The sequence below is a fragment of the Citreicoccus inhibens genome, from assembly GCF_019039035.1.
Taxonomy (GTDB): domain Bacteria; phylum Myxococcota; class Myxococcia; order Myxococcales; family Myxococcaceae; genus Citreicoccus; species Citreicoccus inhibens.
Genome location: NZ_JAHNZT010000026.1, coordinates 56,369 through 112,361, shown reverse-complemented (window position 1 = coordinate 112,361; position 55,993 = coordinate 56,369). Strand labels below are relative to the sequence as shown.

Annotated in this window: 50 protein-coding genes (2 of these 50 cut by a window edge); 32 read left to right on the top strand and 18 right to left on the bottom strand. The window is 70.8% G+C overall.

Features of this window, described 5'->3' with window-relative positions; translation table 11 throughout:
- The 7 genes from KRR26_RS25635 to larC all read left to right on the top strand — a co-directional run.
- Window positions 1–584, top strand: partial view of a methyl-accepting chemotaxis protein gene (locus tag KRR26_RS25635; RefSeq protein ID WP_199723881.1) — the final stretch only. 790 nt of this gene lie to the left of the window's left edge; 584 of the gene's 1,374 nt are visible here — the last part of the coding sequence; its start codon lies off the left edge, out of view; it ends in the stop codon at window positions 582–584.
- Between the two features lie 57 nt (window positions 585–641).
- On the top strand, window positions 642–1,064 hold the full coding sequence (locus tag KRR26_RS25630) for a chemotaxis protein CheW (RefSeq protein WP_120209122.1): 423 nt from the start codon (window positions 642–644) through the stop codon (window positions 1,062–1,064).
- 69 nt (window positions 1,065–1,133) lie between these two features.
- Complete coding sequence (locus tag KRR26_RS25625; protein ID WP_120209123.1) at window positions 1,134–1,502, top strand: response regulator; 369 nt, start codon at window positions 1,134–1,136, stop codon at window positions 1,500–1,502.
- A 55-nt stretch (window positions 1,503–1,557) separates the two neighbouring features.
- Window positions 1,558–3,816 carry a chemotaxis protein CheA gene (locus KRR26_RS25620; RefSeq protein ID WP_217081100.1) on the top strand — a complete coding sequence of 753 codons (2,259 nt, stop codon included), beginning with the start codon at window positions 1,558–1,560 and terminating at the stop codon, window positions 3,814–3,816.
- Entirely contained in the window at window positions 3,813–4,415 is a 603-nt protein-coding gene (locus tag KRR26_RS25615; RefSeq protein WP_120209125.1) for a chemotaxis protein CheC, read from the top strand. The genes KRR26_RS25620 and KRR26_RS25615 overlap by 4 nt, the downstream gene beginning before the upstream one ends.
- A 75-nt stretch (window positions 4,416–4,490) precedes the next feature.
- Window positions 4,491–5,243: a nickel pincer cofactor biosynthesis protein LarB gene (gene larB / locus KRR26_RS25610; protein WP_120209126.1), complete on the top strand. Its 753-nt coding sequence runs from the start codon at window positions 4,491–4,493 to the stop codon at window positions 5,241–5,243.
- Between the two features lie 24 nt (window positions 5,244–5,267).
- Window positions 5,268–6,443: a nickel pincer cofactor biosynthesis protein LarC gene (gene larC / locus KRR26_RS25605; RefSeq protein WP_120209220.1), complete on the top strand. Its 1,176-nt coding sequence runs from the start codon at window positions 5,268–5,270 to the stop codon at window positions 6,441–6,443.
- Here the strand turns inward: larC and KRR26_RS25600 are convergent.
- The 3 genes from KRR26_RS25600 to KRR26_RS25590 form a co-directional block, all read right to left on the bottom strand.
- On the bottom strand, window positions 6,432–7,187 hold the full coding sequence (locus tag KRR26_RS25600) for a VOC family protein (RefSeq protein ID WP_120209127.1): 756 nt from the start codon (window positions 7,185–7,187) through the stop codon (window positions 6,432–6,434). The two genes, larC and KRR26_RS25600, sit on opposite strands and share 12 nt — an antisense overlap.
- A gap of 84 nt (window positions 7,188–7,271) precedes the next feature.
- Window positions 7,272–7,769 carry a hypothetical protein gene (locus KRR26_RS25595; RefSeq protein ID WP_120209128.1) on the bottom strand — a complete coding sequence of 166 codons (498 nt, stop codon included), beginning with the start codon at window positions 7,767–7,769 and terminating at the stop codon, window positions 7,272–7,274.
- 169 nt (window positions 7,770–7,938) lie between these two features.
- Window positions 7,939–9,678, bottom strand: coding sequence for a DUF6311 domain-containing protein (locus KRR26_RS25590; protein ID WP_217081099.1), 1,740 nt, complete (start codon window positions 9,676–9,678; stop codon window positions 7,939–7,941).
- Between the two features lie 168 nt (window positions 9,679–9,846).
- On the opposite strand from KRR26_RS25590, the gene KRR26_RS25585 reads away from it, so the two are divergent.
- A complete protein-coding gene (locus tag KRR26_RS25585; RefSeq protein WP_217081098.1) occupies window positions 9,847–11,355 on the top strand; it encodes a sensor histidine kinase in 1,509 nt (502 codons plus the stop codon).
- 1 nt (window position 11,356) lies between these two features.
- Here the strand turns inward: KRR26_RS25585 and KRR26_RS25580 are convergent, their stop codons facing one another.
- The 6 genes from KRR26_RS25580 to KRR26_RS25555 form a co-directional block, all read right to left on the bottom strand.
- The gene (locus KRR26_RS25580) at window positions 11,357–12,376 is read right to left on the bottom strand and encodes a sensor histidine kinase (RefSeq protein WP_147423038.1); all 1,020 of its coding nucleotides are present in this window, start codon (window positions 12,374–12,376) and stop codon (window positions 11,357–11,359) included.
- Window positions 12,377–12,383: 7 nt separating this feature from the next.
- Window positions 12,384–14,045 carry an FAD-dependent oxidoreductase gene (locus KRR26_RS25575; protein ID WP_217081097.1) on the bottom strand — a complete coding sequence of 554 codons (1,662 nt, stop codon included), beginning with the start codon at window positions 14,043–14,045 and terminating at the stop codon, window positions 12,384–12,386.
- 114 nt (window positions 14,046–14,159) lie between these two features.
- A complete protein-coding gene (locus KRR26_RS25570) occupies window positions 14,160–16,052 on the bottom strand; it encodes a DUF7151 family protein (protein ID WP_217081096.1) in 1,893 nt (630 codons plus the stop codon).
- Window positions 16,053–16,080: 28 nt separating this feature from the next.
- Window positions 16,081–17,817, bottom strand: coding sequence for a caspase family protein (locus KRR26_RS25565; protein ID WP_217081095.1), 1,737 nt, complete (start codon window positions 17,815–17,817; stop codon window positions 16,081–16,083).
- Entirely contained in the window at window positions 17,814–18,434 is a 621-nt protein-coding gene (locus KRR26_RS25560; protein WP_233577355.1) for a hypothetical protein, read from the bottom strand. The genes KRR26_RS25565 and KRR26_RS25560 overlap by 4 nt, the downstream gene beginning before the upstream one ends.
- Window positions 18,435–18,565: 131 nt before the next feature.
- Window positions 18,566–19,234, bottom strand: coding sequence for an RNA polymerase sigma factor (locus tag KRR26_RS25555; protein WP_233577356.1), 669 nt, complete (start codon window positions 19,232–19,234; stop codon window positions 18,566–18,568).
- 274 nt (window positions 19,235–19,508) lie between these two features.
- On the opposite strand from KRR26_RS25555, the gene KRR26_RS25550 reads away from it, so the two are divergent.
- Window positions 19,509–20,813 carry a hypothetical protein gene (locus KRR26_RS25550; protein ID WP_120209137.1) on the top strand — a complete coding sequence of 435 codons (1,305 nt, stop codon included), beginning with the start codon at window positions 19,509–19,511 and terminating at the stop codon, window positions 20,811–20,813.
- A 139-nt stretch (window positions 20,814–20,952) separates the two neighbouring features.
- Here the strand turns inward: KRR26_RS25550 and KRR26_RS25545 are convergent, their stop codons facing one another.
- Window positions 20,953–23,307, bottom strand: a complete 2,355-nt coding sequence (locus tag KRR26_RS25545; RefSeq protein WP_217081094.1) for a putative Ig domain-containing protein — start codon at window positions 23,305–23,307, stop codon at window positions 20,953–20,955.
- A gap of 228 nt (window positions 23,308–23,535) precedes the next feature.
- On the opposite strand from KRR26_RS25545, the gene KRR26_RS25540 reads away from it, so the two are divergent.
- From KRR26_RS25540 to KRR26_RS25520, 5 genes are all read left to right on the top strand, one after another.
- Window positions 23,536–24,009, top strand: coding sequence for a transcriptional regulator (locus KRR26_RS25540; protein WP_120209139.1), 474 nt, complete (start codon window positions 23,536–23,538; stop codon window positions 24,007–24,009).
- Window positions 24,010–24,103: 94 nt separating this feature from the next.
- The gene (grpE, locus tag KRR26_RS25535) at window positions 24,104–24,898 is read left to right on the top strand and encodes a nucleotide exchange factor GrpE (RefSeq protein WP_120209140.1); all 795 of its coding nucleotides are present in this window, start codon (window positions 24,104–24,106) and stop codon (window positions 24,896–24,898) included.
- Window positions 24,899–24,903: 5 nt separating this feature from the next.
- Window positions 24,904–26,733 carry a molecular chaperone DnaK gene (gene dnaK / locus KRR26_RS25530; RefSeq protein ID WP_120209141.1) on the top strand — a complete coding sequence of 610 codons (1,830 nt, stop codon included), beginning with the start codon at window positions 24,904–24,906 and terminating at the stop codon, window positions 26,731–26,733.
- Window positions 26,734–26,816: 83 nt separating this feature from the next.
- On the top strand, window positions 26,817–27,107 hold the full coding sequence (locus KRR26_RS25525; protein WP_120209142.1) for a hypothetical protein: 291 nt from the start codon (window positions 26,817–26,819) through the stop codon (window positions 27,105–27,107).
- Window positions 27,108–27,180: 73 nt separating this feature from the next.
- Entirely contained in the window at window positions 27,181–28,683 is a 1,503-nt protein-coding gene (locus KRR26_RS25520; RefSeq protein ID WP_120209143.1) for a serine/threonine-protein kinase, read from the top strand.
- A gap of 6 nt (window positions 28,684–28,689) precedes the next feature.
- Here the strand turns inward: KRR26_RS25520 and KRR26_RS25515 are convergent, their stop codons facing one another.
- Entirely contained in the window at window positions 28,690–29,499 is an 810-nt protein-coding gene (locus tag KRR26_RS25515) for a YsnF/AvaK domain-containing protein (RefSeq protein ID WP_120209144.1), read from the bottom strand.
- Between the two features lie 352 nt (window positions 29,500–29,851).
- On the opposite strand from KRR26_RS25515, the gene KRR26_RS25510 reads away from it, so the two are divergent.
- From KRR26_RS25510 to KRR26_RS25465, 10 genes are all read left to right on the top strand, one after another.
- Window positions 29,852–30,310: a hypothetical protein gene (locus KRR26_RS25510; protein WP_120209145.1), complete on the top strand. Its 459-nt coding sequence runs from the start codon at window positions 29,852–29,854 to the stop codon at window positions 30,308–30,310.
- Window positions 30,311–30,429: 119 nt separating this feature from the next.
- Window positions 30,430–31,635, top strand: a complete 1,206-nt coding sequence (locus KRR26_RS25505; RefSeq protein WP_120209146.1) for an ABC transporter substrate-binding protein — start codon at window positions 30,430–30,432, stop codon at window positions 31,633–31,635.
- 17 nt (window positions 31,636–31,652) lie between these two features.
- On the top strand, window positions 31,653–32,612 hold the full coding sequence (locus KRR26_RS25500; RefSeq protein WP_120209147.1) for a branched-chain amino acid ABC transporter permease: 960 nt from the start codon (window positions 31,653–31,655) through the stop codon (window positions 32,610–32,612).
- On the top strand, window positions 32,609–33,679 hold the full coding sequence (locus KRR26_RS25495; RefSeq protein ID WP_120209148.1) for a branched-chain amino acid ABC transporter permease: 1,071 nt from the start codon (window positions 32,609–32,611) through the stop codon (window positions 33,677–33,679). The genes KRR26_RS25500 and KRR26_RS25495 overlap by 4 nt, the downstream gene beginning before the upstream one ends.
- Window positions 33,676–34,635, top strand: coding sequence for an ABC transporter ATP-binding protein (locus tag KRR26_RS25490; protein WP_120209221.1), 960 nt, complete (start codon window positions 33,676–33,678; stop codon window positions 34,633–34,635). The genes KRR26_RS25495 and KRR26_RS25490 overlap by 4 nt, the downstream gene beginning before the upstream one ends.
- Entirely contained in the window at window positions 34,632–35,384 is a 753-nt protein-coding gene (locus tag KRR26_RS25485; protein WP_120209149.1) for an ABC transporter ATP-binding protein, read from the top strand. Before KRR26_RS25490 ends, KRR26_RS25485 begins: the two co-directional genes overlap by 4 nt.
- Window positions 35,385–35,466: 82 nt before the next feature.
- A complete protein-coding gene (locus tag KRR26_RS25480) occupies window positions 35,467–37,662 on the top strand; it encodes a PQQ-binding-like beta-propeller repeat protein (protein ID WP_217081093.1) in 2,196 nt (731 codons plus the stop codon).
- Window positions 37,663–37,795: 133 nt separating this feature from the next.
- Complete coding sequence (locus KRR26_RS25475; RefSeq protein WP_236069173.1) at window positions 37,796–38,551, top strand: hypothetical protein; 756 nt, start codon at window positions 37,796–37,798, stop codon at window positions 38,549–38,551.
- 149 nt (window positions 38,552–38,700) lie between these two features.
- Window positions 38,701–41,004 (top strand): WD40/YVTN/BNR-like repeat-containing protein, encoded by a 2,304-nt coding sequence (locus KRR26_RS25470; protein ID WP_120209153.1) that lies wholly within the window; start codon window positions 38,701–38,703, stop codon window positions 41,002–41,004.
- A 52-nt stretch (window positions 41,005–41,056) separates the two neighbouring features.
- The gene (locus tag KRR26_RS25465) at window positions 41,057–41,824 is read left to right on the top strand and encodes a methyltransferase domain-containing protein (protein ID WP_217081091.1); all 768 of its coding nucleotides are present in this window, start codon (window positions 41,057–41,059) and stop codon (window positions 41,822–41,824) included.
- Window positions 41,825–41,827: 3 nt separating this feature from the next.
- Here KRR26_RS25465 and KRR26_RS25460 read toward each other — a convergent pair whose 3' ends face one another.
- From KRR26_RS25460 to KRR26_RS25445, 4 genes are all read right to left on the bottom strand, one after another.
- Window positions 41,828–43,843, bottom strand: a complete 2,016-nt coding sequence (locus KRR26_RS25460) for a MopE-related protein (RefSeq protein WP_217081090.1) — start codon at window positions 43,841–43,843, stop codon at window positions 41,828–41,830.
- Between the two features lie 62 nt (window positions 43,844–43,905).
- Entirely contained in the window at window positions 43,906–44,523 is a 618-nt protein-coding gene (locus tag KRR26_RS25455; protein ID WP_217081089.1) for a YiiX/YebB-like N1pC/P60 family cysteine hydrolase, read from the bottom strand.
- A 66-nt stretch (window positions 44,524–44,589) separates the two neighbouring features.
- Window positions 44,590–45,138, bottom strand: coding sequence for an RNA 2',3'-cyclic phosphodiesterase (thpR, locus tag KRR26_RS25450; protein ID WP_217081088.1), 549 nt, complete (start codon window positions 45,136–45,138; stop codon window positions 44,590–44,592).
- Window positions 45,139–45,141: 3 nt separating this feature from the next.
- Window positions 45,142–45,666 carry a metal-dependent hydrolase gene (locus KRR26_RS25445; protein WP_120209158.1) on the bottom strand — a complete coding sequence of 175 codons (525 nt, stop codon included), beginning with the start codon at window positions 45,664–45,666 and terminating at the stop codon, window positions 45,142–45,144.
- A gap of 88 nt (window positions 45,667–45,754) precedes the next feature.
- Between KRR26_RS25445 and KRR26_RS25440 the strand changes: the two genes are divergently transcribed.
- Together KRR26_RS25440 and KRR26_RS25435 are read left to right on the top strand one after the other, a co-directional pair.
- Window positions 45,755–46,987, top strand: a complete 1,233-nt coding sequence (locus KRR26_RS25440; protein ID WP_120209159.1) for an adenylate/guanylate cyclase domain-containing protein — start codon at window positions 45,755–45,757, stop codon at window positions 46,985–46,987.
- Window positions 46,988–47,073: 86 nt separating this feature from the next.
- The gene (locus KRR26_RS25435) at window positions 47,074–47,937 is read left to right on the top strand and encodes a caspase family protein (RefSeq protein ID WP_217081087.1); all 864 of its coding nucleotides are present in this window, start codon (window positions 47,074–47,076) and stop codon (window positions 47,935–47,937) included.
- Between the two features lie 45 nt (window positions 47,938–47,982).
- On the opposite strand, the gene proS is transcribed toward KRR26_RS25435, so the two are convergent.
- A complete protein-coding gene (gene proS, locus KRR26_RS25430) occupies window positions 47,983–49,416 on the bottom strand; it encodes a proline--tRNA ligase (protein ID WP_120209160.1) in 1,434 nt (477 codons plus the stop codon).
- Window positions 49,417–49,840: 424 nt separating this feature from the next.
- Between proS and KRR26_RS25425 the strand changes: the two genes are divergently transcribed.
- Complete coding sequence (locus tag KRR26_RS25425; RefSeq protein ID WP_120209161.1) at window positions 49,841–50,452, top strand: MXAN_6652 family MXYO-CTERM-anchored protein; 612 nt, start codon at window positions 49,841–49,843, stop codon at window positions 50,450–50,452.
- A gap of 79 nt (window positions 50,453–50,531) precedes the next feature.
- Here the strand turns inward: KRR26_RS25425 and KRR26_RS25420 are convergent, their stop codons facing one another.
- On the bottom strand, window positions 50,532–51,083 hold the full coding sequence (locus KRR26_RS25420; RefSeq protein ID WP_120209162.1) for a hypothetical protein: 552 nt from the start codon (window positions 51,081–51,083) through the stop codon (window positions 50,532–50,534).
- 295 nt (window positions 51,084–51,378) lie between these two features.
- Between KRR26_RS25420 and KRR26_RS25415 the strand changes: the two genes are divergently transcribed.
- Both KRR26_RS25415 and KRR26_RS25410 read left to right on the top strand, forming a co-directional pair.
- On the top strand, window positions 51,379–52,752 hold the full coding sequence (locus KRR26_RS25415; protein WP_147423040.1) for a hypothetical protein: 1,374 nt from the start codon (window positions 51,379–51,381) through the stop codon (window positions 52,750–52,752).
- 50 nt (window positions 52,753–52,802) lie between these two features.
- Window positions 52,803–53,444, top strand: a complete 642-nt coding sequence (locus KRR26_RS25410) for a YdcF family protein (protein WP_120209223.1) — start codon at window positions 52,803–52,805, stop codon at window positions 53,442–53,444.
- Here the strand turns inward: KRR26_RS25410 and KRR26_RS25405 are convergent.
- Entirely contained in the window at window positions 53,441–53,944 is a 504-nt protein-coding gene (locus KRR26_RS25405) for a MarR family winged helix-turn-helix transcriptional regulator (RefSeq protein ID WP_120209224.1), read from the bottom strand. The genes KRR26_RS25410 and KRR26_RS25405 overlap by 4 nt on opposite strands.
- Window positions 53,945–54,072: 128 nt before the next feature.
- On the opposite strand from KRR26_RS25405, the gene modA reads away from it, so the two are divergent.
- The 3 genes in view from modA to modC are tightly spaced (each overlapping or abutting the next) and all read left to right on the top strand, a layout consistent with a single transcriptional unit that may run on beyond the window.
- Window positions 54,073–54,837, top strand: coding sequence for a molybdate ABC transporter substrate-binding protein (gene modA / locus KRR26_RS25400; RefSeq protein ID WP_120209164.1), 765 nt, complete (start codon window positions 54,073–54,075; stop codon window positions 54,835–54,837).
- Complete coding sequence (gene modB, locus KRR26_RS25395; RefSeq protein ID WP_120209165.1) at window positions 54,834–55,511, top strand: molybdate ABC transporter permease subunit; 678 nt, start codon at window positions 54,834–54,836, stop codon at window positions 55,509–55,511. The genes modA and modB overlap by 4 nt, the downstream gene beginning before the upstream one ends.
- Window positions 55,508–55,993 carry the 5' end (the start) of a molybdenum ABC transporter ATP-binding protein gene (gene modC, locus KRR26_RS25390; protein ID WP_120209166.1) on the top strand. 582 nt of this gene lie beyond the right edge of the window, so only the first 486 of its 1,068 coding nucleotides appear in the window; its start codon is at window positions 55,508–55,510; its stop codon lies beyond the right edge, outside the window. Before modB ends, modC begins: the two co-directional genes overlap by 4 nt.

The following is a 55,993-nucleotide window of genomic DNA, read 5'->3' as shown; positions in this document are numbered from 1 at the left end:
TCGGGGAGAAGACGCAGGAGATCTCCAAGATCGTCGACGCCATCACCCAGGTGGCGCAGCAGACCAACCTGTTGGCCCTCAACGCCACCATCGAGGCGGCGCGCGCGGGTGAGTACGGCCGCGGCTTCGCGGTGGTCGCCGACGAGGTCCGCAAGCTCGCCGAGAGCGCGGGCCGCTCCGCCGAGCAGATCTCCAAGCTCGCGCGCGACATCTCCGGCCAGTCCACCTCCGTCGTGAGCGCCATGAAGGAAGGCATCGCGGAGCTGGCCGAGGGCCGCGAGGACCTGACCAACATCGTGCGCTCCATGGGGGCCATCACCGACACCATGCGCAAGGGCGCGGAGAAGGTGCACCTCATCTCCGACAGCGCTCGCGAGCAGCTCAAGGGCAGCGAGGAGATGGTGAAGGCCATCGAGGAAATCAAGCTGGTGGCGCGCAACAACGCCAGCTCCACCGAGGCCATCCAGGCCGTCATCCAGGAGCAGACCGCCGCCGTCTCCCGCATGACATCCCTGGCGAGCGAGCTCACCAACCTCTCCGTGGAACTGCAGAGCGTGGTGCGCAGCTTCCGCCTGGGCGCCTGACCCAGCGGTCCGGTGTCGCGGCGGACCGCTCAGCCCTCCTGCTAGAAAGTCCCCACCGTGCGCCACGTCATCTTCCGGGTGGAGAAGGAGCGCTACGGGCTGCCGCTGTCGGCCGTCCGCGAGGTGGTGGTGCCTCCCGCGCGCTTCACCCTCGTTCCCCGCGCGCCACCGGCCATCACCGGCGTGATGAACCTGCGCGGCCGGGTGGTGACCGTGGTGGAGTTGCGTCAGTTGTTGAATCTCCCCGAGGGGCCCACGCCACCCGCCCGGGTCGTGCTGCTGGACCGGGGGCGCCGGGACCTGGGACTGTTGGTGACGGACGTGGACGGCATCGAGGCGGTGGAGCGCATCAGCACCGCGCCGGGCCGGGTCACTCCGGCCGTGCGAGGGGTTGCCCGGTTGGGCGGCCTCGGGGTGACCGTCCTGGAGCCGGAGGGTCTGGATGCCGCGGTGGTTGCCTTGTTCACCCCCTCCAAGTGAGTAGCCCCCCGGAAAGCGCGGATGGTAGTGTCCGCGCCGTTAGGCCGGAATCGGAGGCGAGTTCTTCACATGGCTAAGCGGGTCCTGGTCGTCGACGACGCCATCTTCATGCGCAACATGATCAAGGACATCTTTGCGTCTGGAGGGTTCGAGGTCGTCGGTGAGGCGGCCAACGGGCTCGAGGCCGTGGAGAAGTTCAAGGAGTTCAAGCCCGACCTCACGACGATGGACATCGTGATGCCCTTCAAGAGCGGCATCGAGGCCACGCGGGAAATCATCAAGCAGGACAGCAGCGCCGTCGTCATCATGTGTTCCGCGCTCGGTCAGGAGAGCCTGGTGATGGAGGCCATCGAGGCGGGCGCGTCGGACTTCATCGTCAAGCCGTTCCGCGCCGAGGACGTGCTGGCGGTCGTCAAGAAGGTGCTGGGCGAGGTGTGAACGCGGGCGCGCCGGCCACGCGCGCCCGCGCCGCCGTTCCCAAAGAGGTCGGGTCATGACGATGGACATGTCCCGCTACCTCGGACTCTTCATCTCCGAGGCCAGCGAGCATCTGGAGGCCCTGAGCCGAGACCTCGTGCAACTGGAGCGCGAAGGCTCGTCGAGCGCAGTGGACTCGATGTTCCGGCACGCCCACTCGGTCAAGGGCATGGCCTCGTCCATGGGCTTCGAGCCCATCGCCATCCTGGCCCACCGCGTGGAGGACCTGGTGGACGCCGTGCGGCAGGACCGCAGCCGGCTGGACCGGGACCTGGTGGACCTGCTGCTCAGCTCGGCGGACGCGCTGCTCGCCCAGGTGCGAGCCGTCGCCGACAACAAGGAGCCCGCCGAGGCCACCGCGCTCCTTCAGCAGCTCAGCGCCCGCGTCACCACCATCACGGGCCACGCCCCCGCCACGACCCGCGTGGCGCGCGTCACGGTGCTCAAGCCCGCCGCGACCACGGACGCCGCGGCCGAGCCTCCCGCGAACCCCGAGCCCGCTGCCGCCGCGAAGGCGCCCGAAGCCTCCGCGCCCGCTCCGGACGAGACGACTCGACCCCCGGGCGCGAAGAGCGCGCCGGCGGACCCTCGCCCTGGGTCGTCCGCCGGTGGACTCACGTCAGGGGCAGGGGCCGAGGCAGGCGCCGCCGCCCGTGAGCCACGGCCCGCGGAGTCTCTCGCGCACGATGTCGCCGCGAGGCCCGCCCCCGGCCTCGAGCTGAGTGGCGGGCTCCAGGCTGCGGCGGGTGGCGCCCTGGCGTCGAAGCCCGAGGGCGAGGCCCGCGCGCCATTGCAGCGCTGGGCGGTGCAACTGCGCATCGCTCCCACCTGCCAGGTGCCCGGGGTGCGCGCCTTCCTGGTGCACAAGCGGCTCACCACGCTGGGCACGCTCCTGGACCTGCGCCCCGCGCTGGAGGAGCTGAAGGCGGGCCGCATCCCGGATGGCTACATCCAGGTGGAGCTGGAGACGTCCGTGGGCGACACGGGCATCCACAGCGCCCTCCGGAACGTGGCCGAGGTGGAGGTCGTCTCCGTCAAGGCGGCGGTGGCCGCGCCCGCGCCCGCTCCGCCCGCCGCGGCGGCGCCGGACAGCGCGCGCGCGAGCGCCGAGGCGGGTGGCTCGCGCACGGTGCGCGTGCGCACGGAGCTGCTGGACTACTTCCTCGACACGGTGGGCGAGCTGATGCTCGCCACGGCCCGCCTGCGCGAGGTGGGCAAGGTGTTGCCGGAGAACGCGCGCCCCGAGTTGGAGGAGGGCGTCTACCGGCTGCACACGCTGGTGAAGGACCTGCACGACAAGGTGATGAGCGCGCGCATGACGCCGCTGTCGCTCATCACGGACCGCCTGCCCCGCGCGGCGCGCGACCTCGCTCGCCGCAAGGAGCGAGAGGTGGACCTGGTCATCACTGGCGCCGAGATTGAGCTGGACCGGGCCATCCTCGACGAGCTGGCGGATCCGCTGCTGCACCTGCTGCGCAACTGCATCGACCACGGGCTGGAGGCGCCCGAGGAGCGGCTGGCCGCGAAGAAGGGCTCGCGGGGGCGCGTGCTGGTGGCGGTGCGCCGCGCCCGCGACCGCGTCATCGTCGAGATTGAAGACGACGGCCGCGGCATGGACCCGGCGAAGCTGAAGGCGGCGGCGGTGACGCGCGGCCTGCTGGCCCCCGAGGCCGCTGCCCGCCTGACGGACCGCGAGGCCTTCTTGCTGTCGTGCCTGCCCGGGGTGTCCACGGCCAAGGACGTGACGGACATCTCCGGCCGGGGCGTGGGCATGGACGCCGTCAAGCGCGTGGTGGAGAGCGTGGGCGGCACGCTGGAGATAGACAGCGAGCGGGGCCGGGGGACGCGCTTCACGCTGCGCCTGCCCCTCACCGTGGCGGTGGTGCACCTGCTGCTGGTGGAGGTGGGTGACGAGGTGTTCGGCCTGCCCATCGCGAAGGTGGTGGGCGCCACGGAGGCGGACGGCGAGACGCTCAGCCGCAGCCGGGAGACGGCGTTGCTGCCTCACGGCAACGGGCTGCTGCCGGTGCACGCGCTGGACGCGCTCCTGGGCGTGCCGGCCCCGGTGCGCAGGGGGCTGCGGCCCTTCGTGGTGATGGACGGGGACTCGGGCAAGGTGGCGTTGGCGGTGGACCGGCTGCTGGGCCAGGAGGAAGTGGTGCTCAAGCCGCTGTCGCGACCGTTGGACTTGCTGCCAGGCCTCTCTGGGGTGACCATCCTGGGCAGTGGCCGTCCGGTCTTCATCCTGGACGTTCCGAGGTTACTGTCCGCGTGAACCTGCTTCTGCCCAGTGACACGCAGCTCGACGCGCTGCGGGAGGTGGCCAACATCGGCTGCGGCCATGCGGCCAATGCCCTCTCGCGCCTCGTGCGCGGGCAGGTGGACCTCTCCGTGCCGCGCGTCCTGGTGTCGAGCGCCGCGGAGGTGGCCCTGCGGTTGGGCGGGCACTCCCCCGTGGCGGCCGTCCACCTGGGCATGACGGGCGAGTTGCAGGGCGCGCAGATGCTGGTGCTGACGCCTCGCGACGGCGCGGTGCTGGAGACGGTGCTCCTGGGCGGCCAGCCCGCCAGCCCGCTCGAGCGGGACAGCGCGCTCGAGGAGGCCGCGAACATCGCCGCCAGCGCATGCCTGTCCGCCATTGGCCGGCTCACCCGCTGGCGGTTGCTCCCCACGGTGCCCACCCTGCGGCGAGGCCCGGGACAGGACGTGCTGCGCGACGCGATGGGCGACGCGGTGCACGGCGGGGCACGGCGGGTGGTGGTGACCGAGACGCACTTCACCGTCGCGTGCGCCACGCCGCCCGTGTCCGGTCAGATGCTCCTGATTCTGGAGCGCGAGAGCGCCGGGGTGCTCCTGGCTCGCCTGGGCCTGTAGCGCCCGACCGGCTTTTGCGGCGACCCGTGCGCGGGATGCATTCACCCCAGGCGTCGCCTGAGGTATGGGGCGCCCATGGACGAGAAGGCGCTGAAGCAACTCCTCGGGCAGGTGAAGTCGGGGAAGGTGTCGCTGGATGATGCGGTGGGCCGGCTGAAGGACCTGCCGTTCGCCGAGCTGGGCTATGCGACGCTCGACACGCACCGAAACCTGCGCTTCGGCTTCCCGGAAGTGGTGCTGGGCGAGCCGAAGACGGCGGAGCAGCTGCTGGGCATCGTGGGCGCCCTGGTGGAGCGCAAGCAGACGGTGCTGGTGACGCGGCTTCAGCCGGAGAAGGCCGAGGCCCTGCTCGCTCGCTTCCCCAAGGCCGAGTACCACCCCGTGGCGCGCATCTTCCACTGGCGCCAGCGCAAGGCCCGCGCGGGCCGCGTGGCCGTGGTGACGGCGGGCACCAGCGACATCCCCGTGGCCGAGGAGGCCGCGCTGACGGCCGAGGCCCTGGGCGCCGAGGTGCGGCGCGTCTACGACGTGGGCGTGGCCGGCATCCACCGTCTGCTGCGGCGCCGCGAGGAGATTCAGGAGTGCCACGCGGCCGTGGTGGTGGCCGGCATGGAGGGTGCGCTGGCGAGCGCGTTGGGGGGCCTGGTGGGCATCCCCGTGGTGGCGGTCCCCACGTCGGTGGGCTACGGCGCCAACTTCGGCGGCGTGTCCGCGCTGCTGGCGATGGTGAACTCCTGCGCCTCGAACGTGGCGACGGTGAACATCGACAACGGCTTCGGCGGTGGGTTCTACGCGGCGCTCATCTCGCGCACCCGGGGCAAGCGCTAGCGGCGCTTGGAGAAGGAGCACGACGTGCGGCGGATTCTGTACCTGGAGCCCGTGGGCGGCATCGCGGGCGACATGTTCCTGGCGGCGGGCATCGACCTGGGCGTCTCGCCCGAGGCGCTCACGCAGGCGTTGAGCGGCTTGCAGGTGCCGGGCTGGAAGCTGGCGGTGAAGCGCGCGGTGCGCCACGCCATCAGCGGCACGCACCTGGACGTCGTCCTGGACGAGCGCGAGGTGCACCCGCACCGCGCCTACTCGGACATCCGCCAGCTCATCGAGTCAGCGACCACGCTGTCCCCGCGCGTGAAGGAGCGAGCGCTGGCGGTCTTCCGCGCCATCGGCGAGGCCGAGGCGAAGGTGCACGGCGTGTCCCTGGAGGACATCCACTTCCACGAAGTGGGCGCGGTGGACTCCATCGTGGACGTCTGCGGCGCGGCCGTGGTGCTGGAGCTGTTGGGTGACCCGGAGGTGCACGCCTCTCCGCCGCCGCTGGGCAGCGGCACCATCCGCGTGGCGCACGGCAACATGCCCATCCCGGTGCCCGCCACGCTGGAGTTGCTGCGCGACGTGCCCGTGCGCTTCGAGGGCGTGGGCGAGCTCACCACGCCCACGGGCGCCGCGCTGCTGAAGGTGCTCACGCGCATTGGCCACCCGCCGGACTTCATCGTGGAGAAGGTGGGCTACGGCGTGGGCACCAAGGACTTCCGGGACCGGCCCAACGTGCTGCGCGCCTCGCTGGGCCGCATGGAGGCGCCGAGGGCCGAGGGCCTGTGGGTGGTGGAGGCGAACCTGGATGACGCCACGCCGCAGCTCCTGGGGCACCTGCTGGAGCGGCTCCTGGGCGCGGGCGCGCTCGACGCGTGGGTGACGCCTGCGGTGATGAAGAAGAGCCGGCCGGGCCACCTCTTGGGCGTGCTGGTGGAGGGCGGCCTGCGCGACGCGGTGGTGGAGCTGCTCCTGCGCGAGTCCACCTCGCTGGGGGTGCGCTACCACCGCGTGGAGCGGCAGGCGCTCGCGCGCGACTGGGTGGAGGTGGAGACGCCGTGGGGCCGCGTGCGCGTGAAGCGGGGCCTGCGCGAGGGCGCGGTGCTCAACGCCCATCCCGAGTTCGAGGACTGCCGGCGCGTGGCCGAAGCCGCGGGCATCCCCGTCAAGCAGGTGATGGCCGCGGCCCTGGTGGCGCTCGGAGACCTAGCGCGGTGAGAGCTGGATGATGGCGAACGTCGCGCCCGCGTCGTCGCTCACCACCGCGACGCGGCCGAACGGGCTGTTGATGCCAGACATGAGCACGCGTCCGCCCATGCGCGTGACGGTCTTCGTCGCCTCGTCCACGTCCGCCACCGCGAAGTAGGTCTGCCAGTTCGACGGCGTGGGGGCGTTTGACTGGAAGATGCCCGCGGCGGTGGCCTCGCCCGCGCGCAACGTCCAGAACTCCATCCCGTCCAGCTTCCGCGCCTCGTGGCCAAAGACGGCGACGTAGAAGTCGCGCGCCCGCGCCGCCTCGCGCGTGTGCAGCTCGTGCCAGGTCATCGCGCCCGGCTCGTTCACCAACCCCGAGCCCACGTGCTTCAGGGCCTGCCACAGGCAGAAGTACGCGCCCGTGGGGTCCACACAGACGGCAAAGAGCCCCTCGCCCCCGGTGTCCTTGGGAGGGATCTCCACCCGGCCGCCGTTCGCGCGCACTCGCTCCGCGGAGGCCTGGATGTCCGCCACGTTGAAGTAGAGGGACCAGCACGCGGCGGCGCCCATGTTGGGAGGCGTGGGCATCATGCCCGCCACGCTTCGCCCGTTGCGCTGGCACGTCGAGTACCCGCCCTTCTCCTTGTCGCTCGACGTGAACGTCCACCCGAAGAGCGCGCTGTAGAAGGCGCGGGACTTCTCCATGTTCGGCGTCATCAGGTCCACCCAGGACACCGTTCCCGCTGGATACGTCTCGACCGCTGGCATGGCTTTCCCCTCACTCGAAGGCCCGAGGGAGCTCGGGCGCGGCGGAAGCTAACCAAGCGGGTTGGATACTGCACGCATTTTCAGTCAGACCCACTTGAGCGAGAAGCGCCGGGTGGCGCCGCGCGTCGTGACCTTCGTCTCCGTGACGAGCTTGCCCAGTCCCATCAAGAAGCCGCGGAACGTGCCCAGCAGCAGCGCGGAGGGGAGGCGCGACTCGGTCTCCAGTTCAGCGGACGTGGTGGTGAAGGCCACGGTGCGCATGGACTCGCCGGCGGGCAGGTCGCGCACCGCGTCGCGCGACAGGGCGTCGTAGCCGCCGAACACCTTCTCCACCGAGTCGATGCCGCGCGCGCGGAACAGCGGCAGCGAGCGCATCACCGACTTCTGCGCGAGCGCCTCCATGCCCTTGTCTCCGAGCGCCGTCTGAAGCTCGCTCGTCATCCGCACGTAGTCCTCCCAGTCGTACCAGGCTTCGTCTCGCATGCTGTTGACGAACTGCTGCTGCTGCGGGAAGCGATGCGACGCGGCAGTCATCGAGCCGATGATTGCCTTGAAGTACGCGCCTTGAATCTGGCCGGCCATGGGTTCCTCACGGTTTGACGTGGACGGACCCCGCTCGAAAGCGAGGCGCCTCCACTTCACGTCCGGAGGGGAGCTCCGACCATGGCCCCGCGGGACCGCCGTGCACGGGAGGACGCTCGTGCGCACGGAGGGGCGAGGCCGAGGCCCTGCAGCGTCAGGCGGTGGACGTTCAGGGGCTCGCGCGCAGTGGCTGCTTCGCCAAGCGCCGCGCGAAGGTGTCCGTGCGTGTGCCCGCGACGCACACCGGCAAGCCCTCCACCACGCCGCAGCTCGCTCCGGCGCGCAGGAAGTCGGGCAGGTTCTCGGGCGCCACGACGTAGGCGGTGTCCTCGGCCACACCGCCGCGAGGCAGTCGCGCCTGGCACTCCTCGGCGAGCTCGAGCGGCGTGCGCGAGGCATAGCCGCTGTTGAACGTGAGGCCCTCGCGGTAGGCGACGTACGCGAGCGCGTTCACCAGCGGCTCGTTGTAGCGGCACACCCACTGGACGTGGGGCGGGAAGAGGGCGAGGTGCGGATAGGCGCCCTTCAGCTCCGACCACGCGGGTGACTCCAGGCGGCGGAAGTCTCCGAGTCGATGCAGGGGACTGCGCTCCGTGCGCACGTCGCTGGCCTGCACCGCGACGGCCGCGCCGAGCAGAACGGTGACCACCCACGGGCGCTGTCGCCACAAGCGCGCCACCAGCAACACGGCGCCGCAGACCAGCAGGTAGTGCATGGGCCACACGAAGCGGCCCGAGGCGCGGAACGCGTTCGTCAGCGTGGCGAGCCGCGCATAGGGCCCGCTCAGGTCCGCCACGGGCGCGCCCAGCAGCGTCACGCGCGAGGACAGCGCGTAGACGACCATCGAGGCCGCGACGAGGGTGACGGGCAACGCGCGGCGCCACGGCAGCGCGCGCGCTTCCTTCCATCGCGCCGCGAGGCTGAGCAACGTGACCGCGAGCAGCAACAGGGCGCCCGCGCCCAGATAGCCATAGCCCTCGCCCTGACGCGGCCCCGAGGGGAGGCTGGGCAACCAGCGCGACCAGCCGAGCGGATTCACCCACGTGGCGAGGTCCGCGGAGAACTCACCAAAACCCTCCGCGCCCAGCGCGCTGCCGCCGAAGTAGCCGAAGAGGGAGAACAGCACCCCATCGAGCGCCACGATGCCCACCAGCGCCGCGCCCGCGCGCTTCACGTCGAGCACGCCCTCCCACGCGAGCCGCACCGCGAGCGCCAGCGTGAGCGGGAAGAGCATGGCCACCCAGTACGGATGTGTGCCCGCGGCCACCGCGTTGAAGAAGGCCGCGAGCCAGAGCGCGCGGCGCGCGTCACTCGGGTGGGGATTGCCGCGCAGGTTCAGCCACAGCATCGCCACCAGCAGCCAGTGCGCGCACAGCGTGGGATGGCTGAAGCGCGCGGCCATCACTGGCGCCAAGGTCAGCAGCACACCGCCGAGCACTTGATGCACCGCGCGCGGGGACACGGTGGCCACCAGCCGCGCGCCGAAGTACCCCATCAGCACGAAGCACAGCGCCAACCACGCGCCGGTGTACTGGAAGTCCACGGGCAGCAGGCGGGAGAAGGGCTTGAACAGCACCGCCAGCCAGGGGTTGCCATCGGTGAGCGCCACCGACGAGCCATACGGATGAAAGTGATTGGGCGCGGCGCCGAGCGGCAGCCCCCAGGGCGCGTTGCGGAAGAAGAGCCAGCCCAGGATGTGCGCGGCCCAGTCCTCGTGCATCATCCAGGCGATGCGCGTGGGCGGGATGACCGCGCTCCCTCCCAGACACAGGAACCAGCCCAGGCCTCCGAGCGCGGCGAGCAGGCGCGGCAGGCGGCGCTCGGGCCGAGGCTCGGGCGCGGCGACGAGGGATGGAGGGGGCACGGACGGAGCAGCTTCGTCCCGCGCGGGCATGCTCGGGGTCGACATGGGCGGCCTTGAAAAGAGCGCTGACTGTACCCCGCGCGCCGTCCCCGACAAGTGCCCCAGCTCCACGTCGGGCGCCCGCGTCACCAAGGGCACGATAGGCCGGGCGCCGTGCGAACGAGGCCGAACGGGTGACAGCGGCCCGCGCGCGTGGCGCGCATCGTTGGATTCATGAAGCTGGAGCCCATGTCCGCGCCGCCCGCGCCCCCTCCCGATGCCGCTCGCTTCCTCACGCTGGAGGAGGTGAGACGGGTGCCGTTGCTCTCCGGCGCGGACGATGAGGAGGCCGCGTGGCTGCGCGCCGAATCCGTGGAGGTCCGCCTGGAGTCCGGTGAGTGGGCGGGGCGCGAGGGCGAGCCCGCGTCGTTCTACATCGTCCTGGAGGGGGAGCTGCGCATCACGAAGAACGTGGCTGGCGTGGAGATGCTCGTCAGCCACTTCCAGGCGGGCGACTTCTTCGGCGAGGTGCCGCTGCTGCTCGGACAGGGCTTCCTGGCCAGTGCCCGTGCGCTGCTGCCTTCTCGCCTGCTGCGTCTGACGGACCGGGCGTTCTGGCAGATGCTGGCCAACTGTCCCACTGCGAACGAGCAGATTCTCCGGACCATGGCCGAGCGCAGTCGCGCGCTCCAGACCATCGCCTTCCAGCAGGAGAAGCTGGCGTCGCTGGGCACGCTGGCCGCGGGGCTCGCGCACGAGCTGAACAATCCCGTGTCGGCCGTGATGCGTGGCGTGCACGACCTGGAGGACGCGCTCCATTCCCTGCCCACGCTGGCGCTCGCGTTGGACTGTCACGCGCTGGCGGGCGAACAGGTGCGCGCGCTGCTCGTGCCCGGCGCGTTGGCGGTGGTGTCGCTCGGGTCGCTCGACCGGAGTGACGCGGAGGAGCGCCTGTCGGAGTGGCTGGAGGCCCGTGGCGTGCCTGAGCCCTGGACGCTCGCGCCCGAGCTGGTGGAGGCGGGGCTGGACGCGCAGCGGCTCGCCCAGGACACCGAGGGCCTGTCCGGTGACGTGCTGACCGGGACGCTGCGCTGGGTGGCCGCCACGCGCGGCATCTCCGTGGTGCTGGAGCAGGTGCGGCAGGCCGGCGGGCGCATCAGTTCGCTGGTGAACGCGGCCCGCTCCTACACGTACCTGGACCAGGCGCCGCTCCAGCGCGTGGACGTGCACGAGGGCTTGGAGAGCACGCTGACCATGCTGGCGCACCGGCTGCGCGCCATCCGCGTGGTGCGCGACTACGACGCCACGCTGCCGCGCATCACTGCCTACGGCACCGAGCTGAATCAGGTGTGGACCAGCCTCATCGAGAATGCCGCGGACGCCATGGCGGGAAGCGAGACGGGCACGGGGCGGCTGCGTCTGAGCACGCGTCGCGATGGAGACCACGTGGTGGTCGAGGTGGCGGATGATGGGCCCGGTATCCCCACGGAGGTGCAGCCGCGCATCTTCGATCCGTTCTTCACCACGAAGGGCGTGGGGGAGGGCACGGGCCTGGGGCTGAGCATCACCCACCGCGTGGTGTCCATGCTCCACCGCGGCGAGCTGCGCGTCAGCTCGGTGCCGGGCGACACGCGCTTCGAGGTGAGGCTGCCCATGGACCTGGACACGGTCCTCGCGACGCCGCGGACTGCACCGAGCGCGGCGCACCCGAGCGTGGTGCCGGAGGAGCTGCGCGGCGCCTGACTCATGAAGGCCGCAGGGGCAGCTCCACCCGGAAGCGCGTGCGCCCGGGGCGTGACTCCAGGCGCAGCGCGCCGTGATGGCCTTGCTCGATGATGCGACGGCTGATGTCGAGGCCCAGGCCGGTGCCTTGGCCCCGAGGCTTGGTGGTGAAGAACGGCTCGAAGACGCGCGCGCCGACCTCGGGGGGGATGCCCGGACCGTCGTCGATGATGTCCACGCACAGGTGCTCGTCCTCGCGCGAGGTGCGCACCTCCAGGTGGCCGTGGCCACTCATGGCGTCGATGGCGTTGTCGATGAGGTTGGTCCACACCTGATTCAGCTCGGAGGGGTTGGCCTGGAGGTGGGGCAGGGCGCGGTCGTAGTCGCGCTTCACCGTCACGCCGTGCTTCAGCTTGTAGTTGAGCAGCACCAGCGTGGTGTCCAGGCCCTCATGCACATCCACCTCGGCGTGCGCGTCGCCGCCCGTGCGTGCGTAGGACTTCACGGCCAGGGCCAGCTCGGACAAGCGCGCGGTGCTCTGCCGCACCTCCACGAGCAGCGCGCGGGAGCGCACCAGCGCTTCGAGCCAGGCGAGCGCGTCGGGCAGGGACTCTTTCGGGAGCGAGGCCACGAGCGGCTCGAGCTGCGTGGGACCGATGCCCGCGTCCAGCAGCGTGGGCGCGAGGCCCCAGGCATCCTTCACCCCCTGGCCATCCAGCCAGTCGGCCAGCGCGTCCTCCGCGTCGCCTCGCGCGAGCGGCTCCATGCCCTGGGTCGCGCCGCGGCCCTGACTCTCGCGGCACACGCGCAAGAGGCCCAGCCGCTGCTCGGGCGTGAGCCGCCATCGGTCCAACCCGAGCGACAGGTCCTCCGCCGCGTCCAGGGCCTGGGCGAGCTGCTCGGCCGCGCGGCGCCCCGCGGTGGCGGGGTTGTTCATCTCATGCGCGAGGCCCGCGGCGTGGCGCCCCAGCGCGGCCAGTCGCTCCTGGCGTTGGAGCGCGGTCTCCAGGCACTCCTGCCGCTCGGGTCCTTCCAGGTTCATGCCCACGTCACACCTCGCTCAGGTATTGGTGGATGAACGAGATGGCGATAGAGCCCTCGCCCACGCCCGAGGCCACCCGCTTCACCGACGCATGCCGCACGTCGCCCGCGGCGAAGACGCCCGGCACATTCGTTTCCAGCAAGTACGGCGCTCGCTCCAGCCGCCAACCTCGGGGGCGCGCGCCCTCCGGTATCAGGTCCGGCCCCGTGAGGAGATAGCCGCGCGCATCGCGCTCCACCACGCCCTCCAGCCACTCCGTGCGAGGCACCGCGCCAATCATGATGAACAGCGAGGCGGCCGGCACCTCGCGCTCGCCGGGAACGCCGTCGGTCTGCAGGCGCAGGCGCTCCAGATGGCTCGTGCCTTCCACGCGGGTGACGCGCGTGCGCAGGAGCACCTCCACGTTGGGCGTGGTGCGCACCTGCTCCACCAGATAGCTGGACATGCCGTGCTCCAGCGAGTCGCCGCGCACCAGCAGCGTCACCTTTCGAGCGAACTGCGCGAAGTACAGCGCGGACTGGCCCGCGGAGTTGGCGCCACCGACGATGTAGACGTCCTCGTCCTTGCAGAGCAGGGCCTCGGTGCGCGCCGCGCCGTAATACACGCCCGCGCCCGTGAGCGCATCGACGCCCGGCACCTCCAGGCGGCGCCATTGCACCCCCGTGGCGACGAGCAGCGCGTGACAGCTCAGCTCCGCGCCATCCGCCAGCGTCACCACGCGGTACGGGTCTTGGACGCGCAGGCCCGTCACCTCCTGCGGCGAGAGGATCTCCACGCCAAAGCGCGCCGCCTGCGTCACCGCGCGCCGCGCCAGGTCCGCGCCGCTCAGGCCCGTGGGGAACCCCAGATAGTTCTCGATGCGCGAGCTGGTGCCCGCCTGGCCCCCGGGCGCGGTGCGCTCCACCATCACCGTGCTGAGCCCCTCGGACGCGCCATACACCGCGCCGGCCAGCCCCGCGGGCCCTCCTCCAACGATGACCAGGTCGTAGAAGGGCTTGGTGGGCCGGGTCTTGAGGCCCATGCGCGCCGCGACCTCCGCGGTGCTCGGCGCCATCAGCCGCGTGCCGTCCGGGAAGAGCACCAGCGGCAGCTTCTCCACGCCCTCGGAGGCGCGCGCGAGCAGCGCCCGTCCCTCCGCGCTGACCTCCACGTCGAGCCACTGATAGGGAATCTGGTTGCTGCCCAGGAAGTCCTTCAGCACGTGCGAGCGCGGCGACCAGCGATTGCCCAGCACGCGGATGCCCTCGAAGGCGGGGCGATGATTGGCCTGCCAGTCGTCGAGTAGGTCCGACACCACCGGGTAGAGGCGCTCCTCGGGGGGCTCCCACGGCTTCAGCAGGTAGTGGTCCAGCCGCACTTCGTTGATGGCGTGGATGGCCGCCTGCGTGTCCGCGTAGGCGGTGAGCAGCACGCGCTTGGCCTCGTCGTAGAGGGCTCGGGCGCGCTCCAGGAACTCCACGCCGGTGAGCCCCGGCATGCGCTGGTCCACCAGGAACAAGGCCACCGCGTCACCGCGAAGCTGGAGCTGATGCAGTGCCTCCAATCCGGCCTCGCCGCGATCCGCGCCGAGGATTCGGTAGTCGCGCCCGTAGTGGCGGCGCAGGTCGCGCTCCACCGCGCGCAGCACTTCGGGGTCATCGTCCACTGCCAGGATGACGGGCTTGGCCATGCGCTCGGCCTCCGCTGTCACAACGCGCGAGGCTCCCGCCCTGTGCGCGAGCGAGCAGCCCAGCGCGACCTCGGAGGGCCGCGACGCGGCGGGGGGCCCGCGCGCCCGTTGCGCTCAGGGCGCCGATGCGCAGGTGGCGCTGTCGTCGTTGCCCTCGATGCCCAGCCTGTCCGCCTCTCCGGTGAACGTGGCTTGCGCGAGCGCGGTGGCCAGGCAGGTGGGCAGCCTCGGGTTGGTGCGCACGTGGAAGCCCAAGGACACGCGCGACAGCGCATCGAGGCGCAGCCGGGTCAGCGCGGGGTTGTCGGCCACCACGAGGATGCGCACATCGTGCAAGGCGCCCAGGTCCTCCAGGCTGCCGAGCGCCGTGTTCTCCAGCACGAGGCACTCGTCCAGCCGCAGCACGTCGCGCAGCGCGGGCATCGCCTCCAGCACCGGATTGCCGATGACCTGGAGCGACCCGAGCGAGCGCAGCGCGGGCAGGTCCTCCACGCGCCGCACCGCCACGTTGCCCAGCACGGAGAACCGCTCCCCCACCCAGAGCAGCGACGGCAGATGTCCCACCGACTCCAGCTTCGGGTTGAGCGAGAACGACAGGCTGTCCGTGACGTGCAGGAGCGAGTCGAGGCCGCGGGTGGACGTGAGGCCCGCGTTCTCGCTCACGTCGATGTTCCCCGCGGACTGCAAGGACTCCAGGCCCGCGAGGCTCGTCAGGAGCGGGTTGTTGCGCACCGTGAGGGCGCCGCCCAAGGTGACGAGGGGCGCGCTCGTGAGCGTGAGGAGCGCGGCGTTGTCCGCGATGAGCACGTCGCCCAGCACGCCGAACAGGCTCGGCAGGTCCACGACGGGCAGGCGCGCGTTGCCCGTGACGGTGAGCGCCGCCAGATTCTGGATGCAGGACAGCCCGCTCAGGCTCTCCAGCGCGAGGTTGTCCGCGACGACGAGGCTCTGTGGACGCAGGCACCCCACCTCGGCCAGGGCGCGCAGCGCGGGGTTCTCCTTGAGCTCGAAGGCCCCGCCCACGCGCAGCACCACGTCCGGACTCGTGCTGCCCAGGACGAGCCGGAGCAGGGCGCCATTGCGGCTCACGCGGAGGGTGTCGCGCACGGACACCAGGTGCCCGGTCTCCACGGTGCGCAGTTGGGGATTGCCATGGATGAGGACGCTGCCCTCCACCACCTCCAGGTTCGGGAGGCTGAGCGACGGCAGCTCCGTGAACGTCATGGACAGGTTTCCCCGGATGCGCTGCACGCCCTGGAGCGCCGCGACATCCGCCGCGTTGCGCACGAGGGCCTCTCCATCGAACGTGGACACGGGCGTGCGCGGCTTGCAGATGGAGACGGTGGCGCTCACCTCGTTGTCATCGAGTTCACCGTCGCCGTCCGCGTCCACGCCCGCCAGGACGCGCGTGCCGCCGGTCGCGCATCGGCTGCTGGGCTCGGGCTCGTCATCCAAGCGGGTCACCACCGCGCTGCTCGCGGCGCAGACGACGCTGGACGCCTCCACCTCCGCGTCGCCCAACCGCCCGTCGCCGTCGCGATCCTCGCCGGCCTCCACCGAGGTTCCACCCTCGGGACAGTGAGGGTCCGCGACGCCCGTGTGCGAGCGCGTGAGGACTGCTCGCGGCTCGGTGCAGATGACCGCTTCGCGCGTCACCTCCGCGTCGTCGAGCAGGCCATCCGCGTTGGCATCGGCGCCCGCTCGGGTGATGTGACCGCCGTGCGGACACCGCGCGCCGGGACGCTCCAACTCGACGCGCACCAGTACTCCCGGCACGGTGGCGTTGCAGAGGTACTCCAGCGAGGTGACCTCGGCCTCGCTCAACGCGCCGTCTCCATCCAGGTCCACGCCCGCGAACACCGCGTGGCCGCCTTGAGCGCAGCGCGTGCCCGCGGGCTCCGGCTCGAGGCGGGTCATCACCGCGCCGCGCAGCCCCAGCTCTCGCCAATCAATGCCACCGCAGCCGCTCGTCAACACGAGCAGCGCGAGCAGCGTCCCCCCTCGCATCGCCAGTCTCCGAATCCGCTCGGTCGCGTCAGCGCCGCAGCGCGAGCTCCAGGCCGTACTGCCGATCCCACGTGTTCTCGCCGTTCACGGTGACGCGGTCCGTGCCCAGCGTGGCGGACACGCGCAGCCGGACGCCCAGCAATCGCGCGGTGACGCCCGCCGCCAGATTGGCCACGAGCATCGACGGGTCTCCCTGTCGCACCGAGGGACCTCCCGGCTGCTGCGCCGGCGCCGTGAGGCCCATCATCCCCCAGCCCACCGCGGCCTCCACGAAGACCGGCGTGCGCGACGCGTCCTGCGTGCCCACCACTCCCTGCACCGTGAGGCGGTGGATGCGCAGCCCGTCGCGCGCTTGCGGCGTCAACCCGTAGGCGGCGCGCACGCCATAGTAGAAGTTGGGCTCGGGTGCGCTGCGCCACGCCAGGCTGGGGCCCACGGAGACGCCGCCCAGTCCCAGCGGCGCCGTGGTGCCAGCCAGGCCCATCTCCCATGTGGCCGTCGGAGCCAGTGGACGCGCGTCCAACAGCCCGCCGCCCGACGGCGCGAGGCGGCGGATGCCGGAGAAGTCCACCGCCACCAGCCCCGCGGACGCCACGAACTGCTCGTAGAAGCTCCGGTCCAGCGGCACGGCGAAGAGCCCCTGGCGCAGGGCCTCCTCGGCGGGGCCTCGCTCCTGCAACTCGCGGGGCTCCATCTGCGGCATGCCCGCTGACAGCTGCGCCAGCGTGACCCGCGCCTCGCCCGTGGGCGAGCGCACCCAGTACACGTCTCGCTCGGGGAGCATCAGCTGCACCCACTGCTGCTGGGTGCGCCGCACGTCCGCCAGCCGGCGCCCGTCCGAGTCCTCCACGGAGATGCGCGCGTACTCCAGTCCCGCGGGCAGGGTGAGGGTGGGGCCCTCCGGCGCGGGGCCCACCAGGGGCCGCCGGGGCTCGCGCGTGGGCGCGAAGGCGTTCACCGTCAGCCGCGCCGGCATGCTCCGCACGCCATGCAGCGACGCGGCCACGAAGGCGGCCAGCTCGCTGTACTCCACCAGCCCGTCGCCGTTGATGTCCGCGCCGCCCATCAGGCCCGAGCGCGCCACGTGGCTGAAGACGCCCGCGCGGATGCGCGACCACTCATGGGTTTCTCCGTCATCGCTCTCCGCGAAGAGGGCGCCGACGTTGGGGCGCGAGGCGAGCTGCTCTCGCGCCAGCACGCCGCGCAGCTCCGCCAGGACCGCCGCGTCCGGCGCGCCACCGCGCCGACCCACCACGCCCGAGGCGCGGCAGGCATCCACGATGACGTGCACGTAGTCGGCGCCCAGCGGATCCACCACCTCCGAGTAGAGGCTGGTGCGGTCGAGCCGTCCGCCCGCGAGCGTGAAGTAGGCGCGGCCCGCCTCATCCGTGTTGCCGTGGCCCACGTAGATGACGAGCACGTCCGTCTGCCGCCCCAGCGAACGGTCCACCTGGATGGCCGCGTGCAGCCGCGCGACCTCTTGGGACACCGCCTGCGGGGTGGGCACGCGCGCGGCGCGCAGCACGGGGCTGCCGCCCTCGCGGGTGGCCTCGTCCGGGTCCACCAGGAGCGTGGTCTCCACGCCCAGTCGCTGGAGCGTCTCCGCCCACAGCACGCCGTCGTCGTCCGCGAAGCGCAGCGCGGGCAGGGCGGGATCATCACTGCCGTTGTGCGCGATGACGAGCGCGCGTCGCGTCGCGGCGGCGTTCGCATCCAAGGCCACGCACAGCGAGGCCGCTCCCAGAAGCATGCCGAGCCGTCTCATGGCGACTCCTCGACTCGGACCTCCTGCTTCAACACCACGACCCCATCCGCCTTCTCGCCGTGCAGTGCCGCCACGGTCGTGGCCGGCTGGGCGGAGAACGCGGCGGTGACCTCCACCCGCTGGGCATTCTCCGTGAGAGGGACGGTCATCTCCAAGGGGTGCTCGCCTCCGGGCGTGCCGTCGAGCGAGAAGGGTCCACTCACCTCCTCGGTGACGCCGCCCACGGACACCCGCACCGCCACGTGGCTGAGCGGCTGTCGCGCTCCCGCCGCGAAGGCGAGGGTGGAGCCGCGCGGGCAGGCCTCACCCGCGCGCAGCTCGCGCAGCGGATGGCCGGACACCGCGCAGAAGATGCGCAGGGCCACCTCGGTGGTGGGGTGGCTCTGCTGGCCCCGCGAGCGCCACTCGTGGGTGGCGAGCCGCGGCGTCAGCGTCACCACCAGGAGCGTGGCCGCCAGCGCCGCGCCCAGGACGGTCAGCGACGGCCAGCGGGTGCGCGACTCCTCGGGCGCCGCCGCGGCCAGCGCCGCCTGCAGCCCCGCGGACGTGAGCAGCTCCTGCTCGCGCGGACTGGGCGCCTCGGGGGTGCCCGTCTCCAGCACGCGGTGGGCACGCATCCAGCGCTCATACCGAGGGCCGCAGCGTGGGCAGGCATGTGCGTGGCGCATCATTCGCGCGCCCTCGTGGGGGGCCAGCTCCCCCAGGGACCACCGGGTCAACCCGGCGTCCACGTGTCTCTCGTACCACTTCATGGTGTGCTCCCGAGCCCGAGTGCGCACAGGGCGAGCGTCGCGACGAGGACGCCCAGCTCCAATCGCCCCGGGGCGAAATCCGTCTCCAGCCAGCCCGAGTCCTTGAGGTGCTCGGCGAACTGGAGCCGCAGCTTGCGCTCGCGCACGCGCAGCTCTCCGCGCGTGAGTGCGAGCTGCGCGGCGGCGGTCTCCTGCGACAGGCCCTCCACGAAGCGCAGCTGGGCCAGCCTCTGGGTGGTCTCCGGAAGCGCCTCCAGGAAGTCCCTCACCAGGGTGCGCACCTCCGCCCCCAGCGCTTCCTCTTCCGGGCTGAGTCCCTCGGTGGGCACCTGCGCCAGCTCGGGCGCCGCGTCCAGGGACACCGCCTCGCGCGCCACCCGCCCCGACGCGCGCATCAGGTCGATGGCCGTCGAGCGCGCCACCGTGAGCAGGAAGCCCAGGTAGGGGCGCACCCCGTCGTAGGCCTGGCGCATGTGCGGACGGAAGGCCCGCACGAACGTCTCCTGGTGGGCCGCGTCCAGGTCCAGCGGCGACAGCGCCACCGTGCGCGTCCCGGCCTCCGACTGCACGTTGAAGCGCCGCGACAGGTACCGCAGCACCTCGGGCGAGTAGGTGCGGTACACCTGGGTCAGGACGGACGTGTCCCCCCGGCGAAACGCCTCCAAGACAGATCGATCGTTTCCTGTCAGCACGGTCGCTCCGTCCCACGCGGGCCGGACCGGGCCCGATGCCCGGCCGTCCGTCGCCCTTCCCGGAAGAATACGGAACGGGCCCGCGAATTGGGTCGCTGCACCAACGCGGGTGGGACAATTCCTTGTGTTCCCGGGACGACGTTTCTTGACTCCGGGCTGTCTGGTCTAGTGGTTCTGGCCTGTTATGCAGATTTGACATCCCCGCCCATCCCTCCAAGGCTCACCTTCTTTTCCCCTGGAGGGCCACATGCCTATCTCCCGCATCAACACGGGCCCGACGTCTTCGGCGAACAAGGCGCAAGCCACGAACGTGGCCACGCAGAAGAAGCCGCTCCCCGCCGCGATGTCCCCCACGTCCCCGGCGAAGACCTCGGTGGACCGGCACTCGGACAAGGTGGACTCCAAGAAGGCCGCTCCCCAGGACACCAGCACCCAGAAGATGTTCCAGTCGAAGGAGACGGTCGCGGCGCTGAACTCGCGGCGCGGCAGCCTGTGGAAGTCTCCGTCGTCGCCCACCTCCAGCCGCCCGTCCTCGCCGGATGCGCACTCGGCGACCCTGGCGAAGTTGAGCCAGGGCGTCCACCTGGAGAACGTGGAGGGCGCCCCCCGGGAGTTCATCCAGGCGAAGTGCAACGACATCAAGGCGGACATCCCGAGCGCGGAGATCCTCCACTACATCGACCAGGGCGGGGACCCTCGGCTGGCGGACAACCAGGACGCGCGCGACGGCATCTGCAGCGCGATGACCTCCGAGTGGATCCGCCAGGGGGCGTCGCACCCGAACATGAACGAGGCCTCCCAGGCCTTCGCCCACACGCTGGCGAACGACTTCGGGTCGCTCGCCGCGAAGCAGGTCGCGGAGATGGCGAAGGGGAACGAAATCAAGCAGCTCAACAACGCCAACATGGAGAACATCCAAGGCGTGCAGGGGAAGATCGCGACCGCCAAGTCCATGGGCACCTTGGCCGCGGACATGGACCATCGGCTGCGGGAGGACGGCGCCAAGCGCATGGAGCACACCGCGGCGAACGTCGACGCGCACATCAAGGGGCCGCTGAAGATGAAGGAGGGGGTCGATACCCTGCCCCACGGTCAGAGCGCCGGCCTGCGCCATCAAAGCCAGACGTTGAAGCAGGGCCGCGCGGACATCAACGCGCGGCTCAACCACGATGTCGCGCACATCCAGCAGAACCAGGACCACATCCAGACGCAGACCGAGGCGTTCCGCACGCAGCGCGGCGGTGGAATCCCAGGCACCGTGGTCCACCCGGACACGGACATCGATCCGGAGAACTTCCGCGCCACCCTCTCACAGAGCACGCAGCAGGATGGCTTCTACCGCCTGGGCATCAAGAAGTCCGACGTCAGCGGCGAGGGCCACGTCATCGGGCTGCACAAGACGGGGGGCGAGTGCCGCTTGATGGATGCCAACACGGGCGAGTGGAAGGTGGCCAACCACGAGGACCTGAACAAGCTCATCATCGGCCACCTCAACGAGGTCTACATCGACGAGGGCTACGACAAGTTCAACCTCACGCGCCATCAGCCGTGAGCCACGCCGCGCGGCCCTGAAGTCCGCGCGGGAGGGTCACCGCCGTGCGCTGGACTGAGCGCGCGGCGCTGACCGAGGACCGCCGTGGCGCTCCCCGCGCCCGCCGAGCGCGAGGCTCGACGGGCGGGGTTCTCCGAGGTCAGAACGCGGTGCCGTCCGCGTGCTTTCCGGGCGAGGCCACGCTGCTCGACAGGCTGGTGTGCAGCGACCACGTCCCCGTGCTGCTCGCGTCGGGCGCGCGGTTGTAGGACGTGCCCGGGTAGGCATCGACATAGCTGGTCGAGTCCTCCACCGAGCCGTCCGGGTGCTTGAGGAAGAGGCTGTCACCGCCGCTCCCCTGGTTGACGCCTCGGTCGAAGCGCAGCCCCATGCCGCCGTTGGAGTACGTGGCGTTGGTCGCGCTGGCCGGCACCGCAGATGCCCCCGAGTAGACGACGTACACCTGATGCGCGGGAACCACGGTGCCCTGGGCGAACACGTGGCGCGTGGGCTCGAGACCCCGGTGGGACTTGAGGTCATCGATGCGCCAACCGGAGAGGTCCACCGCGGCGTTCGTCGAGTTGACCACCTCCACGAACTGCTGGTCGTAGTCCGGCGTGCTCGTCCCCGACGCGTTGAACGGCTGGGGCAGGTACTCGTTGATGAACACGGCGGGAGGCGGCCGGGTCATGGCGAACACGGCATCGCTCTGGTCGAGCACGGTGGTCTGGTCCACGTCCATCACCTGCACGCGGGCGCTCGTGCTGGCCTCGCGCGGCACGGTCCAGGTGTACGTGGCGGGAGTCGCGGGGACGCTGGAGACGATGTCCTTCCAGGTGGCGCCGTTGTCCAGCGTGTAGCGCAGCCGGACGTTGCTCACGCCCGACGATGTCCAGGTGATGGGGAACGCGGTGTCCGCGGCCAGGGACTCGCCACCATTGGGCGCGGTGAGCTGGAGCTGTCGCGCCGCCGTGGTGGTGGAGAAGTCGAAGCGGGTGAACACCGGGTAGTGATCCGACGTGGTGTTCTTGTAGTTGGTGATGTTCGGGTGGCTCACCGTGGCGGACTGCGGCTCGTAATGGGCGGCCAGCTCGTTGGACGCGAGCTGATGGTCGATGAACGAGCTGAAGCTCGCCGTGGAGCCCTGGGTCGCCGACAGCGCCTGCGTGAGGAAGGTGTAGTGCGTCGAGTCGTTCAGGAACGCGCCGAAGGGCGAGGGCAGGTACTGCCCCGTGACGGCGTCCTTGGTCGTCGAGACATCCACATCGTCGTTCCAGTCCCCGACCACCAGGACGTTCGCGTCGGGGAGCTGCGCGTCCAGGTAGTCCTTCAGGACCGCCGCCGCGGCCTGCCGCCGGTCATAGTCATCCTGGGCGGTCATGGCCTTCAGGTGGAGCACGAAGAGCGTCAGGTCCACCGACGTCCCATTGCGGGTCACCCGGAAGTCCACACGCAGCGGCGGGCGCCCGGCGAATTGATAGTCATTGGCGGTGAGGACGACGCGCGCGCTGAGGACCTGCACGATGCTCGACTTGAAGAGCACGCCCACCTTCTGCTCGTCCGGCGTGTAGGAGTTCGAGCCGCCTGGGACGCGCGTGGCGTCGTCGGCGAGGAAGCCGTCGTAACCCCCGGGGAGCTGCGCTTTCAGCGAATTGAACTGCGCGGTGTCGACGATCTCCGCCACGCCCATGATGTCCGGGTCCAGGGAGGAGATGACCGTCACCGCGTTGGCGAGCTGGAGCGGCTCATTGGACGGACCATGGCCCGCGGTCGGGTCGCCGAACCACTCGATGTTCCAGTTGGCGATCTTCAGCGGGAACGGGTTCCGCGCGCCGCCGCCACCATCGGGGGTGCCGCCGCCGTCCGGAGTGCCGCCGTCCGTGCCGCCATCCCCGCCGTCGGTGGTTCCTCCCGTGGAGCCGCCGAGCTTGAGGTTCACCGTCGCCGTGGCGACCGCGCCGCTCGCGTCCGTGACGCTCACGGTGAGGGCGCGGGGGCCCACGGTGTCCTGCGGCACGCCGCTGATGATGCCCTCGGGCGAGAGCGTCAGGCCCGCCGGGAGCGAGCCTCCCGTCAGGGTCCAGCGCAACGCCGGCGCGCCTCCGCTGGCGTTGAGCACCGTGGAGTACGGCGAGCCCACCGTCGCGTCCGGCAGGTCACGGCTCGTCACCTGGGGCGCGGCGAAGACCTTCAGCGAGTAGGTATGCGCGCTCGTGAGGCCCGCGCCGTCTCGGACCTTGACCTCGAAGGGCCAGTCACCGGCCTGGCTCGCGGGGCCGGTCAGCTTCCCGGTGCCCGAGTAGAACGAGCACCCCGGCGGAGGGTTGGTCACCGCGTATTGCAGCGGCGCGGTGCCACCCCGGGCGACGATGACGTACTCGAAGGGCCTTCCCACCGTGGTCGCGGCGAGGTCGGTGGAGGGCAGGATGGGCCCCTCCTGGTCATTGCCGTCCCCAGAACAGGCGGACAGCGCGACGAGAAGGGCGAGCGCCCCGAGGGCTCGGGAAGTCATCATGGTGGGCAGGGCTCCGACGAAGGACTCTGGCTGGTCGGCCAATCTAACCTGTTCCTTCCGGCGGTGTCGCTGTCCGCTCCGGTCCGGCCTGTGTGGCAATCACGACAGCGCTCGGACGTGTCTCCAGAAAGGGTGGAGAGGCTTTGCGCTCACCCGAGGCGTGAAGTTGGATGGCCTCTCAGGATGTTCCCCCAGGCGGGGCACGCCACCAGGACGAGGACTCAAGCCATGAGCGACAAGTGGGACAAGCAGTTGATGGACTTCCTCAAGCGCACCGGCGACGAACTCAAGCGCTCCACGGATGATCTCCGCGGCGAAGCCGAGCGCCTCCTCAAGGAAGTGCGTGACCCGCAGAACCAGGCCAAGGTGAAGGAGGGCTTGGAGCAACTGCGCGTCTGGGCCTCCACCGCCACCAAGACGGCCTCGGAGAAGATTGAAACGGCGGTTCGTCGGGTGGAGGGCGCGGTGGAAGGCGCCTTCAATCGCGAGCCCGGAGAGGAGGGCCCCGCTCCCGCCTCGCCGCGTCCGACCTCCGCGGCCGAGCCCGCCGCGCCCAAGTCTCCGCGCCCCGCGCGCAAGGCGAGCACGTCCACGTCCAAGTCCATTGGCCGCAAGAAGGGGACGAAGGGCAGCGCCGGGCCCACGAAGAAAGCGGCGAGCAAGAAGTCGATCGGACGCAAGAAGCCCACGTCCGGAGCGTGAAGTTCCGCTGCCCGTGTATCGACTTGCTTGATTGCTTGGACCGGGGTCGTTCAGTCCGGGTGAACTGTTGGATCGCCTGTCGGCGCGTGACATAGTGCGCGCCGTGGCGGGTTCCAACGAAAAGGGCAGTATTCAAGCGGACATCGGGCAGGACGTCATCGACGACGCAGTGCGCAGCGTCGAGCGTCGGATGGACGAAGGCGAAGAGGTGGTGACCCAGGTGGAGGTGGAGGCCGCGGAGGCTTCCTCCGAACCGGTGGCCGCCCCGCCCGAGTCCCAGACCCAGGTCGAGGATGCCACGGCGCTCCGTCAGGAATTGGAGTCCGTGCGCGCGCAGCTCGAGCTGAGCATGGCCAAGGGCCGCGAGACGATGGAGCGCCTGCGCGAGGCCCACGAGCGCGCCAAGGACTTCCAGGATCGCGCCCTGCGCGCCGCGGCGGACCTGGAGAACTTCCGCAAGCGGACCGTGAAGGAAAAGGAGGAGATCCAGAAGTTCGGCGTGGAGAAGCTGCTGAAGGATCTGCTCCCGGTGATGGACAACATGGATCGCGCGCTCGACGCGGCGGCCAGGTCTCCGGACATCGACAGCTTCCAGAAGGGCGTGGCCATGACGCGCAAGTCCTTCGAGGACGCGCTCGGCAAGCATGGCGTGAAGGCCTTCAGCGCGAAGGGTCAGCCGTTTGATCCGCGCCTCCATGAGGCCGTGCAGCAGGTGGAGACCGCCGAGGTTCCGGCGGGGCATGTGGTGATGGAGCTGGTGCGCGGTTTCTTTCTCAATGAGCGGCTGGCTCGGCCGGCGCTCGTCGTGGTGGCGCGCGCGCCCGCGGAGGCGCCCGAGCCGCCCGCCCAGCCCGCGGCATCCGAGCAATCCTCAGGGGGGAGTCAGTAACAGCCATGGGCAAGGTGATTGGAATCGACCTGGGCACGACCAACTCGTGCGTCGCCGTCATGGAAGGCGGCGAGCCGGTGGTCATCCCGAACAGCGAAGGCAGCCGGACCACCCCCTCCATGGTGGGCTTCACCGACTCCGGTGAGCGGCTGGTGGGCCAGATTGCCAAGCGGCAGGCCATCACCAACCCAGAGAACACCGTCTTCGCGGTGAAGCGGCTCATCGGCCGCAAGTTCGATTCGCCCGAGGCCAAGAAGGCCATTGGCGTCAGCGCCTTCAAGGTGGCGTCCAGCCCCAACGGCGACGCCTGGGTGGAGATCCGCGGCAAGGGGCACAGCCCGCCGGAAGTCAGCGCCATCGTGCTGATGAAGATGAAGCAGACGGCGGAGGACTACCTCGGCGAGCCCGTGTCCGAGGCGGTCATCACCGTCCCCGCCTACTTCAACGACAGCCAGCGTCAGGCCACCAAGGACGCCGGCCGCATCGCGGGGCTCAACGTCCTGCGCATCATCAACGAGCCCACCGCGGCCGCGCTGGCGTACGGCTTGGACAAGGTGAAGGAAGGCGGCACCGAGCGCATCGCCGTCTACGACCTGGGCGGCGGCACGTTCGATATCTCCATCCTGGAGCTCAACGCCGGTGTCTTCGAGGTGAAGAGCACGAACGGCGACACGTTCCTGGGCGGCGAGGACTTCGACCAGCGGCTCATCGACTACCTGGCCAAGCGCTTCGCCGAGGCCAATGGCGGGCTGGACCTGCGCCGCGACCGCATGGCGCTCCAGCGCCTGAAGGAGGCCGCCGAGCGCGCCAAGCACGAGCTGTCCAGCGCGCCCGAGACCGAGGTGAACCTGCCGTTCATCACGGCGGACGCCACGGGCCCCAAGCACCTCACGGAGACGGTGGACCGGTCCACGTTCGAGGCGCTGGTCGCGGACCTCATCGACCGCACCATCGACCCGTGCCGCACGGCGCTGAAGGACGCGGGCGTGACGGCGCAGCAGATCAACCAGGTGCTCCTGGTGGGCGGCATGACGCGCATGCCGCGCGTGCAGCAGAAGGTGAAGGAGTTCTTCGGCAAGGAGCCGCACAAGGGCATCAACCCGGACGAGGTGGTCGCCGTGGGCGCCGCCATCCAGGGCGGCGTGCTCAAGGGCGAGGTGAAGGACGTCCTCCTGCTGGACGTGACGCCCCTGTCGCTGGGCGTGGAGACGGCCGGCGGCGTCTTCACGAAGATCATCGAGAAGAACACCACCATCCCCTGCAAGAAGAGCCAGGTGTTCTCCACCGCGGTGGACAACCAGCCGCTCGTGTCCGTGCACGTGCTCCAGGGCGAGCGCGAGATGGCGGCGGACAACAAGACGCTCGCGCGCTTCGAACTGGTGGGCATTCCCCCCGCGCCGCGCGGCGTGCCGCAGATTGAAGTGTCGTTCGACATCGACGCCAACGGCATCGTGCACGTGGGCGCCAAGGACCTGGGCACCGGCAAGGTCCAGCAGGTGCGCGTGGTGAGCAACTCCGGCCTCTCCGAGGCGGAGATCCAGGCGATGATCTCCGACGCGCAGTCGCACGCCGTCGATGACAAGAAGAAGAAGGAGCTGGCGGAGCTGCGCAACAACGCCGACGGGCTCATCTACACCACCGAGAAGAGCCTGGAGGAGTACGCCAGCCTCCTCACGGAGAAGGACCGGGAGGAGATCAAGTCCGACCTCGAGCGGCTCCGTTCAATGCTCAACACCTCCGACGCCGCGGCGCTCCGCGAGGCCTTCCAGCGACTGGAGGGCAGCGCGTACCGCATCGCGGACGCCATCTACTCGGACCAGGCGAAGTCGAGCTGAGCCGGGTTTCGGCGGGCGGGATGCAATCGCATCCCCGCCAGCCCGTAGGGAAGGGCGCGCCGTTCCACTCCGGGGGTAGGTCCATGTCGACGCAAGAAGCCGTCCTCTCGATGTTCGTTGTCGCGACAGTCCTCGGCATCCCGCTGCTGGGCCTGACGCTGCGCTTCTCCATCAAGCCCTTCGTGGACGCCTGGCTGCGGCTGCGCGCGAGTCAGTCACACACCCCGGCCGGTGAGATGGAGGCGCTCCGGGCCCGCATCGTCCACCTGGAGCACGTGCTGGACGTCCACGGTCTGCTGGAGCGCCCCTCCCAGGTGTCCCGCTCCACCTCCGAGCTGCCGTCGCACGTCTCGGCGCCGCGCGAGCGCGTGTAGTCGTCCGCCGGCGCACAACCGCGCGCCGGCGCCACGTCCCACCATCTTTGCTCTCCTGCTTTTCAGGTGTTGAATGTCCTCCGTGGAATTCAACTCCGTGGAAGAGGAGGTCGCTTTTCTTCGTGGACTCACTGCGGTCCACAAGATGGCGGATGACATCCTGGAGGACTGCCTGGAGCGAGGATTGGACCTCGACACCGGGCTGGACGTGTTCCTCACGCAGTGCGCGCGGCTGGTGCATGGGGACGCGGGCTTCGTGTCGTTGCGGGGCACGCGCGGCCCGGTGCTGACGCGGGTGATGGGCGAGCTGGGCGCGGACGTCTTCCAGGTGGCGCACCAGCAGGGGCCGCAGCGGCTGGCGGATGGGCGGATGCTCTTCTGCGCGCAGCTCACGCTGGGGCGGCTGAACCTGGGCGGCATGGGCCTGACGCTGCGGGGCGCGTTCGAGGACGGGGGCGCGCTCGTCATGCGGCTGGTGGAGGCGATCGCCGAGCAGCTCGACTCGGCGGTGCTGGGCTTCCTGGCGCTGATGGACGGGCGCTCCGCGCTGGAGCGACTGGATGAGCTGGACGTGGACGACACGCCGCTCATGCGCGGGCGGATCGGGCGCTACGAGGTGGTGACGCCGCTGGGCACGGGCGGCATGGCCCAGGTGCTGGTGGCGCGCGCGCGCGGGCCCGAGGGGCTGGGCCGGCTGGTGGCGCTCAAGCGCATCCTGCCGCACCTGACCTCGGAGCCGGCCATCGTGCAGCAGTTCCTGGACGAGGCGCGCATCGGGCTGAGGCTCGCGCACCCCAACCTGGTGCACGTGTATGACTTTGGCGAGGCGCAGGGCGCCTACTACATCGCCATGGAGCTGGTGCGCGGGGTGGACCTGGACCGGCTGTTGCGCGTGCTGAAGGGGCCGCTCGAGGCGCCGGTCGCGGTCGCGGTGGTGGTGCAGGGGCTGTACGGAATGCACGCGGCGCACTCGCTGCTGGGCGAGGACGGCGCGTCGCTGAACCTGGTGCACCGGGACCTGTCGCCGCACAACCTGATGGTGGGCTTTGACGGGCGCGTGAAGGTGTTGGACTTCGGCGTGGCCAAGGCGCGCGCGCAGCGCACCGTGACGCTGCCGGGAATCGTGAAGGGCAAGCCGCTCTACATGTCGCCGGAGCAGACGCAGGGCAAGCCGCTGGATGCGCGCAGCGACCTGTTTGCCATGGGCCTCATTCTCCATCAGGCGCTCACCGGGACGCGGGCCTTCGAGCGCCCGGACGAGGTGGCCTCCATGCGCGCCATCTGCGACGAGACGCTGACGCGCCCGCCCGGCATCGCGCAGCCCTTGTGGCGGCAGTTGTCGCGCGCGCTCGCGAAGCAGCCCGCGGAGCGTTTCCGCACCGCGCAGGAGATGGCCGAGCGGCTGTGCGAGGCGTGTCCGCCCGCGCGCGAGGCGGAGCTGGCGCGGCTTGCGGGGCAGCTCTTCCCGGAGCGGGTGCGCGAGCTGGGGCGCCTGGAGCGGGCCGTGCCCGCGAGGCCGGTGACCCGGACGGAGGGGTTGGTCACGCGTCCGGGTGGGCGGCGGGCGTCTCGCTGAGGGGGCCTAGCTGCGCTTGAGCGGATCCTCCGAGGGCGCCTTGAAGGCGCGGGCGCCCTCGGTGTCGTCCTCGGTGCGGATCTGCACGTCCTCGTGGCGGAGGCGCTCGGCGATGTGGCGCTCCTCCTCCACGGCGTCCTTGTGGATGACGACCTCCTCGTCCACGTAGGCGCGCTTGGACACGTCCACTTCCTCGGCGCGCATGGGGACGACGATGGTCTCCTCTTGGAAGGCCGCGCCCATGGCGGGCCGGTCCGAGGTCACCTCGCGGCGCTCCACCCTCACGCGCTCGCGGCGCAGCGGGATGTCCATCACCTTCTCCTCCTCGATGACCTCCTTGCGCACGCGCACCTCGCCCGTCTGGCGCTCGCGCTTGGTGACGTCCAGCCGCTCCTTGTGCAGCGGGATGGAGATGTCCTCGACCGCGCGGCCCTCGCGCGCCTCTTTCGCGGTGTCGCGCTCGGTGCCTCGCGCGATGGGAATGGCCGCGGTCTGGGTCTCGGCGACGGCGGCGGAGGGCGTCACGTCCTCGCGGATGTCCGTGCGGGTGGTGCTGGAGGGGGGCGTGGTGCGGCCCACGGCGCCATCCGCGTCCGTGCCGGCCAGCCGGCTGAGCATCTCCTTGCCGTGGTTGAGGAAGACCTCGCCGTCCCGGATGTCGCTCACCTCGCTGTACTGAACGAGGTAGTCCTTGGGGAAGAACATGCCCCGCTCGACGTGGAACTCCAGCTCGCCGATGGCGAACACCTTGCCGAGCTTCTCTCCGTCGATGCTGCGGACCGTCATCCCCTCGTTGATGTCGCTGCGCTGAATCATGACTGGCTCCTTGTGTCCCAGGGTGTGGCGCGCGGGACCGGAGACCGGGGTCCGTGTTGCACGAGCAGCGACTCCTCGCGCCCCGCGAGGAGGTGGTTCCCGATGCCTGCCGCCGTCATCAGCCAGAAGGTGGGCGCAGGTGGCGCGGAGATAAGCCCTGGGGGCGGCATGGTCCGCCGGCTTGGCCACCCGTCGGACCGTCGGGGGGCGCGGATGGTCTGTCGGCGCCCCTCGGGGCAGGGGGCTTGCGAGCCGCACCCGCGCCCCCCCTCGCGGCCTTTGCCTTCCCGTCGGGCCTCACCATCCTGATTCAGGCACTGCGCCCCCTTGGGCGCGCGAAGGGGAGCACGTCATGGCGAGCAGGACGGCGAGCGGCACGCGAGCGTGGTGGCGGGCGGCCGTGCTGGGAGGCGCGCTGGCGGGCGTGGGGGCGCCCGCGGTCTGGGGGGGCGTGCTCCAACAGGGAGGGGCGAGGAGGCGCGCGCGCCGCTCACCCCGAGGCCTCGCCTGGGTGGCCGGAGTCCTGGGCGCGCTCGCGGCCGTCCGCCTGGGTCGCCGGCGCCGCACCGAGGCGGAGGCCCCCTTCGCCTGGGCGCAGCTTGGACCCGCGCCAGGGCGGGAGGTGGAGGCCTCGGTCCAGACGTCCCTCGTCGTCCACGCGCGGGAGGGCGGGGACGAGGTCGCGTCCGAGGACGAGGACTCGGAGCTGCCCGAGCCCCGACGCGGCCCGTCGGGACGCGAGCACCCCTGGGAGGTGGTGCCACGTCCGGGCGCGTGGTCCCCCGCGGGCACCCCACCCCTGGAGGGTTGAAGGGGCGCACGCCGAGCGCGTGCGGCGGAGCCCGGGGTCGGCTGCATGCTTGACCCATGCGGAGGGCTCCCCTAGAAAACCGGGGCTTTGCCGTGATCTTCCTTGGAGGGAAGCCCCGCATGCGCCGACTCGTCCCGATGCTGCTCGCAGCACTCGCCGCCCTCGCGGCTGGCTGTGAGAAGAAGACGCAGCCCGCTCCATCGGGGGAATCAGGCGCCCCGACCGCGACCGCGGGCCAGTCAGCGGGGAGCGCGGCGCCGGAGGGCTCGGACACCATCCTGCTGGGTGAAGTGGGGGCGCTGACGGGCGGACAGGCCACGTTCGGCATCTCCACCCGCAACGGCGTGGAGCTGGCCCTCAAGGAGGCCAACGCCGCGGGCGGGGTGAAGGGCAAGAAGGTCGCGGTGCGCGTCTACGACGACCAGAGCAAGCCCGAGGAGGCGGCGCTCGCCGTCACGCGGCTCATCACCCAGGACAAGGTGGTGCTCATCCTGGGCGAGGTGGCGTCGTCCAGCTCGCTGGCCATGGCGGAGAAGGCGCAGGCGGCCAACGTGCCGATGATTACCCCCTCGTCCACCAACCCCGCGGTGACGGAGAAGGGCGAGAACATCTTCCGCGTCTGCTTCATCGACCCGTTCCAGGGCTTCGTGATGGCGAAGTTCGCGCACGACAACCTGAAGATGAACAAGGTGGCGGTGCTGCAGGACAACAAGAGCGCGTACTCCATTGGCCTCGCGGATGTCTTCACGCGCAAGTTCACGGAGATGGGCGGGAAGATTACCGGCACGGAGAGCTACAGCCAGGGCGACACGGACTACCGCGCGCAGCTCACGGCCATCAAGAAGACGCAGCCGGACGGCATCTACGTGCCGGGCTACTACAGCGAGGTGGGGGTCATCGCCCGCCAGGCGCGCGAGCTGGGGCTGAAGGTGCCGCTGATGGGCGGCGACGGCTGGGACTCCGAGAAGCTCTACGAGCTGGGCAGCAGCGCCATCGAGGGCAGCTACTTCTCCAACCACTACTCGCCGGACAACCCGGACCCCCGCGTGCAGAAGTTCATCGCGGACTACAAGGCCGCGTACGGCGGCGTGCCGGACGCGCTCGCGGCGCTGGGCTATGACGCCGCGCGCGTGGCGGTGGAGGCGCTGAAGCGGGCGCCGGATACGAGCAGCGCGTCGCTGCGCGAGGCCATCGCGCAGACCAAGGACTTCCCGGGCGTGGCGGGCACCGTGTCGCTCGACGAGAAGCGCAACGCCGTGAAGTCCGCCGTCGTCCTGAAGGTCGCGGACGGCAAGGCGACGTACGTCACCACCATCTCCCCGTAGGACGAGCCCACCCCGGCATGGCGCAGCTTCTCCAGCATCTCATCAACGGTCTCGCCGCTGGCACCATCTACGCGCTCGTCGCGCTCGGCTACACGATGGTGTACGGCGTCCTCAAGCTGATCAACTTCGCCCATGGCGACGTCATGATGGTCGGCGTCTACATGGGCTATGCCACCGCGATTGGGCTCGGGCGCCAGGCGCAGAGCAGCCTGTGGGGCGTGGCGCTCATCTTCGCCGCGGCCATGCTGGGCTGCGCGCTGCTCGGCTTCTTCATCGAGCGGTTCGCCTACCGGCCGCTGCGCGAGAAGCCGCGCCTCACCGCGCTCATCACCGCCATCGGCATCTCGTTCGCGCTGTCGTATGGCTTCCAGTTGGACCTGGGCTTCAAGCTGCCGCTGCCCGGTGGGTATGAGCTGTCGCTCGCGCTGCCGGGGGCCTCGCCCCGCGCCTTCCCGGAGATCATCCGCCCGACCGAGTGGCTCATCATCGGGGACCGGGACGTGGTCATCTGGAACTGGCAGGTCATCAGCTTCCTCATCGCGCTGGGGCTGATGCTGGTGCTCCAGTACCTCGTGTACCGGACGCGGTTTGGCCGGGCGATGCGGGCCGTGTCCTGGGACCACCGGGTCGCCGCGCTGATGGGCATCCCGACGGACCGGGTCATCGCGCTGACCTTCATGCTCAGCAGCGCGCTGGCCGCGGGCGCGGGCCTGCTCTACGCCATCAAGGACACGTCGGTGAGCCCGCTGATGGGCCTGTACGTGGGCCTCAAGGCCTTCGTCGCGGCCGTCATCGGCGGCATCGGCAACGTGCCGGGCGCCGTGGTGGGCGGCCTGGTGCTGGGGTTGGTGGAGGAGTTCGTGGTGGGCTACGCGGCGAGCACGTGGCGTGACGCGGTCGCGTTCGGCTTCCTCATCCTGGTGCTGCTGGTGAAGCCGGGTGGGCTCTTCGGGCGCGTCGCGGCGGAGAAGGTATGACGACGGCACGCTCCGCCACGACCGTTCCCGAGGCTGGCGCCGTGGTCCCCGCCGGGCTCAAGGGCCTCCTCCCGGTGCTCCTCGCGCTGCCCGTGCTCGGGCTGCTCGAGTGGCTGCTGCGCGCCTCTCCCTTCGCCACGTATCTGCTGTCCGTGATGGGGGTGAACATCATCCTCGCGGTCAGCCTGAACATCGTGAACGGGATGACGGGCCAGTTCTCCATCGGCCACGCGGGCTTCATGGCCGTGGGGGCGTACCTGGCCGGCTTCGTGTCGCTGATGCTCAAGGGCGTGGCCATCTCGTTCCTGCCCGAAGCCCTGAGCGACCAGGTCTTCTTCCTGCTGGCGCTGCTGGTGGGCGGATTGAGCGCCGCGCTCTGTGGCTTTCTCGTGGGCCTCCCCTCGCTGCGGCTTCGCGGTGACTACCTGGCCATCGTGACGCTGGGCTTCGGGGAAATCATCCGCGTGGTGGTGCAGAACACGGATGCCTTTGGCCGCGCGCTGGGCCTGTCCGGCATCCCGCAGACCTCTGGCGTGGGCATGGTGTACTTCGGGGTCTTCCTGGTGGTGCTGGTGGCGCGGCGCATCGCCGGCTCCAGCCATGGCCGCAGCCTGTGGGCCATCCGCGAGGACGAGGTGGCCGCCGAGGCGATGGGCGTGGACACCACGGGCTACAAGGTCCGCTCGTTCGTCATCTCGTCGTTCTTCGCCGGCATCGCGGGCGGCCTGTTCGCGCACTTCGTGCCCATCATCAACCCCGGCTCGTTCACCTTCGTGAAGTCGATGGAGATCGTCGTCATGGTGGTGCTGGGCGGACTGGGCTCCACGACGGGGGCCATCCTCGCGGCCATCTTCCTCACGCTGTTGCCCGAGGGCCTGCGCTCGCTGTTCACCTCGCTGGGCGCCGAGGGCAGCCTGGCCCAGAAGGTCGATCAGATCCGCATGCCGGTGTACGGCCTGCTGCTGGTGGCGCTGATGCTGTCGCGCCCGCAGGGCCTGTTCGGGACGAAGGAGATCTGGGACGTGCTGCCGAAGTGGTGGGCGCGGCGAAAGAAGGGGACGTCATGAGCGCGCCCGTCCAGGTGACGCCGGAGGCCCCGATGCTGGAGGCCGCGGGGGTGAGCATCCAGTTCGGAGGACTCAAGGCCCTCACGGACTTCAACCTCACCATCCGGCAGGGCGACCTCCAGGGCCTCATCGGTCCCAACGGCGCGGGCAAGTCCACCGCGTTCAACGCCCTCACCGGCGTGTACCGCCCCACGCGCGGCGATGTGCGGGTGGCCGGCCAGCGGGTGAACGGGTGGATGCCTCACCGCATCAACCATCTGGGGCTGGCGCGCACGTTCCAGAACATCCGCCTGTTCCGCGCGCTGTCCGTGTTGGACAACGTCAAGGTGGCGTGCCGCGCGGAGACGCTGTCGCACCAGGAGCACTGGCTGCCCGCGTCGCTGTTCATCGCGGCGCTGCGCGGCGTGGGTGGCGTGGGTGGAGAGAAGGGCGCGCGCGGCGGACAGCGCCTGGGCGAGCAGCTCATCGAGCAGGCGGGTGCGCTCGTGCTGCAGGGTTGGTGGCGCTCGCTGTTCCTCACCCCGGGGTTCCAGGCCGAGGAGCAGCGCATCACCGAGCGCGCGGACGCGCTGCTGGAGGTGATGGGCCTGTCGCACCGCCGCAACGAGGAGGCGCGCAACCTGCCCTACGGCGAGCAGCGCCGGCTGGAGATTGCCCGCGCGCTGGGGACGCAGCCCAAGGTGTTGCTGTTGGATGAGCCCGCCGCCGGCATGAACACGCGCGAGAAGGCGGACCTCATGGTGCTCATCCGCAAGCTGCGCGACCAGTTCTCGCTGGGCGTGCTGGTCATCGAGCACGACATGAAGCTGGTGATGGGCATCTGCGAGCGCATCACGGTGCTGGACCACGGCGAGATGATTGCTCGCGGTGCGCCGGACGAGGTGCGCAACGACCGGAAGGTCATCGAGGCGTACCTGGGCGACAGTTATCTGGAGTCCCACGGAGGGGCGGCGTGAGCGAGCAGGTGAAGACGCTGGGCGAGCGCCGGAGCTTCCCCGGGCTGCTGACGGTGGAGGGCCTGAAGGTGCAGTACGGCGCCATCCAGGCGCTGCGCGGTGTGTCGCTCCAGGTGGGGCAGGGCGAGGTCGTGGCGCTCATCGGCGCGAACGGCGCGGGCAAGACGAGCACGCTGCGCGCGGTGAGCGGGATGCTGAAGCCCTCGGCGGGGCGCATCACCCTGGGCAGCCGCGACATCACCGGGCTGAAGGCGCATCAGATGGTGCCGCTCGGGATGGCGCACGCGCCGGAAGGGCGCGGCATCTTCCCCAACCTCACCGTGCAGGAGAACCTGGAGCTGGGCGCGTACCTGCGCAGCGACACCGCGGAGATCCAGGTGGACATGGAGAAGAACTTCACGCTCTTCCCCGTGCTGAAGGAGCGGCGGCGGCAGATGGCGGGGACGTTGTCCGGCGGCGAGCAGCAGATGCTGGCCATCGCGCGCGCGCTCCTCAGCCGCCCGAAGCTGCTGCTGCTCGACGAGCCGTCGCTGGGACTGGCGCCGCAGGTGACGGAGACCATCTTCCGCACGCTGCGCGACGTCAACGCCGCGGGGGTGAGCGTGCTGTTGGTGGAGCAGAACGCGCACCTGGCGCTCAACGCCGCGCATTACGGCTATGTGCTGGAGACGGGCGAGGTGGTGATGGCCGGTCCCGGCAAGGCGCTGCTGGACAGCGCCGAGGTGCGGCGCGCCTACCTGGGAGAGTAGCTCCCGCGCGCGTTGCCTTCCGCCTCCCCAGGGCCCGTGCTATCCACGACGGCCGGGCCGTGACCGTGGTCGGGAGGTACGAATGTTGCGCAATCTCCTCGGGGCTGGCGTGCTGCTCGCGCTCGGGGCGCTGGCTGGCTGCAAGCCCCAGAATGCCTGCTCCAAGGACAGTGACTGTGCCTCGGCGGCGCTCAAGTGCGACACCGAGGTGGGCCTCTGCTACGGCGTGACTCCTCCCGAGGAGAAGCCCGAGACCTGCTCGCCCGCGTGCGCGCCGTATCAAGCCTGCACCGTCACGGGCTGCAAGGACCGCTACAGCGAGCTGTCGTGGCTGCGGCCCGCGGGCGGCGCGACGCTCGATGCCGGCACGACCGAGCTGGCCGCGCGGCTGGTGGCGGACCAATACAAGCAGTACCCCGAGCAGCTCGAGTTCGTGGTCGAGCGCGTGGGCGCGGGCGCGGTGGGCACCGTGGAGGGCGTGCTGGGCGATGACGCCGGCACGTACACCGCGCGCTGGTCTCCGCCCGCGGAGGATGCGGAGTATCGCCTGTCCGCTGCGTACCCGGCGGATGGTGGCCCGCGCTCCACTCCGGTGACGGTGCGCGTGAACGCGGTGGCGCCCACGGTGACGGTGGAGCTGTTGCCCGGCGTCGCGAGCAGCATCGATGGGGGCACGGCCTTCACCTACGCGGACCCGGTCGCGCCGACCGCGCGACGCCGCGATGAGACGGCCGTGGTGCGGATCCGCTCGGACGCGACGGACGTGGCGGCGGACTCGCTGCGCGTCTCCGTGCGTGGCGTGGGCGCGGGCGCCGAGTTCTCGCCCGCCGCGGCGCAGGTCGCCCCGTGCGCGGCGGCGGCCTTCTGCCGCGACGTGACGGTGCCGCTGTGGGTGCCGCCGCTCGCGGACTTCCGGGGCGCGTTCACCGCCACGGCGACGGTGGCGGACACCGTGGGCAACGTGGGCGGCGCGGAGGCGAGCATCCCGGTGACGCGCTGGCGGTGGTCCTTCGCCGCGGGCACGACGGAGATTCGCACCAGCCCCGCCATTGGCTCGGGCGGCGTCGTCTTCTTCGGCACGTCGCGCGACAAGGGCAACCTCTTCGCGGTCCGGCCGGAGGGCTCGGTGCTCTGGTCCCATGAGCTGGGCAACATCACGAGCGGACCGCTGGTGGGCGCGGGCACCGGGCCCGGAGAGCTGGTGTATGTGGCCGCGGATACCAGCCAGAGCTCGCTCAAGGTCAAGTGGGGGCTCTTCGCGTACAGCGCCGCTGATGGTGCGGCGGGCCCCAGCGTGAAGTGCGCGGACTCCACCGGGCGCATCAACGGCGCCCTGGCCTGGATGCAGGTGAAGCTGGGCGCGGAGAGCAGCCCCCTGGAGACGGTGGCGGGGTTGGCGGACGGTGACGCCCTGATGGCTGTGCGGCCCAGGGGCGCGTCGGGCTCGGCCCAATGCATCAAGACGATATCCGGTGCCAGCACCTCGCTGGGTGGAGGGAGCGTGGCGATGGATGCGGACCTGTACCTCGGCACGGCTGTGTCGGTGGCGGCCTACCGGTTGGGGGGCACGGGCTGGGCGAGCACCCCGTCCTTCTCGTCCCCGAGCATCGGCTTCACCATGACGGGCCTCGCGCTGGGGAAGGACGCCACGCAGCTCGTGAGCGTGGGCTCTCGCGTCACGCCGGCCACGGAGGCCACCCTCGCGCGGTTCCAGGTGACGGATGGCAGTGGCGTGCAGCCGTATCCGTCAACGCCCGAGGCCAGCCAGATCCAGAGCCTGGTGGTGGGCACCGAGGCGGGCGCGGGGGTCGCGTACTTCGGGCGCAGCAACAGCGACACGGGCGCGCTGAGCGCCGTGAGCGTGACGGACCTGCGCGAGCTGCGCTCGGCGCCGAACGCCGGCAGGTTCCCCAACGCGCCGGTGCTGGGCGAGGGCGGCGTGCTCTACACCGCCTCGGCGACGGGGGCGCAGCCGGGCGTGGGCGAGGTGACCGCGTGGTCCGCGGCCAGCCTGACGCGTCTGTGGAGCCTCTCGGATTCGGTGGGGCGAGTCATCGCGGACGCGCCGTCGGGCTCGCCCGCGTTGGACTGCGCGCGCACCTCGACGGGCGCCGCCCGGCCAGAGTCCCTGGGCACCCTGTATGTGCCGGGCGCCAATGGCACCCTGTACGCATTGATTGTCGACAGCCGAGGCTTGGATAGCACCGCGCCCTGGCCTCGGCCGCAACACGATGCACGCAACAGCGGCAACCCGGCCATGCCGGTGTCTTGCCCCTGACGTTCGGCGATTGCGTTCGCAGCCAGGAAACTGGCTGCATTTCGAATCTCGGCTAGTCAGTCACAGAGCAGTTCGTCTAGGGTCCGCGAAGACTCTCTGTTCCACCCACTCTTTCCGACCAGGAAGCGTGCCTATGCGCCCGTTGTCTCGCCTTCTTCTCGCTTCGATTACCACCCTCGCGCTCATTGCCGGTGCGTGTGTCAGCCAGCAGAAGACCAATGGACGTGAGGCCTCCTCGTCGGTGGAGGAAGTGCCCAACGAGGGCGGGGGCGAGCAGGCCGCGGAGCAGCAGCCGGCCGGGCCGGCGCTGACGCCGTTCACCGCGCCGGAAGGCTTTGTCGTCAGCCTGCCGGGTGAGCCGCAGGTGCAGCGGCAGACCGTGAAGATCCCCGCGGGCAACGTGGCCACGGCCTCGTTCACCACGACGCTGGATGGCATCACCTACTCGGCCAGCATCGCGGACTACCCGGAGAAGGTCATCGCGGCGCGTCCGGCCGAGGCCTTCCTCAACGAGGGCCGCGATGGTCTGGTCAATCAGCTCAAGGGCACGCTGAAGGATGAGCAGGCCATCGAGCTGGATGGCTACCCGGGCAAGTCCTACACGGTGTCCTCCGCGGTGGGCGAGGTGAAGGCTCGCAACTTCCTCGTGGGCCCCCGCCTGTACACGCTGCTCGTGGTCTTCAACCCGGGCATCGGCGCGCCGGCCGCGGATGGCTTCCTCACCTCGCTGAAGCTCGTCAACCCGCCGCCGGCCATTCAGCGCGCGGGCTCGGTCGCGGCGGACGCGGGCGTGGACGCGGGCACCGCCGTCGAGGCGACCCCGGCTCCCGCCGAGCAGCCGGCCGCGGTCCCCGACGCGGGCACCCAGCGCCGTCGTCGCGGCAAGTAGTCCACGCTGGCCGTGCACGCTCCCTTGGGGGATGCGTGCACGCGCGGACAGGGCGCCCGCGCACCTGTCCGCTGGTGGTCCGTCGCCGGACCGACGTGGGTTGCATCCCCCTGTCTTGAACCCATCCTCGCAGGCCAGGGGAGGGTGGGATGACGGGATTGGCGAGCGCCCTGTTGGCGGTGGTTCTCTTGGCGGGCAGTACTCCCGTGATGCCGGTGAGCGAGGGCAACGCGCTCACCTTGCCGGCGCAGCGGCACGTGGTGCGAATCGACACAGGCGAGGGACGACCTCCCACCTGGTTGATGGCGGTCCAGCAGGGCCACTCTGGCAACCAGGGCCTGGGGATGTTCCGCTCGGAGGACGGCGGACGCACCTTCCGTTGGTTCGCGCCCATCCAGCCGGATGGCTCACACACGGACCGGACGGACATGGTCGCGGTGGGCCGCGACGTGGCCTTGATCTACTCCTACGAGGGGCCCCGGCTGGTGCCCTCGTCACAGCACGATGTCTGGTTTCAGTGGTGGCGCTATCAGTCCGCGGGCAACACCTGGGTGCCCGAGCCCGCGGTGCGTGTCTTTGATTCGACGAGCGACGCGACGGGGTTCTTCCGCGCCCTGCTGGCGCGAGACTCCCGCGGACGGCTCTGGGTGCAGGCCTTCCGACTGGAGCCGGATGGCGCTTCCACGGCGGTCATCTCGGTCTCCACGGACAATGGCGTCACGTTCCAGCGACAGTCGGACCTGGGGCGCGTGCGGCGGCGCGGGGGCGGGCGGCTGCTCAGTGTGGGGACGAAGCTCGTCTTCTTCTTCGCCATGCATGACGGCTTCGAGCCCACGCGCTTGCGCGTGCGTGACGACGACGCGCCGCTGAACTCGTGGAGTCCCCAGCAGGACGCGTTCCCCGAGGGCATCTACCACGGCGCCGCGCTGAGCGCGGTGGACGACGGCCACGGCGGGCTGCACCTCGTCTACAAAGACGAGACGGAGCGCCTCTTCTATCGACACTTCGATGGGAACGCCTTCGGTCCGCGCACGCTGCTGGGAGACACGCCGAACTGGGCCATCCAGCCGGCAGTCACTCGCATGGGTGATGCGTTGTATGTCTTCTACACGCACATGCTCGTGGCCAATACGAACTACCAGCTGCGCGCGCGGGTGCTGCGCGGTGGTGTGTTCAGCGCGCCCGTCGTGCTGGACGCTCGCACCAGCTACAAAGGCTATCTCAACGCGGTGGAGACGCTGCCCGAGGGCTCCTCCGAGGTGCCGTGCTTCTTTGGTGACGCCTCCGACGCGGACGTCGCGGGCAACGTGCGGCGCGTGGCCATGCCCACGGTGACCTCGACGGGCGGCGAGGACGGCGGCACCAGCTCGGACGGCGGCACGGGCGCTGACGGTGGCTCGTCCACGGATGGCGGGACGGACGGGGGCACGTCGATTCCCTATCTGGAATCGGTCTACACCGATGTCACGCATGAGCCGCTCGTGGTGGACGGCGAGGGTACGGTGTACGCGGTGTCCCTCTCCGAGAGCCGCGCGCACTTGTTCGCCAGCGTGGATGGCGGGCGCACGTTCACCGCGCGGGGCCAGGGCCGAGGCGGGGCCGCGTTCTGGGTGATGACCTCGCTGGCGGATGGGACGCTGCTGGCGCAGGTGAGCCGGGCGGACACGTACCTGCTCCAGCGCTCCACGGACCGAGGGCGCACGTGGACGGATGTGCTGCCCTTGGGGCGCTACCACGCCGCGTCGCCGCACTCCTTCGCGGTGCTGGGAGGCACGCTCTTCTTCCTGGAGTACCAGACGTTCTCGTCCACCAGCGTGCCCGTGCGGCTGTGGGCCAGCATGGACCAAGGTGTCACGTGGACCGTGCGCGCGACGTTCGAGGACCGGCGCATGGGCGTGGCCCTCTTCGCGGACCCCACGCGCAACGTGCTGTGGGCCAGCTTCGGCAACAGCCGCGCGCACTCGGCGGTGATGCGCTCCACCGACGGGGGACGCACGTGGGCGCTGATGCTGAGCGGCTACACGGCCACGGGCGCGGCGGGCGCCGTGATGGACAGCGGCGCGCTCCTGTTCGGGCAGGCCACGCTCTTCGAGCCGGAGCACCCCAAGCTGCTGCGTCTGTTCTCCACCGGGCGGGTGGATGCGCTGCTCACGCTGCCCGGCCCGGCCTCCTCGTTGGAGCCGTTGCCGGGAGGTGGCTGGGTCCTGAGCACGAGCCGCGATGACAGCGGCGATGTCCAGGCCCCCGAGGACGGGCGGGTTCACGTCTTCACCAGCTCCGACGGGACGGCCTGGCAGGAGGCGCTGAGCTTCGAGCGGGTGAGCGACGCGGAGCCCGCGCTGCTGGACATGTGGGGAGTGCTGCCCTCGGGTGAGTTGCTGGTGCGCGCGCAGAACGTCCAGGGCTTCGGCTCGGGCGGAAAGGGCTTCCAGGTGCTGCGCGTGCGGCGCTGACGCGTGCGGCGCGTTACAACGGGGTGGCTCCTGCGTGAGCCGGGAGGGCACCATGTGGGACCCGAGGCAGTACTCGCACTTTCGCGGCGAGCGGAGCCGCCCCTTCTTCGAGCTGCTGTCGCGCGTGGACGTGGCCACGCCCGCGACGGTGGCGGACCTGGGCTGTGGCACGGGTGACCTCACCCGCGCGCTGGCCGAGCGTTGGCCCGGCGCGCGGGTGACGGGCGTGGACTCCTCCGAGGCCATGGTCGCGGAGGCGCGGACGCGCGAGGTGCCCGCGAACCTGTGCTTCGAGGTCGCGGACCTCGCCACCTGGGCGCCGCCCCAGCCGCTGGACGTGCTGGTGTCCAACGCGGCGCTGCATTGGGTTCCAGACCACGCGGGCTTGCTGACGCGGCTCGCGGGCTCGCTGGCGCCTCAGGGAGTGCTGGCGTTCCAGGTGCCCGCCAACTTCGAGGCGCCCTCGCATCGGCTCGTGGACGAGGTGCGCGCGTTGCCGCGCTTCGCGTCCAAGGTGGCGCCCGTGCGCCGCCGGCCAGTGGAGACGCTGGAGGCGTACGAGACGCTCCTCGCGGGCTTGGGCCTGTCCGTGGATGCGTGGGAGACGACGTACCTGCACGTGCTGCCAGGAGAGGACGCGGTGCTGGCGTGGCTGCTCGGGACGACGCTGCGGCCGGTGCTCGCGGCGCTGGGGGCCGAGGAGTCCCCCGCGTTCCTGGAGGCGCTGCGCCCCCGACTGCGTGAGGCGTACCCCGCCTATCCGCGAGGGACGCCGTTCCGCTTCACGCGCCGCTTCGTGGTGGCGCGGCGCGCGAGCTGAGGCTCACTTGGGCCAGTGGAGGATGCGGCCGCCGTCGCCGGTCACCCAGAGGTCCCCAGGGCTGGTTCCTCGGATGTACTTCAGCTTTCCCGAGGCGTTGTGCAGGAGGCTCCAGCTGCTGCCGTTGTACCGGTAGATCTTCCCTGCCTCGGTCACCGCGTAGATGGAGCTCGCGCCAAAGGCCTGGATGCCATTGATGCGCTCCGAGCCGAAGGGCGTGTTGGAGACGCGCGTCCACGTGGCGCCGTCCCACCGGAGGAACATGCCACTGGTGCCGCCCGCGTAGGCCAGCCGCTCGTTGACGACGAAGACGGAGTACAGCGGTTTGTTGTTGCCGGTGGCGACGCTCTGCGCGCGCCATTCGCGGGTGGCGCGGTCATACCGTCGGATGACGGGCGTGTTCGAGTCACCCCCGACCGCGGTGATGGTGTCTGGATTGGCCGCGTGAATGTCATACATGATCTGATTCGGGATACTCGCTCCATCCGCCCGGGTCGCGGGGGGCTGCCACGTGAAGAGGTGCCCGTTGTCGATGGTCTCCAACTCGCCGCCCGCGCCATAGAGCACGGGCCCCGACGCCGAGGGGACACCGACCAGGCCATACACGTAGCTGCCGACGCCGGTGGGCTGCTGGGGCGTGCAGTTCGTGCTGGAGGGGGTCTGCGTGACGAGCGTGCCGTTCGTTCCGCCCAGGTACGCCGTCCCCGCGTCGTCCGCCCAGACGCCATACAGTTCCGAGCTGCACGACCCCGACAGGACGGTGAACGTGGCCTGGCCTGGTGACTTCACCGCGCGCCCGCTGCTCAAGCCCGCCACCCAGACGCCGTGGTCGCCCCAGAGAGAGATTTGATACCAGGTGCGCGAGGTGGGCCCCACGATGGTGGAGACCCAGCTCGGGCCGGTGCAGATGGCGGCCGGCTCGTTCTGCCCACTGCAATCATTGTCCTCGCCGTCGCACAGTTCGCTCGCGGCGGGATTCGTGAACGGGTTGCCGTCATTGCAGTCGCCGCCGCGCGCCACGTAGTGCGCGGGTTGGGTGCAGGACTGCTGCCGGACGGCGTCGTCGCCGTAGGTGTCCTCGTCGTCGTCCAGGTACCACGTGGAGAGGGGGCTCTGGGGCGCGCACGTGCGCCCCAGCGTGTTGGGGTCGCACTTCCACTGGCCATTGCAGTCGTGCGCGGGCGTGCAGGTCGCATCGAGCTCGAAGGTCTCATCGACCTTCCCGTTGCAGTCGTTGTCCACGTTGTCACACAGCTCGGGCGCGCCGGGGTACGTGTTGGCGAGCGAGTCATCGCAGTCGTCGTTCTCATGGCCCACCGCCGACACGAAGTCCGGCGGGATGGCGTCACAGAACGACTGCGGGACCGCGCCCTTCGCGCCGTGCGTGTCGTGGTCGCGGTCGGGATACGCCAGGAGCGGCGCGGGGCTGTTGCAGACGACGTCCCCTTGAGGACCACACGCGCGCACGCCCCCGCAGCCACCCACGCCCGTGCATTCCTCACCGAGCCGCAGGTTGTCGTCCTTCAATTGATTGCAGTCATCGTCCACGCCGTTGCACCGCTCGGCGGCGCCTGGGTGGATGGCATCATCGACATCCGAGCAGTCGGTGCCGCCCGTCAGCTCGCTGACGTAGCCGTCATGGTCCGCGTCGGTCGCGGCCAGCGACAGGGTGACCTTCTCCGGGACGCTTTCCTTCGTCAGCGTGACGGCGCTCGTGCGCTGCACCACGGCCTTCGCGTCGCAAGACACCTCGAAGGCGCGCGCCTCCACCTCCAGCGCGTTGCCCCACTTCTCGGGCGGGAAGATGGCCACCACCACCGAGCCGCCCTCCTCGCGTGTCCCCTTGCCCACCACGGTGGTGGAGCGCTCCTCGCCCGTGGCCGTGTCTCGCGCGAGCACGCGGACGCAGCCGGGCAGGAAGCCTGTGTACGTGACCGTGGCCCTCACGGCGCGGGTCGAGCCAGCGTCCTTGCACGCGGCGAGCGCGAGCAGGGGAACCATCCACCCAATGCGTTGCATGCGGCCATCATAGCCGCGCTCTGGTGGTGTTCGCGTGCGCACGCCCCCCGGTGTTGGATGACTCAGGGAAGGCGTGGGAAATCTGAGAACACCTGAGTCATCCGCTCATCTTTCGAGAGACTCGCGGGTGTCACCAGCTCCAGATTCGCTGGAGCGTGTCCCGCATAGCGACGCGACAGGGCGGCTCTCACATCCGCGAGGTCGAGCGAGTCCAGCCGCTCCATCTGGCCGTACTCGACGCCCGCGCCCCGCGCGTACGCCTTGCGCACCAGCTCCGAGCAATACATCGCGTCATCGCCCCAGCCGAAGCGCGCGTCATAGGGCTTGCCCAGGTGACGCTTCGCTTCTGTCACGGCGCGTTGACGTTGGGCCGCGTCCAGTCCCTGAGGCCGCAGCACAAGGATGTGTCCTTCCACCCCGCGGGCTCGCCACTGCGCGAACGGCGTGCGCTTCACGGGTTGAACCGCCTCCACCACGAAGACGCCCGCGGGGGTGACCTCCACCAACCCGACATGGGACAGCGGGCTGTGGGTGGCCCTTTGGATGGGCTCGGACTGACTCGACCGCGAGGTCTGGAAGACGAGGTCTCCGGTCTCCAGCTTCGACTCCAGCGAGGGCTGTGGCGCCGCGACCGCGACGTGGGCCACCAGCCACAGTCCCCAGACTCCTGCCCCGCGCATGTGCTCGTCCTCTCGCGCGTCCCGTCGCGCCGGACGGAGTGACTTGCAGACGGGATGCCAGCCGGCTCAGGCGGTGAGCGGAACCTCCAGGCGCGGCAGGTATTGGCCGGTGCGGCTCTCGAACAGGATGAACCGGTCCACGTGGGCGTGGCCCCAGTCGCTGCCCACCAGGGACCTCGCGCAGTCGGCCAGCGCGGGATCCCCCCGGGACTCGCGGGCGCGCGCCAGCGTGAGGTGCGCGGTGTACTCCGCATGCTCCGACTTGAAGCCGAGCGGCTCGAGCCCCTGGGCCACGTCCGCCTGAAGCGCCTTCAAGGCCGCCACGTCTCCGCGCACGTCCGCCCAGAGCACGCGCGGGTGCGCGGGCGGCCCGAAGAAGCCACCGCCGCCCACGGACAGCGTGAACGGCGCGTGCATCACTCCCACGGGCTCCAGCGCCTCGCGCAGGGCGTCCAGGCTCGACTCCGGCACTTCACCCAGGAACAGCAGCGTCAGGTGCAGGCCCTCGGGCTGGACGAAGCGCGCGCGCGGGGCGCGGACTCGCAGCGCACGCATGGCGTCGGTGGCGCGCGCCTCCAGGTCCGTGCCCAGGGTGACGGCGGTGAACAGGCGCATGGTTCACGCTCGCGACGGACGGGTGCGAGGCCACAGCGCGTAGGCCCAGCACGGAAGGAAGACGAGGAACTCCACCGTGGCAACGTACAGGCCCCGAGGCGACAGCATCCCCGCGCCGATGGGCGACACGGGCAGCGGACGCACGGGCGCGAACATGCGCGCGTTGGAGAACGGCCACAGCAGCGCGGGCCCCAGGCCGCCGTCCGTGAGTGAATCCAGCACGCCATGGCTGGCGAGGGCGAGGAAGGACACCAGACCCCAGCGCGCGGCGGACTCACCGAGCCCCCGCGCGGCGATTGCCACCGCGAGCGCCAGGAGCGCGGCGAAGGCGAACGAGTGGGACGCCCCGCGATGTCCCCACGTCGCCGCGTAGGGGATGCGCAGCGCGAAGGCGATGACGTCCGCGTCCGGCAGGAGGGCGAGCGAGGCGAGGAACCCCATCACGGTCACTCGCCTCCGCCAACTCGCGGCCCCTGCTTCATGCCTCCCCAGGGCCAACCCCACCGCCACGTGACCAATGCTTGCCATATGCGCGCGGAAGATAGTCCAGACCGCGCGGCGGGGGTCTGGCGCGTTCCTGGAGGAGGGCGGGCCGCTGCGCTAGCGTCTCGCTTCCATGGCGACCCGCGCGCAGGTCGAGGGCACCCTTCAGCGACGCCTGGATGCGTGGCGCGCGGACGTGGGCGAGTGGCTCCATCGCATCCGCATCGCGGGCGCGGCGGCCTGGCTCTTCGTGGGCACGCTCGACCACTGGCGTGTGTCCACGCCCGTCCTGCTCGCCTACCTGGGCGTGGCCGTCGTTCTGTGGGCCGGCGCGCGGCGCTTTCCTCAGCTTGGCCGTCAACCCGCGCTGGGCACGGCGCTGGTGGACATGCCCGCCGTCTTCGTCCTCCAGTTCCTGTCCCTGGAGGGCTCGGCCAACACCGTCCCCACCGCGCTGTTGACGCTGGGCGTGTACGCGGTGCTCGTCGTGCTGGTGGCCATGGTGACGCTGTCGCGCGTGGGCGTCGTCGGGGCCACGCTCCTGGCCATCTGTCTGGAGGTCGTGCTCGCGTTGCGCGCGGGGCTGCCCCCGCACCTGTTCCTCGCGGGCATGGTGCTGGTGTTGTGTCTGGCCGCGGCGGTGGCGTCGTTCATCAGCCGTCAGGTGCTCGGGCTGGTGACGGACGTGGCCAACGAGGAGCTGCAACGCGAGCGACTGGGGCGCTTCTTCTCCCCCGAGGTCGCGCGGCGCATCTCCGAGCGCGGGCCCGAGGCCGAGGCCGGTGAGCACCGCGAGGTGACGCTGCTCTTCTCCGACATCCGAGGCTTCACCGCGCTGGCGGACCGGATGGAGAGCCCCGAGGTGGTGGCCCTGCTCAACGAGTACCTGTCGCGCATGGTGGAGGTGGTGTTCCGCCACGGCGGCACGCTCGACAAGTTCATCGGCGACGGCATCCTCGCGTACTTCGGCGCGCCGCTGGATTTGCCCGGCCACCCCGAGGCGGCGGTGGCGTGCGCGCTGGCCATGCTGGAGGCGTTGGACGTGCTCAACGCCGAGCGACAGGCGCGCGGCGAGGTGCCGCTGCGCATCGGCGTGGGCGTGCACACCGGCCGCGTGGTGGTGGGCGCGGTGGGCAGCGAGCAGCGCCGCGAGTACACGGTCATCGGGGACGCGGTGAACCTGGCCAGCCGCATCGAGGGGCTGACCAAGAAGGTGGGCGCCGCCGTGCTCGTCTCCGGCGCCACGCGGGAGCGCTGCGCCGCCGCCTTCGACTTCGAGGCCGCCGAGCCGCTGCCCGTGGCGGGCAAGCCCGAGCCCGTGGCCACCTTCCTGCCGCGCAAGCGCACCCTTCGCGCGGCGAGCTGAGCACAGGGGCCAGGAGGGGCTCCACTGGCCCCGCGTGATGACGCTGGGCGCGCGTGGCCACCGTGTGGGCGGGAGGAGTGCCCATCATGGCTCAAGGCTACTCGGTGAACATCGGGCTGAACGCGGTGGACCCTCGGCACTACGCCGGCTGGGACGGGCAGCTCACCGCCTGCGAGGCGGACGCGCAGGACATGTCGAGCATCGCCAAGACGCAGCGGTTCGACCGCGTGCGCATGCTCCTCTCGCAAGACGCCACGCGGGCGCGCGTGCTCGGTGAGCTGGACGAGGCCGCGAAGGTGCTGGAGGCGGGGGACCTGCTCCTCTTGACCTACTCGGGGCACGGCGGCCAGCTGCCCGACGCCAACAGCGACGAGCCGGATGGCCTGGACGAGACGTGGTGCCTCTACGACGGCGAGGTCCTCGACGATGAGCTCTACGTCGCGCTGGGGAAGCTGAAGACGGGCGTGCGCGTGTTCATGCTGTCGGACAGCTGTCACAGCGGCTCGGTGAACCGGGTGGCCTACACGGCGCTGCGCACCAGCGGGAGCCTGGAGTTGCTCGCGGACGCGGTGCAGACGACGGAGGCCGCCCAGCGGCGCTTCAAGGACATGCCGTCGGGCATCGAGAACCGCACGTACCGCGACAACAAGCAGATGTATGACGACATCATGAAGCGGCTGCCGCGGGAGGACCCTCGCGCCAACCTCAAGGCCAGCGTGCTGCTCATCTCCGGATGCCAGGACAACCAGCTCTCCAGCGACGGCACCTTCAACGGCCTCTTCACCGCCAACCTGCTGCGCGTGTGGAATGGGGGGAAGTTCGTCGGCGGCTACCCCACGTTTCAGCGCCGCATCCTCCGGCGCATGCCACCGCTCCAGTCCCCCGCCTACTCCGTCCTGGGCCTGTCCAACCGCGAGTTCGAGCGGCAGACGCCGTTCCACATCCACTGACGGCGGAGAGGGGACTCAAAGCGCCCCTCTCCCACCGCGCGCGGCTCAGTACGCCTTGGAGAACACGATGCGGCCCGGCGAGTCCTCGCCGGTGAACACGCACTTGCCCGGCTCCTGCTTGACGCTGAAGGGACGGCAGCGCGTGGTCAGGCCCGTCTCCTCCTTGATGCGCGCCTCCACCTTCGGGTCGCCGTTCCAGTGGGCGAGCAGGAAGCCCGCGTCCGCCTTCTCCTTCATCTCCTCGTAGGAGTTGACCTCGAAGGTGTGCGAGTCGCGGAAGGCCTTCGCCTTGGTGAACAGGTCCTTCTGCATCTGGTCCAGCATGGCCTGCGCCTTGGCCACGGCCTCGTCCAGCGTGACGAACTCCTTCTGGCGCAGGTCGCGGCGCACCATCACGCACGAGTTCTTCGCGAGGTCCTTGGGGCCCAGCTCGATGCGCAGGCACACGCCCGTCAGCTCGTGCTCGTTGTACTTGAAGCCGGGGCCCTTGGTGTCGTCGTCGTCCACCAGCACGCCCAGGCCCGCCTTGCGCAGGTCCGCGGCGAGCGCGTGGCTCTTCTCCATCACCTGGGTCTTCTCCGCGTCGCTGGCCTTGCCGGCGATGGGGATGATGACCACGTGCGTGGCGGCCAGCTTGGGCGGCACGATGAGGCCCGCGTCATCCGAGTGCGTGAGGATGAGGCCACCGATGAGGCGCGTGGACGAGCCCCACGAGGTCTGCCACACGAAGTGCATCTTGCCGTCGCGGCCCTGGAAGCGCGTCTCGAAGGCCTTGGCGAAGTTCTGGCCCAGGTTGTGGCTGGTGCCGGCCTGGAGCGCCTTCTTGTCCTGCATCATCGCCTCGATGCTGTACGTCCGCAGCGCGCCGGCGAACTTCTCCGACTCCGACTTGCGGCCCGGCATCACCGGCATGGCCATGTAGTCCTCGGCGAACGTCCGGTAGACCTCCAGCATCTGGAGCGTCTCCCGCTCGGCGTCCTCCTCGGTCTCGTGACAGGTGTGGCCCTCCTGCCAGAGGAACTCGGTGGTGCGCAGGAACAGGCGCGTGCGCATCTCCCAGCGCATCACGTTGGCCCACTGGTTGATCAGCAGGGGCAGGTCCCGGTAGCTCTGGATCCACTTGGAGAAGCTGCGGTTGATGATGGTCTCCGACGTGGGCCGGATGACGTAGGGCTCCTCGAGCTTCTGGCCGCCCGCGTGCGTGACGACGGCGAGCTGCGGGTTGAAGCCCTCGACGTGCTCCGCTTCCTTCTTCAGGTAGCTCTCGGGGATGAGCAGCGGGAAGTAGGCGTTGCGGTGGCCCAGGTCCTTGAACATCTTGTCCAGGACCCGCTGCATGTTCTCCCACAGCGCGTAGCCGTTGGGCCGGATGACCATGCAGCCCTTCACGTCCGAGTAGTCAGCCAGCTTCGCCTTCTGGACCAGGTCGACGTACCACTCGGAAAAGCCCTTCTCGCGGGGCGTGAGCTTCTCGGCCATGTGACGGCACCTTCTGGAAAGGAATTGAGAGGGGGCGTTGCTACGCCGGGCCCTCCCGGAAATCAACGCCCACGGCGCTCGGCCTGTCGCCCCCGCGAACCCCGCCCTGGGGCGCTCGGGCTTGAGATTTCGGGCACCTACGGAGAAGGAATCCCGGGCGACGCGAATTCCCCGCCCGCTCCCGCCCAGGTGCCGCCCGGACCCGGGGGAGGGGGGAGGCCGAGGGGCTTCGTCGCGAGCGTGGCACGGGCCGGTGGCGGGACCAGGCACCTCCCGTCACGGCCCCGCGCCGGAGCCGCCTTCGTCCGGAGTGAAGCCGGAGCGCCCCGGCCCGCCGGGGGTTCGAGAATGCGCGCGCCCGGGACGCCGGCTATGAAGCGGGCGCTGTTCTTCGCTCTTTCCCGGGAATCCTTCAGGAGGCTGCATGCGGTCGTTTCTTCCGTCACTCGGAGTGGTGGGCGCGTTGGGGCTGAGTCTGGTGTCCGGCGTGGCGCACGCGAACAAGGCGGGCATCACCGGCCGCAGTGGCAAGCAGGGCGCCAGCTGCGTCGAGTGCCACACGGGCGGACAGGCGCCCACGGTGACGCTGGAGGGGCCCACGTCGCTCGTGGCGGGGCAGACGGGGAACTACGCGCTCATCGTCCGGGGTGGGCCCGCGGTGAAGGCGGGCATGAACGTGGCGACCAGCGTTGCGGGCGCGACGCTCGGCGCGGGCGCAAACGTGAAGAAGGCGGGGGACGAGGTGACGCACACGGCCCCGCTGGCCTTCACGGATGGCGCAGCGCGCTTCGAGTTCACGATGGTGGCGCCGTCCACCAACGGCACCGTGCGGCTCTTCGGCGCGGGCAACTCGACGAACAACAACGACGCGTCCACCGGAGACTCCTCCGCGCTCACGACGCTGGACGTGCAGGTGACGGGCGGAACGGACCCGGCGCCGGAGAAGGACAGCGGCGGCTGCTCGGCCACGGGCGCCATGCCGCTGATGGGCGCCGTGCTGGCGCTGGCGGGGCTGCGCCGCCGTCGCGCCGCGTAGCGGACCGCGCCGTGGGTTGAGCCGGTCCAGGGGGCGGACCGTGGCACGCGCCACGCTCCGCCCGCTGAAGCCCAGGGGCTCAGGTCACGCTGAAGCGATAGACGACGTCCGAGTCGCCCTGGGTGAAGCCCTTGATGACTTGATGCTGCGTCGACTTCGCGCCGAGGAACGCGAGCCCTCCGGCCGCGAACCCCATCACCGACAGCTCGAAGTAGACGTGGGGCTTGGGCACGCGGGTGATCTGGATCTCCGCGTAGCCGTCACCCAGTTGCACCTGCAGCTCACCTGCCGTGAAGTAGCCCTTCCAGATTCCGGGGGTGAAGAGGAGGAAGCGGCGGTAGTCCCCCGGGCCGAACATCGTCTTGAGCTGGCCCTGGCTGAGCGCGTAGTCGGCGGACTTCACGCCGAACTGCCAGTAGGCCTTGGGGTCGCCGCCGTAGAAGCGCTGGAGGAGGGCGTCGTTGAGGCGCAGGAAGGCGTCCACTGGCAGGCGCGTCACGGGCATGACGGGCTGATGGAAGACGGGGTCACGCTTCGCGCAGTCCGCGAGGAAGGCGCGCCAGGACTCCTCGCCGAAGGACTGCACGGCCATCATCTGCCGGGCCAGGAACGCGACGCCTTTGACTTCCATCCGGGGGCCTCCACTCCGGGGTGCGAGTGCTTCGGGGGCGCCATTCTGCGCTGAACCCGCCGGCGGGTCGAATCTCGCGGCGGCGCGGGTTGGTCGCCCGCTCGCTGTCCACGCCGTGTGTGACGGTGAACCGGTGGCTGCGACGCACGGGCGCGTCGTCCAGGGGAGCGACCGTCTCCATCGTGCGTTGCCAGAGTCGCTCGCCTTGTGTCGGCGGGGCAGACTCGAGATGGGGGGATGCGCGGTGATGTTTCGCAGGGGTTGGGGTTGGGGTGCTTGTCTGGCTTTGGTGGGGATGGGGTGTGGCGGGGCGGTGACGGCGGGCGCGGGCGCACCAGGAGATGAGCCGGCGTCGGAGGTGGCGCCGCTGCGGGTGGGCGAGGACGGCAGCCCGAGCGGCGCGGTCGCGCCGGAGGTGCTCGCGGGGGAGCCGCTGTGGCTTCAAGTCCAGCGTGGCGCGGGGAAGGAGCAGGCCGCGGGCGTGGCCTATGACAAGGCCGGAAACCTGCTGGTGGCCACCAACGTCTCGTATGGCGGGCTGGAGGACTCCTCGGGCGTCATCTCCGAGCCGGTGGTCAGTGCCTTCTTCATCACGAAGTACTCGCGGGTGGGCGAGCGGCAGTGGTCGCGCCGCTTCGAGGGCAAGGTCACCGCGCTCTCCGTGGACTGGGATGGCAACGCGGTGGCGTGGGGCACGGGCAGCGGCGCGGCCTCTCCGGGGCTGGAGTTGGCCGGCTACTTCCTGATGAAGCTCAACGCGGATGGCCAGTCGCGCTGGTCGCACACCATCCAGTCCCTGGCGCCGGGGGCCTTCACGGGCCTGCGGATCTCCACGGACCGCCAGGGCAATGTCGCCATCGCCGGCACGCTGGAGGGCGCGGTCGGGCAGCCTCCCGCGCTCGCGTCCGAGGGGCGCGTCGCGGTGGTGATGAGCTACACCCCGAACGGCGAGCCGCGCTGGAGCCGGGTGGAGTCGCGCCCGAGCGATGGGACTGGCGCGGCGACGGACGCCAACGGGACGGTCTACTTCTCGGGCTTCCTGCGGGTGCCCGCGCCGGGGGAGACGCACTTCGTGCCGTTCCTCCAGCGCATCGCCCCGGACGGCACCCTGGAGTGGGAGCGCCAGCTCCCCACGCGCTACGCCGTCACCACGGGCATGGCCTTGCGTGGCAACCGCGTGCTGGTGACGGGCTACGCGATGCAGGACTACACCTTCGCGGGCAAGCAGTACCTGCCGGGCTCGGGGCACAGCGACGGCTTCCTCCTGGCCTACAACCGCGACGGCGAGGAGCGCTGGTCGCGGCAGATGGGCTACTCCGCGCTGGACGTCAACCTGACGTCCGGCGAGGGCGCGGTCATCATCGGGCGCTACGAGAACGGGGATGACCTGGGCACCGGCCCGATGCCGGGCGCGGTGGGCAGCCAGCGCAACATCTTCATCGCGCGCTACGACCGCGAGGAAGGCGGGCTCGAGTGGGTGCGGGGCTTCTCGCAGGACGCGATGCCCAACGTGGACACCCACATGGATCGCTTCTTCGTGACCACCTCGCTCACGGGCGAGGTCACCGCGATGGGCGCCACGCTCAACGCGGTGACCTTCGGGTCGCGCACGCTGCCAGCGCCCCTGGGCGGCTGGCGAGACCTGTTCATCGTCGGGCTGTCGCCGTGACGCGGGGATGAGGCTCGCCGCCCGCCGTGCGCGACGCTAGCGTGCGGCGGGTGCGTCCCCTCTCCCTGCGTCCCAAGACGGGTCCTGTCTCGCGGTGGCTGCTCGCCCTCGTGGGCGTGTTGACGTGCGGCGTCTTCGGGCTGGCGTGGTGGGTGGACCGCTTCGGCCAGCGCGAGCGCGCCGAGCCCGCGGATGCGTTGGTGGTGTTGGGCGCGCGGGTGCTGCCGGGAGGGGTCGCCTCGGGGCCGCTCCAGGCTCGCGTGGAGAAGGCCGTGGCGCTGTACCGGCAAGGCGTGGCGCCGCGCTTCGTCTTCTCGGGGGGCGTGGGGGTGAACCCGCCGTCGGAGGCGCGGGTGATGGCGTTGCTCGCCATGCGCCTGGGCGTGCCGTCCGAGGTCATCACGCTGGAGGAGGAGAGCCACTCCACCGAGCAGAACGCGAGCCACAGCGCGGAGCTCTTGCGAGCGCTGGGCGCCAGGCGCGTGGTGGTGGTGTCGGATCCGTATCACCTGCTGCGCGCGCGGCAGTACTTCCGGCTGGCGGGGCTGGAGGTGGCCACGAGCCCCGCGCTGCTCACCGAGCGCAACGTGGCCCTGACGGACCGCGTGTACTGGACGGTGCGCGAGGCCATCGCGCTGCTGTTGCATCCGCGCGTGCTCTGGGCGCGCGCGCCCGAGGCCCCCCGCGACTAGCTGACCGTGCGCGAGCTGCTCACCGGGCCGAGCGCCTGGGCATCCAGCCGGCGCAGCACCTTTTCCAAGATGCGGAACAGGGCCTTGCGGTCGCTCATGTCCAGCATGCCCAGGAACATGCCCATGGCCTGGTGGATGAAGCGGTCGAGCCGCTGATAGGTCTGTTGCCCCTGCGGCGTCAGGCGACAGAGCACGATGCGGCGGTCCGAGGCGCTGCGCTCGCGCTGCATCTGGCCCTCGCGCTCCAGCCGGTCGACCACGCCCGTCACCGTCTTCTCCGTGACGCCGAGCCGCCGAGCGAGCTCACCCATGGTCAGCGCGCCATCCAGCCCCAGCCACAGCAGCGCGTGCACCTGCGGCGCGGTGAACTGGAGCTGTTCGCACGTGGCGGCGATGGGGTCACGGAGTGAGCGGCGTCTGCCGAGGGAGAACATCAACTGCTGGAGTCGCAGGATGTCGCCGCCGGGCTCGTCTTCCTCTTTGTATGAATTCCGTGACACGGAGTATGCCTTAGCGGCCGGCACCGGGCGGGTCAACCCGCTGTTGTCCGCGGGCCGGTGCATGGGGGCAGAATGCGCCCGGATTTCCTCCGGGCACCTGCTCGAATCCTAAGAATGAGGAGGCTTTCATGCGCGCCCTGCTGCTCGTTTCGCTGATGGTGTTGGTGGCGTTGCCCGCCCGGGCGGAGCGGGCGCTCGTGTTCGCCGCGGCCAGCACGCAGGACGCGCTCCAGGAGCTGGCCCCCGCTTTCACCCGGGCGACGGGGCATGAGGTGGCCTTCTCGTTTGGCGGGTCGGGCGACCTGGCGCGTCAGATTGTGGCGGGCGCCCCGGCGGATGCCTTCCTCTCCGCGGACGTGGCCAAGCTGGAGGCCGTGCAGCGCTCGGGGCTCGTGCGGGCGGGGGCTCGCGTGGACCTGCTCTCCAACCGGCTGGTGGTGGTGGTGCCGGCGGACGCGAAGTCGGCGGCGCCCCGCTCGGCGGCCGAGCTGGCGGGCTTGCCACGGGTGGTGCTGGCGGACCCCACCAGCGTGCCCGCCGGGGTGTACGCGAAGGCGTGGTTGCAGAAGGTGGGCGCGTGGCAGGCGGTGGAGCCCCGCGTCATCCCCGCGCTCGATGTGCGCGCCGCGCTGGCGGCGGTGGAGGCGGGCCGGGTGGACGCGGGGGTGGTGTACGCGACGGACGCGGCGCTCTCCAAGAAGGTGCGCGTGGCCTTCGCGGTCCCGGAAGCGGACACGCCGGCCATCGTGTACCCGGTGGCGGCGCTGACGGGCGGCAAGGGCTCGGAGGCGGGGCTCGCGTTCGTGCGCTTCCTTCAGACGGAGCCCGCGCGTCGGGTGTTCGCGCGCCTGGGCTTCGTCGTGCTGGGTGGCGCGAGAAAGCCGACGCCGTGACGGAGGGCCTGTCCGGCCTCGTGCTGTTCACGTTGACGGTGGCCGCGCTCGCCACCGCGCTCATCCTCCCTCCTGGCGTGGCGGCCGCGTACGTGCTGGCGCGGTGGCGGGGCCCGGGCAAGGGCGTGGTGGAGACGGTGCTGGCCTTGCCGCTGGTGCTGCCGCCCACGGCCGTGGGGCTGGTGTTGCTGGAGGTGCTCGCGCGCGATGCGCCGCTGGGGCGGCTGCTGGATGGCCTGGGGGTGGACGTCGTCTTCACGCCCAAGGCGGTGGTGCTGGCGGGCGCGGTGATGGCGTTCCCGCTGCTGGTGCGCTCGGCGCGCGCGGGCTTCGAGGAGGTGGACCCACGCCTGGTGGCCGTCGCGCGCACGCTGGGGGACTCGCGCGCGCGGGCGTTCTTCCGCGTGACGCTGCCGCTCGCGTGGCGTGGCGTGCTGACGGGCACGCTGTTCGCGTTCTCTCGCGCGCTCGGTGAGTTCGGGGCCACGGTGCTGGTGGCGGGCAACATCCCGGGGCGCACGCAGACGCTGTCGCTGGCCATCTTCCAGCGCACGCAGATGGGGCGCGATGGCGAGGCGCTGGGGCTGGCGGGCGTGGCGGCGCTGCTCGCCTTTGGCGCGATGTATGTCGCCGAGGTCGTGTCGCGGCGTCGCGGCGCTCGGGTGCGCACATGATGGAGCTGTCGGTCCGGCTGCCCTTGGCGCGCTTCCCGTTGGAGGTCGAGGCGCGCTTCACCTCGGCGTCGGTGGCGGTGATGGGGCGCTCGGGCTCGGGGAAGACGTCGCTCCTGGAGGTGCTGGCCGGGCTGCGTCGCGGCGCGCGGGGGCGCGTGGTGGTGGGCGCGCGCGTGCTGCTGGACAGCGCGGCGCGCGTGGACCTGCCGCCCGAGGCGCGGCGCATGGGCTACGTGCCCCAGGACGCGCTGCTCTTCCCTCACCTCACCGTGGCGCAGAACGTGCGCTATGGCGCGCGCGGCGGACGCGGGGCGCGCGTGGACGAGGCGCTGGCCCTGCTGGAGTTGGAGCCGTTGCTGCGCCGCTATCCGGCCACCTTGTCCGGCGGTGAGAAGCAGCGCGTGGCCCTGGCCCGTGCGCTCGCGAGCGCGCCCGACCTGTTGCTCCTGGATGAGCCGCTGGCCGCGCTGGATGTGGCGCTG

What these genes read in the sequence shown, in the direction of transcription:
- modA (WP_120209164.1), top strand. Translation starts at nt 54,073, where the DNA reads ATGCGCGCCCTGCTGCTCGTTTCGCTGATGGTGTTGGTGGCGTTGCCC.
- KRR26_RS25570 (WP_217081096.1), bottom strand. Translation starts at nt 16,052, where the DNA reads ATGCGAGGGGGGACGCTGCTCGCGCTGCTCGTGTTGACGAGCGGCTGC.
- KRR26_RS25435 (WP_217081087.1), top strand. Translation starts at nt 47,074, where the DNA reads ATGGCTCAAGGCTACTCGGTGAACATCGGGCTGAACGCGGTGGACCCT.
- KRR26_RS25620 (WP_217081100.1), top strand. Translation starts at nt 1,558, where the DNA reads ATGACGATGGACATGTCCCGCTACCTCGGACTCTTCATCTCCGAGGCC.
- KRR26_RS25545 (WP_217081094.1), bottom strand. Translation starts at nt 23,307, where the DNA reads ATGATGACTTCCCGAGCCCTCGGGGCGCTCGCCCTTCTCGTCGCGCTG.
- KRR26_RS25470 (WP_120209153.1), top strand. Translation starts at nt 38,701, where the DNA reads ATGACGGGATTGGCGAGCGCCCTGTTGGCGGTGGTTCTCTTGGCGGGC.
- KRR26_RS25440 (WP_120209159.1), top strand. Translation starts at nt 45,755, where the DNA reads ATGGCGACCCGCGCGCAGGTCGAGGGCACCCTTCAGCGACGCCTGGAT.
- KRR26_RS25415 (WP_147423040.1), top strand. Translation starts at nt 51,379, where the DNA reads ATGGGGTGTGGCGGGGCGGTGACGGCGGGCGCGGGCGCACCAGGAGAT.
- KRR26_RS25580 (WP_147423038.1), bottom strand. Translation starts at nt 12,376, where the DNA reads ATGAACCTGGAAGGACCCGAGCGGCAGGAGTGCCTGGAGACCGCGCTC.
- proS (WP_120209160.1), bottom strand. Translation starts at nt 49,416, where the DNA reads ATGGCCGAGAAGCTCACGCCCCGCGAGAAGGGCTTTTCCGAGTGGTAC.
- KRR26_RS25575 (WP_217081097.1), bottom strand. Translation starts at nt 14,045, where the DNA reads ATGGCCAAGCCCGTCATCCTGGCAGTGGACGATGACCCCGAAGTGCTG.
- KRR26_RS25600 (WP_120209127.1), bottom strand. Translation starts at nt 7,187, where the DNA reads ATGCCAGCGGTCGAGACGTATCCAGCGGGAACGGTGTCCTGGGTGGAC.
- KRR26_RS25540 (WP_120209139.1), top strand. Translation starts at nt 23,536, where the DNA reads ATGAGCGACAAGTGGGACAAGCAGTTGATGGACTTCCTCAAGCGCACC.
- KRR26_RS25515 (WP_120209144.1), bottom strand. Translation starts at nt 29,499, where the DNA reads ATGATTCAGCGCAGCGACATCAACGAGGGGATGACGGTCCGCAGCATC.
- dnaK (WP_120209141.1), top strand. Translation starts at nt 24,904, where the DNA reads ATGGGCAAGGTGATTGGAATCGACCTGGGCACGACCAACTCGTGCGTC.
- KRR26_RS25480 (WP_217081093.1), top strand. Translation starts at nt 35,467, where the DNA reads ATGTTGCGCAATCTCCTCGGGGCTGGCGTGCTGCTCGCGCTCGGGGCG.
- KRR26_RS25550 (WP_120209137.1), top strand. Translation starts at nt 19,509, where the DNA reads ATGCCTATCTCCCGCATCAACACGGGCCCGACGTCTTCGGCGAACAAG.
- KRR26_RS25460 (WP_217081090.1), bottom strand. Translation starts at nt 43,843, where the DNA reads ATGCAACGCATTGGGTGGATGGTTCCCCTGCTCGCGCTCGCCGCGTGC.
- KRR26_RS25585 (WP_217081098.1), top strand. Translation starts at nt 9,847, where the DNA reads ATGAAGCTGGAGCCCATGTCCGCGCCGCCCGCGCCCCCTCCCGATGCC.
- KRR26_RS25525 (WP_120209142.1), top strand. Translation starts at nt 26,817, where the DNA reads ATGTCGACGCAAGAAGCCGTCCTCTCGATGTTCGTTGTCGCGACAGTC.
- KRR26_RS25490 (WP_120209221.1), top strand. Translation starts at nt 33,676, where the DNA reads ATGAGCGCGCCCGTCCAGGTGACGCCGGAGGCCCCGATGCTGGAGGCC.
- KRR26_RS25420 (WP_120209162.1), bottom strand. Translation starts at nt 51,083, where the DNA reads ATGGAAGTCAAAGGCGTCGCGTTCCTGGCCCGGCAGATGATGGCCGTG.
- KRR26_RS25475 (WP_236069173.1), top strand. Translation starts at nt 37,796, where the DNA reads ATGCGCCCGTTGTCTCGCCTTCTTCTCGCTTCGATTACCACCCTCGCG.
- larB (WP_120209126.1), top strand. Translation starts at nt 4,491, where the DNA reads ATGGACGAGAAGGCGCTGAAGCAACTCCTCGGGCAGGTGAAGTCGGGG.
- KRR26_RS25425 (WP_120209161.1), top strand. Translation starts at nt 49,841, where the DNA reads ATGCGGTCGTTTCTTCCGTCACTCGGAGTGGTGGGCGCGTTGGGGCTG.
- KRR26_RS25445 (WP_120209158.1), bottom strand. Translation starts at nt 45,666, where the DNA reads ATGGCAAGCATTGGTCACGTGGCGGTGGGGTTGGCCCTGGGGAGGCAT.
- KRR26_RS25595 (WP_120209128.1), bottom strand. Translation starts at nt 7,769, where the DNA reads ATGGCCGGCCAGATTCAAGGCGCGTACTTCAAGGCAATCATCGGCTCG.
- KRR26_RS25560 (WP_233577355.1), bottom strand. Translation starts at nt 18,434, where the DNA reads ATGCGTGCCCACCGCGTGCTGGAGACGGGCACCCCCGAGGCGCCCAGT.
- KRR26_RS25510 (WP_120209145.1), top strand. Translation starts at nt 29,852, where the DNA reads ATGGCGAGCAGGACGGCGAGCGGCACGCGAGCGTGGTGGCGGGCGGCC.
- KRR26_RS25465 (WP_217081091.1), top strand. Translation starts at nt 41,057, where the DNA reads ATGTGGGACCCGAGGCAGTACTCGCACTTTCGCGGCGAGCGGAGCCGC.
- KRR26_RS25505 (WP_120209146.1), top strand. Translation starts at nt 30,430, where the DNA reads ATGCGCCGACTCGTCCCGATGCTGCTCGCAGCACTCGCCGCCCTCGCG.
- KRR26_RS25495 (WP_120209148.1), top strand. Translation starts at nt 32,609, where the DNA reads ATGACGACGGCACGCTCCGCCACGACCGTTCCCGAGGCTGGCGCCGTG.
- KRR26_RS25590 (WP_217081099.1), bottom strand. Translation starts at nt 9,678, where the DNA reads ATGTCGACCCCGAGCATGCCCGCGCGGGACGAAGCTGCTCCGTCCGTG.
- KRR26_RS25500 (WP_120209147.1), top strand. Translation starts at nt 31,653, where the DNA reads ATGGCGCAGCTTCTCCAGCATCTCATCAACGGTCTCGCCGCTGGCACC.
- KRR26_RS25455 (WP_217081089.1), bottom strand. Translation starts at nt 44,523, where the DNA reads ATGCGCGGGGCAGGAGTCTGGGGACTGTGGCTGGTGGCCCACGTCGCG.
- thpR (WP_217081088.1), bottom strand. Translation starts at nt 45,138, where the DNA reads ATGCGCCTGTTCACCGCCGTCACCCTGGGCACGGACCTGGAGGCGCGC.
- KRR26_RS25625 (WP_120209123.1), top strand. Translation starts at nt 1,134, where the DNA reads ATGGCTAAGCGGGTCCTGGTCGTCGACGACGCCATCTTCATGCGCAAC.
- KRR26_RS25520 (WP_120209143.1), top strand. Translation starts at nt 27,181, where the DNA reads ATGTCCTCCGTGGAATTCAACTCCGTGGAAGAGGAGGTCGCTTTTCTT.
- KRR26_RS25565 (WP_217081095.1), bottom strand. Translation starts at nt 17,817, where the DNA reads ATGAGACGGCTCGGCATGCTTCTGGGAGCGGCCTCGCTGTGCGTGGCC.